The 56,132-nt window shown below is 63.6% G+C and carries 55 protein-coding genes and 2 tRNA genes; 34 read left to right on the forward strand and 23 right to left on the reverse strand.

Annotated elements, in window-relative coordinates; all coding sequences use genetic code 11:
* Positions 1 to 626: 626 nt before the first annotated feature.
* From OO12_RS14465 to OO12_RS14475, 3 genes are all read right to left on the reverse strand, one after another.
* A complete protein-coding gene (locus tag OO12_RS14465) occupies positions 627 to 884 on the reverse strand; it encodes a hypothetical protein (protein WP_152616443.1) in 258 nt (85 codons plus the stop codon).
* 38 nt (positions 885 to 922) lie between these two features.
* Complete coding sequence (locus OO12_RS14470; RefSeq protein ID WP_034159480.1) at positions 923 to 1,402, reverse strand: RNA pyrophosphohydrolase; 480 nt, start codon at positions 1,400 to 1,402, stop codon at positions 923 to 925.
* 163 nt (positions 1,403 to 1,565) lie between these two features.
* Entirely contained in the window at positions 1,566 to 2,540 is a 975-nt protein-coding gene (locus tag OO12_RS14475; protein ID WP_082006550.1) for an alpha/beta hydrolase, read from the reverse strand.
* A 64-nt stretch (positions 2,541 to 2,604) separates the two neighbouring features.
* On the opposite strand from OO12_RS14475, the gene OO12_RS14480 reads away from it, so the two are divergent.
* From OO12_RS14480 to OO12_RS14510, 7 genes are read left to right on the forward strand one after another with little or no spacing between them, the layout of a single operon-like run.
* A complete protein-coding gene (locus tag OO12_RS14480; protein WP_082006551.1) occupies positions 2,605 to 3,609 on the forward strand; it encodes a histone deacetylase family protein in 1,005 nt (334 codons plus the stop codon).
* Positions 3,610 to 3,628: 19 nt separating this feature from the next.
* The gene (locus OO12_RS14485) at positions 3,629 to 5,497 is read left to right on the forward strand and encodes a 2-oxoacid:acceptor oxidoreductase subunit alpha (RefSeq protein ID WP_034159430.1); all 1,869 of its coding nucleotides are present in this window, start codon (positions 3,629 to 3,631) and stop codon (positions 5,495 to 5,497) included.
* Complete coding sequence (locus OO12_RS14490) at positions 5,494 to 6,528, forward strand: 2-oxoacid:ferredoxin oxidoreductase subunit beta (RefSeq protein WP_034159431.1); 1,035 nt, start codon at positions 5,494 to 5,496, stop codon at positions 6,526 to 6,528. The genes OO12_RS14485 and OO12_RS14490 overlap by 4 nt, the downstream gene beginning before the upstream one ends.
* Positions 6,529 to 6,559: 31 nt before the next feature.
* Positions 6,560 to 6,901 carry a ferredoxin FdxA gene (gene fdxA / locus OO12_RS14495; protein ID WP_034159432.1) on the forward strand — a complete coding sequence of 114 codons (342 nt, stop codon included), beginning with the start codon at positions 6,560 to 6,562 and terminating at the stop codon, positions 6,899 to 6,901.
* A 13-nt stretch (positions 6,902 to 6,914) separates the two neighbouring features.
* Entirely contained in the window at positions 6,915 to 8,288 is a 1,374-nt protein-coding gene (locus tag OO12_RS14500; protein ID WP_034159433.1) for a cryptochrome/photolyase family protein, read from the forward strand.
* 57 nt (positions 8,289 to 8,345) lie between these two features.
* Positions 8,346 to 9,638, forward strand: coding sequence for an SAM-dependent methyltransferase (locus tag OO12_RS14505; RefSeq protein ID WP_034159434.1), 1,293 nt, complete (start codon positions 8,346 to 8,348; stop codon positions 9,636 to 9,638).
* A 14-nt stretch (positions 9,639 to 9,652) separates the two neighbouring features.
* Positions 9,653 to 10,837, forward strand: coding sequence for a serine hydrolase domain-containing protein (locus OO12_RS14510; RefSeq protein ID WP_235364803.1), 1,185 nt, complete (start codon positions 9,653 to 9,655; stop codon positions 10,835 to 10,837).
* A gap of 203 nt (positions 10,838 to 11,040) precedes the next feature.
* Here OO12_RS14510 and OO12_RS14515 read toward each other — a convergent pair whose 3' ends face one another.
* Positions 11,041 to 11,688 carry a glutathione S-transferase family protein gene (locus OO12_RS14515; protein WP_034159436.1) on the reverse strand — a complete coding sequence of 216 codons (648 nt, stop codon included), beginning with the start codon at positions 11,686 to 11,688 and terminating at the stop codon, positions 11,041 to 11,043.
* Positions 11,689 to 12,142: 454 nt separating this feature from the next.
* Here OO12_RS14515 and OO12_RS14520 point away from each other — a divergent pair, with 454 nt between their 5' ends.
* Both OO12_RS14520 and OO12_RS14525 read left to right on the forward strand, forming a co-directional pair.
* A complete protein-coding gene (locus OO12_RS14520) occupies positions 12,143 to 13,300 on the forward strand; it encodes a dipeptidase (RefSeq protein ID WP_052215894.1) in 1,158 nt (385 codons plus the stop codon).
* Between the two features lie 280 nt (positions 13,301 to 13,580).
* Entirely contained in the window at positions 13,581 to 13,805 is a 225-nt protein-coding gene (locus OO12_RS14525) for a hypothetical protein (RefSeq protein ID WP_034159437.1), read from the forward strand.
* 382 nt (positions 13,806 to 14,187) lie between these two features.
* Here the strand turns inward: OO12_RS14525 and OO12_RS14530 are convergent, their stop codons facing one another.
* Both OO12_RS14530 and purF read right to left on the reverse strand, forming a co-directional pair.
* Positions 14,188 to 14,898, reverse strand: coding sequence for an SDR family NAD(P)-dependent oxidoreductase (locus OO12_RS14530; RefSeq protein ID WP_034159438.1), 711 nt, complete (start codon positions 14,896 to 14,898; stop codon positions 14,188 to 14,190).
* Between the two features lie 66 nt (positions 14,899 to 14,964).
* Positions 14,965 to 16,437: an amidophosphoribosyltransferase gene (purF, locus tag OO12_RS14535; protein ID WP_034159439.1), complete on the reverse strand. Its 1,473-nt coding sequence runs from the start codon at positions 16,435 to 16,437 to the stop codon at positions 14,965 to 14,967.
* A gap of 129 nt (positions 16,438 to 16,566) precedes the next feature.
* On the opposite strand from purF, the gene OO12_RS14540 reads away from it, so the two are divergent.
* From OO12_RS14540 to OO12_RS14560, 5 genes are read left to right on the forward strand one after another with little or no spacing between them, the layout of a single operon-like run.
* Positions 16,567 to 16,815, forward strand: coding sequence for a Rho termination factor N-terminal domain-containing protein (locus OO12_RS14540; RefSeq protein ID WP_034159440.1), 249 nt, complete (start codon positions 16,567 to 16,569; stop codon positions 16,813 to 16,815).
* Positions 16,816 to 16,871: 56 nt separating this feature from the next.
* Positions 16,872 to 17,234 (forward strand): phosphoribosyl-AMP cyclohydrolase, encoded by a 363-nt coding sequence (hisI, locus tag OO12_RS14545; protein ID WP_034159483.1) that lies wholly within the window; start codon positions 16,872 to 16,874, stop codon positions 17,232 to 17,234.
* The gene (locus OO12_RS14550; RefSeq protein ID WP_034159441.1) at positions 17,231 to 17,734 is read left to right on the forward strand and encodes a hypothetical protein; all 504 of its coding nucleotides are present in this window, start codon (positions 17,231 to 17,233) and stop codon (positions 17,732 to 17,734) included. Before hisI ends, OO12_RS14550 begins: the two co-directional genes overlap by 4 nt.
* Before the next feature lie 37 nt (positions 17,735 to 17,771).
* A complete protein-coding gene (locus OO12_RS14555) occupies positions 17,772 to 18,185 on the forward strand; it encodes a MerR family transcriptional regulator (RefSeq protein WP_034159442.1) in 414 nt (137 codons plus the stop codon).
* A gap of 10 nt (positions 18,186 to 18,195) precedes the next feature.
* Positions 18,196 to 19,998 (forward strand): acyl-CoA dehydrogenase C-terminal domain-containing protein, encoded by a 1,803-nt coding sequence (locus tag OO12_RS14560; RefSeq protein ID WP_034159443.1) that lies wholly within the window; start codon positions 18,196 to 18,198, stop codon positions 19,996 to 19,998.
* 373 nt (positions 19,999 to 20,371) lie between these two features.
* On the opposite strand, the gene OO12_RS14570 is transcribed toward OO12_RS14560, so the two are convergent.
* Together OO12_RS14570 and OO12_RS14575 are read right to left on the reverse strand one after the other, a co-directional pair.
* Positions 20,372 to 21,769, reverse strand: a complete 1,398-nt coding sequence (locus OO12_RS14570; RefSeq protein WP_200887480.1) for a cell wall hydrolase — start codon at positions 21,767 to 21,769, stop codon at positions 20,372 to 20,374.
* A 129-nt stretch (positions 21,770 to 21,898) separates the two neighbouring features.
* Complete coding sequence (locus OO12_RS14575; RefSeq protein ID WP_034159485.1) at positions 21,899 to 22,528, reverse strand: TetR family transcriptional regulator; 630 nt, start codon at positions 22,526 to 22,528, stop codon at positions 21,899 to 21,901.
* 90 nt (positions 22,529 to 22,618) lie between these two features.
* Here OO12_RS14575 and OO12_RS14580 point away from each other — a divergent pair, with 90 nt between their 5' ends.
* Positions 22,619 to 23,284 carry an O-methyltransferase gene (locus OO12_RS14580; RefSeq protein ID WP_034159445.1) on the forward strand — a complete coding sequence of 222 codons (666 nt, stop codon included), beginning with the start codon at positions 22,619 to 22,621 and terminating at the stop codon, positions 23,282 to 23,284.
* 77 nt (positions 23,285 to 23,361) lie between these two features.
* Here the strand turns inward: OO12_RS14580 and cysK are convergent, their stop codons facing one another.
* Both cysK and OO12_RS14590 read right to left on the reverse strand, forming a co-directional pair.
* Positions 23,362 to 24,282 carry a cysteine synthase A gene (gene cysK, locus OO12_RS14585; protein WP_034159446.1) on the reverse strand — a complete coding sequence of 307 codons (921 nt, stop codon included), beginning with the start codon at positions 24,280 to 24,282 and terminating at the stop codon, positions 23,362 to 23,364.
* On the reverse strand, positions 24,279 to 25,562 hold the full coding sequence (locus OO12_RS14590) for an MFS transporter (protein ID WP_034159447.1): 1,284 nt from the start codon (positions 25,560 to 25,562) through the stop codon (positions 24,279 to 24,281). Before OO12_RS14590 ends, cysK begins: the two co-directional genes overlap by 4 nt.
* Positions 25,563 to 25,715: 153 nt before the next feature.
* Between OO12_RS14590 and pdhA the strand changes: the two genes are divergently transcribed.
* Together pdhA and OO12_RS14600 are read left to right on the forward strand one after the other, a co-directional pair.
* Complete coding sequence (gene pdhA / locus OO12_RS14595) at positions 25,716 to 26,774, forward strand: pyruvate dehydrogenase (acetyl-transferring) E1 component subunit alpha (RefSeq protein WP_034159448.1); 1,059 nt, start codon at positions 25,716 to 25,718, stop codon at positions 26,772 to 26,774.
* Positions 26,774 to 28,171: a pyruvate dehydrogenase complex E1 component subunit beta gene (locus OO12_RS14600; RefSeq protein WP_034159449.1), complete on the forward strand. Its 1,398-nt coding sequence runs from the start codon at positions 26,774 to 26,776 to the stop codon at positions 28,169 to 28,171. Before pdhA ends, OO12_RS14600 begins: the two co-directional genes overlap by 1 nt.
* A gap of 271 nt (positions 28,172 to 28,442) precedes the next feature.
* Here the strand turns inward: OO12_RS14600 and OO12_RS14605 are convergent, their stop codons facing one another.
* The 3 genes from OO12_RS14605 to OO12_RS14615 are packed head-to-tail and all read right to left on the reverse strand — an operon-like array spanning position 28,443 to position 31,779.
* Complete coding sequence (locus OO12_RS14605; protein WP_034159450.1) at positions 28,443 to 29,132, reverse strand: TadE/TadG family type IV pilus assembly protein; 690 nt, start codon at positions 29,130 to 29,132, stop codon at positions 28,443 to 28,445.
* Complete coding sequence (locus tag OO12_RS14610; RefSeq protein ID WP_034159486.1) at positions 29,129 to 29,761, reverse strand: TadE/TadG family type IV pilus assembly protein; 633 nt, start codon at positions 29,759 to 29,761, stop codon at positions 29,129 to 29,131. Before OO12_RS14610 ends, OO12_RS14605 begins: the two co-directional genes overlap by 4 nt.
* Positions 29,762 to 29,784: 23 nt before the next feature.
* Positions 29,785 to 31,779 carry a TadE/TadG family type IV pilus assembly protein gene (locus OO12_RS14615; RefSeq protein WP_034159451.1) on the reverse strand — a complete coding sequence of 665 codons (1,995 nt, stop codon included), beginning with the start codon at positions 31,777 to 31,779 and terminating at the stop codon, positions 29,785 to 29,787.
* Between the two features lie 120 nt (positions 31,780 to 31,899).
* Between OO12_RS14615 and OO12_RS14620 the strand changes: the two genes are divergently transcribed.
* Both OO12_RS14620 and OO12_RS14625 read left to right on the forward strand, forming a co-directional pair.
* The gene (locus tag OO12_RS14620) at positions 31,900 to 32,559 is read left to right on the forward strand and encodes a squalene/phytoene synthase family protein (RefSeq protein WP_034159487.1); all 660 of its coding nucleotides are present in this window, start codon (positions 31,900 to 31,902) and stop codon (positions 32,557 to 32,559) included.
* 60 nt (positions 32,560 to 32,619) lie between these two features.
* Positions 32,620 to 33,090 (forward strand): EF-hand domain-containing protein, encoded by a 471-nt coding sequence (locus OO12_RS14625; protein WP_034159452.1) that lies wholly within the window; start codon positions 32,620 to 32,622, stop codon positions 33,088 to 33,090.
* 74 nt (positions 33,091 to 33,164) lie between these two features.
* On the opposite strand, the gene trmFO is transcribed toward OO12_RS14625, so the two are convergent.
* The gene (gene trmFO, locus OO12_RS14630; RefSeq protein ID WP_034159488.1) at positions 33,165 to 34,499 is read right to left on the reverse strand and encodes a methylenetetrahydrofolate--tRNA-(uracil(54)-C(5))-methyltransferase (FADH(2)-oxidizing) TrmFO; all 1,335 of its coding nucleotides are present in this window, start codon (positions 34,497 to 34,499) and stop codon (positions 33,165 to 33,167) included.
* A gap of 156 nt (positions 34,500 to 34,655) precedes the next feature.
* Here trmFO and OO12_RS14635 point away from each other — a divergent pair, with 156 nt between their 5' ends.
* The gene (locus OO12_RS14635) at positions 34,656 to 35,744 is read left to right on the forward strand and encodes a hypothetical protein (protein WP_034159453.1); all 1,089 of its coding nucleotides are present in this window, start codon (positions 34,656 to 34,658) and stop codon (positions 35,742 to 35,744) included.
* 101 nt (positions 35,745 to 35,845) lie between these two features.
* Positions 35,846 to 36,187 carry a gamma-glutamylcyclotransferase family protein gene (locus tag OO12_RS14640; protein WP_034159454.1) on the forward strand — a complete coding sequence of 114 codons (342 nt, stop codon included), beginning with the start codon at positions 35,846 to 35,848 and terminating at the stop codon, positions 36,185 to 36,187.
* Positions 36,188 to 36,200: 13 nt separating this feature from the next.
* Here the strand turns inward: OO12_RS14640 and OO12_RS14645 are convergent, their stop codons facing one another.
* The 4 genes from OO12_RS14645 to OO12_RS14660 all read right to left on the reverse strand — a co-directional run bounded on the left by OO12_RS14645 (position 36,201) and on the right by OO12_RS14660 (position 38,218).
* Positions 36,201 to 36,644, reverse strand: a complete 444-nt coding sequence (locus tag OO12_RS14645; protein WP_152616444.1) for a hypothetical protein — start codon at positions 36,642 to 36,644, stop codon at positions 36,201 to 36,203.
* A gap of 40 nt (positions 36,645 to 36,684) precedes the next feature.
* Complete coding sequence (locus OO12_RS14650) at positions 36,685 to 37,080, reverse strand: hypothetical protein (protein ID WP_152616445.1); 396 nt, start codon at positions 37,078 to 37,080, stop codon at positions 36,685 to 36,687.
* Positions 37,081 to 37,206: 126 nt separating this feature from the next.
* Entirely contained in the window at positions 37,207 to 37,587 is a 381-nt protein-coding gene (locus OO12_RS14655; RefSeq protein ID WP_034159457.1) for a hypothetical protein, read from the reverse strand.
* Between the two features lie 88 nt (positions 37,588 to 37,675).
* Entirely contained in the window at positions 37,676 to 38,218 is a 543-nt protein-coding gene (locus OO12_RS14660) for a GbsR/MarR family transcriptional regulator (protein WP_034159458.1), read from the reverse strand.
* Between the two features lie 421 nt (positions 38,219 to 38,639).
* On the opposite strand from OO12_RS14660, the gene OO12_RS14670 reads away from it, so the two are divergent.
* The 6 genes from OO12_RS14670 (at position 38,640) to OO12_RS14695 (ending at position 43,481) form a co-directional block, all read left to right on the forward strand.
* The gene (locus OO12_RS14670) at positions 38,640 to 39,704 is read left to right on the forward strand and encodes an aspartate-semialdehyde dehydrogenase (protein ID WP_052215896.1); all 1,065 of its coding nucleotides are present in this window, start codon (positions 38,640 to 38,642) and stop codon (positions 39,702 to 39,704) included.
* A 113-nt stretch (positions 39,705 to 39,817) separates the two neighbouring features.
* Entirely contained in the window at positions 39,818 to 40,207 is a 390-nt protein-coding gene (locus OO12_RS14675) for a VOC family protein (protein WP_034159460.1), read from the forward strand.
* Between the two features lie 67 nt (positions 40,208 to 40,274).
* On the forward strand, positions 40,275 to 40,916 hold the full coding sequence (locus OO12_RS14680) for a lysoplasmalogenase (RefSeq protein ID WP_034159461.1): 642 nt from the start codon (positions 40,275 to 40,277) through the stop codon (positions 40,914 to 40,916).
* The gene (locus OO12_RS14685) at positions 40,913 to 41,344 is read left to right on the forward strand and encodes a DUF488 domain-containing protein (protein ID WP_034159462.1); all 432 of its coding nucleotides are present in this window, start codon (positions 40,913 to 40,915) and stop codon (positions 41,342 to 41,344) included. The genes OO12_RS14680 and OO12_RS14685 overlap by 4 nt, the downstream gene beginning before the upstream one ends.
* A complete protein-coding gene (locus OO12_RS14690; RefSeq protein ID WP_034159463.1) occupies positions 41,341 to 42,492 on the forward strand; it encodes an AAA family ATPase in 1,152 nt (383 codons plus the stop codon). Before OO12_RS14685 ends, OO12_RS14690 begins: the two co-directional genes overlap by 4 nt.
* A gap of 50 nt (positions 42,493 to 42,542) precedes the next feature.
* The gene (locus tag OO12_RS14695) at positions 42,543 to 43,481 is read left to right on the forward strand and encodes an alpha/beta hydrolase family protein (RefSeq protein WP_034159490.1); all 939 of its coding nucleotides are present in this window, start codon (positions 42,543 to 42,545) and stop codon (positions 43,479 to 43,481) included.
* A gap of 574 nt (positions 43,482 to 44,055) precedes the next feature.
* Here OO12_RS14695 and OO12_RS14700 read toward each other — a convergent pair.
* Together OO12_RS14700 and gyrA are read right to left on the reverse strand one after the other, a co-directional pair.
* Positions 44,056 to 44,409, reverse strand: a complete 354-nt coding sequence (locus OO12_RS14700; protein ID WP_034159464.1) for a DUF952 domain-containing protein — start codon at positions 44,407 to 44,409, stop codon at positions 44,056 to 44,058.
* Positions 44,406 to 47,177 (reverse strand): DNA gyrase subunit A, encoded by a 2,772-nt coding sequence (gene gyrA, locus OO12_RS14705; protein ID WP_034159465.1) that lies wholly within the window; start codon positions 47,175 to 47,177, stop codon positions 44,406 to 44,408. The genes OO12_RS14700 and gyrA overlap by 4 nt, the downstream gene beginning before the upstream one ends.
* 164 nt (positions 47,178 to 47,341) lie before the next feature.
* Here gyrA and OO12_RS28610 point away from each other — a divergent pair, with 164 nt between their 5' ends.
* The gene (locus OO12_RS28610) at positions 47,342 to 47,656 is read left to right on the forward strand and encodes a hypothetical protein (protein WP_160296817.1); all 315 of its coding nucleotides are present in this window, start codon (positions 47,342 to 47,344) and stop codon (positions 47,654 to 47,656) included.
* 56 nt (positions 47,657 to 47,712) lie between these two features.
* On the opposite strand, the gene OO12_RS14715 is transcribed toward OO12_RS28610, so the two are convergent.
* Both OO12_RS14715 and yaaA read right to left on the reverse strand, forming a co-directional pair.
* Positions 47,713 to 48,411 (reverse strand): SDR family NAD(P)-dependent oxidoreductase, encoded by a 699-nt coding sequence (locus OO12_RS14715; protein ID WP_034159491.1) that lies wholly within the window; start codon positions 48,409 to 48,411, stop codon positions 47,713 to 47,715.
* Complete coding sequence (yaaA, locus tag OO12_RS14720; protein WP_034159467.1) at positions 48,408 to 49,169, reverse strand: peroxide stress protein YaaA; 762 nt, start codon at positions 49,167 to 49,169, stop codon at positions 48,408 to 48,410. Before yaaA ends, OO12_RS14715 begins: the two co-directional genes overlap by 4 nt.
* A gap of 197 nt (positions 49,170 to 49,366) precedes the next feature.
* On the opposite strand from yaaA, the gene OO12_RS14725 reads away from it, so the two are divergent.
* Entirely contained in the window at positions 49,367 to 50,689 is a 1,323-nt protein-coding gene (locus OO12_RS14725; protein ID WP_034159468.1) for a hypothetical protein, read from the forward strand.
* Between the two features lie 69 nt (positions 50,690 to 50,758).
* Here the strand turns inward: OO12_RS14725 and OO12_RS14730 are convergent, their stop codons facing one another.
* Positions 50,759 to 51,226 (reverse strand): Lrp/AsnC family transcriptional regulator, encoded by a 468-nt coding sequence (locus tag OO12_RS14730; protein ID WP_034159469.1) that lies wholly within the window; start codon positions 51,224 to 51,226, stop codon positions 50,759 to 50,761.
* A gap of 226 nt (positions 51,227 to 51,452) precedes the next feature.
* Here OO12_RS14730 and OO12_RS14735 point away from each other — a divergent pair, with 226 nt between their 5' ends.
* The 5 genes from OO12_RS14735 to OO12_RS14755 all read left to right on the forward strand — a co-directional run bounded on the left by OO12_RS14735 (position 51,453) and on the right by OO12_RS14755 (position 56,096).
* On the forward strand, positions 51,453 to 53,300 hold the full coding sequence (locus OO12_RS14735) for a sensor histidine kinase (RefSeq protein ID WP_034159492.1): 1,848 nt from the start codon (positions 51,453 to 51,455) through the stop codon (positions 53,298 to 53,300).
* Between the two features lie 2 nt (positions 53,301 to 53,302).
* Positions 53,303 to 54,322 carry a polysaccharide deacetylase family protein gene (locus OO12_RS14740; RefSeq protein WP_235364804.1) on the forward strand — a complete coding sequence of 340 codons (1,020 nt, stop codon included), beginning with the start codon at positions 53,303 to 53,305 and terminating at the stop codon, positions 54,320 to 54,322.
* Positions 54,323 to 54,371: 49 nt separating this feature from the next.
* Positions 54,372 to 54,448, forward strand: a tRNA-Ile gene (locus tag OO12_RS14745).
* A gap of 80 nt (positions 54,449 to 54,528) precedes the next feature.
* Positions 54,529 to 54,605, forward strand: a tRNA-Pro gene (locus tag OO12_RS14750).
* Positions 54,606 to 54,818: 213 nt separating this feature from the next.
* A complete protein-coding gene (locus OO12_RS14755; RefSeq protein WP_034159470.1) occupies positions 54,819 to 56,096 on the forward strand; it encodes a tyrosine-type recombinase/integrase in 1,278 nt (425 codons plus the stop codon).
* Positions 56,097 to 56,132 lie beyond the last annotated feature (36 nt).

Genomic DNA, 56,132 nt, shown 5'->3' on the forward strand with positions numbered 1-56,132 from the left:
GTATTTGAATATATAGCATATTATTTCTGACAAGCGCGCCTTCACGCGGAGGCCGGGGCATTACGGGGCGCAATAACTATCTAATTAGTATTGTGTCCCCGAAATCGTATTGTGTCCCCGAAATCGGTGCCCCCGAAATCTTTGCGACTAAGCACCAAGCTGTCTCCACGCCCGATTAAACGCACGCACGGTGATCGCAGCCACGGTAAGCATGGACAGAATTGCCAGTACGATAAATATGCTTCCCAGACCCCCAAGCAAAAAATCGAACGCAATCGAGAGTATCTGGCATGTAATGGCAATTGCAATTAAGACATTCAGAGGGAATATGTCTCTTCGAATATCTTTGAATTTTTCAAAACGTTTATAGTAGGCATCTTACTTAATTTCGAACCTATTGTCTTCATTGCAAAATACTGATCAGGGAAAAACCAGAGCAAAATACTAAATATCGTAAAAAGACATGAAATTGCAAATGCTTGGAAAGCGCCATACTGCATGATCATGTTGTCACTTCCCACTCCCGCAGTTCATCTCCGGAGCGTCTCCAGCCACCGCAGCTACGCCGGATATTACGGGGTCAGAATATCGATTGATTGATATTGTGTCCCCGTATCCCGTTCCAGCTAGCTTCGTTTCGTCGTGGCTTCCTCCACAGCAAACAGGTGCTCGATCAAATTCAACGTCCATTGCTCGCGTCCTCGCTCGGGAACCGGAACGTCGAAGATTCGAGGATTCGTGTCGTTGGAGAGCTCCATCCAGCTGCTCGTATCGAAGATAATTCTTCGCTGATTCTTCGTGAACTCGGCATAGGGTACGACTTCCTGCCAACCGGCAGCTTCTAAAGCCACGCCAAACCAGGGGTCAGCGGAAGTGTACGACATGATGACTCCCTCGAGCGGGCGCACTTCAGATATCGCCCTTAATCCAAATAATCCGCAAACCCCGCCAGCACTTCCTCATACAGCGCCTTTTTGAACGGCACGATCACCGTGGGCAGCTCGGCCGGGTCGGTCCAGCGCCAGGCGCGGAATTCCTGGTGCTTCGTCGCGATGTCGACATCGCTGTCCGCGCCGTGGAAGCGGTACAGGAACCAGCGCTGGCGCTGGCCGCGCCATTTGCCCTTCCACACCTTGCCGATCATGTCCTCGGGCAAGTCGTAGAACAGTTCGCGGTCGATCGTCGCGATCAGGTCGACCTTGTCGGGGGTGATGCCGGTCTCCTCGCCGAGTTCGCGGATCGCGGCTTGTTCCGCCTCCTCGCCGTCATCGATTCCGCCTTGCGGCATTTGCCACGCCTCGAGCGTTGAATCGATCCGCTGGCCGACGAACACCTTGCCCTGCGCGTTGAGCAGCATCACGCCGGCGCAGGGGCGATAGGGGAGGGTTGAGAGGTCGGTCATGCGCATTCTCTATCCGTTTGCCCCGTGCCTGTCGAAGATTGTCCTGCGCCTGTCAGGCAGTTGAAACCGGCAGGGTCCATCAGTGGCGGCTCGCTTGTGGCACGGGGCTTCGACAGGCTCAGCCCGAACGGGTTTTGGTGATTTCCGGTCACCCGGTCCCGTTTCAGCCCGCCGCCTGCGCCATGACGCGGTTGGCTTCCGCTTCGGCGATGATGGTCTTGAACGCGGCCAGCGCCCCCGCGACATCGCCTTGCGCCGATGGGATCGCCTGGCGCAGCGTGACGAAGCCGTGGATATTGCCGACCGCCTCGCGATAGGTGGTCGGTACGCCGGCGGCGATCAGGGCGCCGGCATAAGCGCGGCCCTGGTCGCGCAACGGGTCGAGGCTGGCGGTCACCACCAGCGCGGGCGGCAGCCCGGCGAGCGGGCCGAGCAAGGGTGAGGCGCGGATATGAGTGCGTTCGGGCTGATAGGCGGCCTCGAACCAGTCCATGCTGTCGCGGGTCAGCAGATAGCCCTGGGCGAACTCGCCATAGGACGGGAGTTCCCGGCTCGAATCGGTCGCGGGATAGATCGGGAATTGCGCGATCACCGGGACTTTGGCCGGCGCGTCGCGGAGCGCGACAGCCGTGACGATCGAAAGATTGCCGCCCGCGCTGTCGCCGCACACGATCAGGCTGGTTGCCGAACGCCCCAGTCCGGTGGGGCTTTCCGCCACCCAGCGCGCCGCCGCCTCGCAATCGTCGGGCGCGGCGGGCCAGGGGTGTTCGGGCGCGAGGCGGTAATCGACCGAGACGACGGGCAGATCGAGCACGCGCGCGATCTCGGCGCAGAAGCTGGCATGGCTGACGATATCGCCGATGACGAAGCCGCCGCCATGATAGAATAGCACCACCGGCCCGGGCTCGCGCGACGCGCGGGCGTCGAACAGGCGGGCGGGGATCGCGCCGGCGGGGCCGGGGATCGACAGGTCGGTGACCGTCGCCAGTTCGCCCAGCGGCACGTCCGCCACGTCCTTCATCGCCACATAGAGCGCGCGTGCCGATGCGGCATCGAGCTCGTGCATCTTTGGGCCAGGCACGTTGTTGAGATAGGTCAGGAAGCCGCGGACATCGGGGCGGACGAACGGATCGGACATGAATGGCGTCTCCTGACTGGTCCGGTGCATGGCGCAGCCCGGTGTTCGCGCTTACCTAGGCATGATGATCGCCCTCGTCCATCACCCGGATTATGTCGCCCCGGCGCCGGCGCGCAGCACGTACCAATGGAACAAGAACGGGCTGATCCGCGATGTGCTGATGGCGAGCGGTGCAGCGCTGGAGTGGTTCGAGCCCGAGCCGATGCCGGTCGCCTGGCTGGAGGCGGCGCATGATGCCGATTATGTCGCCGAGGTGCTGGAGGCGCGCGTGCCCGCCAGCAAGGAGCGGCGGATCGGCTTTCCGGTCACGCCGCCGGTCGCGCGGCGAGCGGCGGTGGTGCCGGGCGGCACCTGGCTGGCGGCGCGACTGGCGCTCGAGCGTGGCTTTGCCGCCAACACTGCCGGCGGCAGCCATCATGCGCTGGCCGATACCGGCGCGGGCTTTTGCGTGTTCAACGACCTTGCCGTCACGGCGATCCGGCTGGTCGAGGAACGAACCGTCGAGCGCGTGCTGGTGGTCGATTGCGATGTGCATCAGGGCGACGGAACCGCCGCGCTGACCGCGGGACGGCCCGAGATCGCGACCTATTCGATCCATGCCGAGAAGAATTTCCCGGTGCGTAAGGCGCGTTCGACGCTGGATGTGCCGCTGGCCGATGGAGTCGGGGATGACGTCTATCTCGACACGGTGCGCGCGACGCTGGTGCCGCTGCTCGAGGAGTTTCGGCCGGATCTGGTGCTGTATCAGGCGGGGGTCGATCCGTTCGCGGGCGATCGACTCGGCCGGCTCAGCCTGACGCTGGACGGGCTGGCGCGGCGCGAGGCGCTGATCGCCGGGCTGATGATCGATCGCGGCATTCCGCTCGCCAGTACCGTGGGGGGCGGTTACGGGCTGGATGCGATGGACGTCGCGCGCCGTCATGTCAGCTCGATCCTCGCTCTTGGGGGTGCCTTTGATAAGGCGGGGGGTGAAAAGGCGGGGGGCGCTTTCGAAAAGAAGCGGTTGCACACGCCCGCGCATTTTCTACCTTGGGCTCGCAGCGTCGCGGGCCTAGACGACGCACACTGAAGTTTACAGGATGATGACAATGGCGACCGCCGTTCATGAGGTGACACCCGAAGAGGCGTCCGCCCACCCACTCGCAGAATCCGTCGTGGTTCGTTTCGCCGGCGACTCGGGCGACGGCATGCAGCTGACCGGCGGTCAGTTCACGCTGTCGACTGCGCTGTCGGGCAATGACCTGGCGACCTTCCCCGATTTTCCGGCCGAGATTCGCGCGCCGCAGGGCACGTTGTTCGGCGTCTCCGCTTTCCAGATCAATTTCGGCTCGACCGCGATCGACACCGCCGGCGATGCGCCCGACGTGCTCGTCGCGATGAACCCGGCGGCGCTGAAGACCAATGTCGAGGCGCTGAAGCCCGGCGGGCTGATCATTGCCGATGAAGGCGAATTTTCGAAGCGCAACCTCGACAAGGCGAAATATGAGGTCAGCCCGCTGACCGATGGCAGCCTGGCCAAATGGCAATTGCTTGCCTTCAACATCTCGCAGTTGACGCTCGATGCGGTGAAGCCGTTCGGGCTCGGCAACAAGGAAGCGCTGCGCTGCAAGAATATGTGGACGCTGGGGCTCGCGCTCTGGATGTTCGACCGGGATCGCCAGCCGATTATCGACTGGCTGAAGAGCAAGTTCGCCAAGGCGCCGGTACTGGCCGAAGCCAATATCGCCGCGCTCAATGCCGGCCATGCCTATGGCGAGACGGCCGAGTTGTCCGGGCCGATGAAGCAGCATCACATTGCCGCGGCGCCGGCGGAGGAGGGGCTGTATCGCACCGTCACCGGCGCCGAGGCGATCTCGCTTGGACTGGTCGCGGGCGTGCAACTCGCCGATGTGCCGATGTTCTTTGGCGGTTATCCGATTACGCCTGCCTCGGCGATCCTGCATCACCTGTCGCGGCTCAAGGAATATGGCATCACCACTTTCCAGGCGGAGGATGAGATCGCCGCGATCGCCAGTGCGATCGGCGCGTCCTATGCCGGGCAGCTTGGCGTCACCTCGTCGTCTGGCCCGGGCATTGCGCTGAAGGGCGAGGCGATGGGCCTGGCGATCATGACCGAGCTGCCATTGGTGATCGTCAATTCGCAGCGCGGCGGTCCCTCGACCGGCTTGCCGACCAAGACCGAGCAATCGGATCTTTATCAGGCGGTCTATGGCCGCAATGGCGACGCGCCGATGCCGGTGATCGCCGCGCGCTCGCCCGCCGACGCGTTTGATTGCGCGATCGAGGCGGTGCGGATCGCGGTGCAATATATGACCCCGGTGATGCTGTTGACCGACGGCTATATCGCCAATGCCGCCGAGCCGTGGAAAGTGCCCGACATGAGCACCTACGCGCCGTTCCCGGTGACCTATCTCGACCATGTGCCGGAGGGTGGCTTCTTGCCCTATGGCCGCGACGAGAAGCTGGCGCGGCCCTGGGTCAAGCCGGGTACGCCGGGCCTGCTTCACCGCATTGGCGGGATCGAGAAACAGATCGGCACCGGCAATATCGAATATGGCGCCGCCAACCATCAGAAGATGACGGAGATCCGTCGCGACAAGGTGGCGAATATCGCGATTCCCGATCAGGAGGTCGAGCTTGGCGAAGCGCGCGGCAAGCTGGCGATCGTCGGTTGGGGTTCGACCTTCGGGCCGATCCACCAGGCGGTGCGGCGCATGCGTCGCAAGGGCCATGACGTGTCGCACATCCATATCCGCCATATCTGGCCGATGCCCGCAAATCTCGGTGAGTTGTTAAAGGGTTATGACCAGATCATCGTACCCGAAATGAACACCGGGCAGCTCAAGACGGTGTTGCGCGATCAATTCCTGGTCGATGCGAAACCGCTCAACAAGATCTCCGGCCAACCCTTCATGATCTCCGAGATCGAAGCCGCCATCGAAGGTGCACTCGCATGAACGACATGACTCCCATCGCCAAGACCACGCCGAAGGATTGGGAAACCGACCAGGAAGTACGCTGGTGCCCGGGGTGCGGCGATTATGCGATCCTGAAGGCGGTGCAGCGGACCATGCCCGAACTGGGCGTGCGGCCGGAAAACACGGTGTTCGTCAGCGGCATCGGCTGCTCGTCGCGTTTCCCTTATTATATGGAGACGTACGGCTTCCACACCATCCATGGCCGTGCGCCGGCGGTGGCGACGGGGGTCAAGCTGGCCAATCCCGATCTCGATGTGTGGATCATCACCGGGGACGGCGATGCGCTGTCGATCGGCGGCAACCACACGATGCATTTGCTGCGCCGCAATCTCGATTGCCAGGTGCTGCTGTTCAACAACGAGATTTACGGCCTGACCAAGGGGCAGTATTCGCCGACCAGTCGGGTCGGCACGCGTTCGCCCTCGACCCCGTTCGGCTCGGTCGACCGGCCGGCCAGCCCATGCGCCTTCGCGCTGGGTTCGGGTGCGCGCTTCGTCGCGCGGGCGATCGATGTGAACAAGAATCTGCCCTCGGTGCTCAAGGCCGCGCACGCGCACAAGGGCGCGAGCTTCATCGAAATCTACCAGAACTGCATCGTCTATAATGACGATGTGTTCGCCAGCTTCACCGACAAGGACAAGGCGCAAGCCGGGCAGCTGTGGGTCGAGCATGGCCAGCCCTTGCTGTTCGCTGGCGGGACCAAGGGCATTGCGCTCGACCAGGAGCGGCTGGTGCTCAAGATCGTCGATGTCGTCGACGGCGACTGGGCCGCGGCGAAGGTCATCGTGCATGACCAGACCAACCGCGCCGTCGCGCATATGCTGGTCGAATTGCCGCTTGGGACCTTCCCGGTCGCGCTGGGCGTGATCTACAACGACCCGGCGCCGACGTTCGAAAGCGCGGTCGTCGCGCAGAACAAGCAGGCGTCCGAAGGCAAGAAGCCCGACCTGCAGAAATTGCTGTCGCAGGGCCAGACCTGGCAGGTCGAGAAGCAGCCACACGCGATGTGAGAGCGTGTGGTGATGGTATGAGGGACCGATCATGACGTTCGTCGTCACCGACGCCTGCATCCGGTGCAAATATATGGATTGCGTGGAAATTTGCCCGGTGGAGTGTTTCCACGAGGGCGAAAACATGCTGGTCATCAATCCGAACGAGTGCATCGATTGCGCGGCATGCCTGCCCGAATGCCCGGCCGAGGCGATTGCCCCGGATATCGAAAGCGGGCTTGAGCAATGGCTTGAGCTCAATCGGACCTTCTCGGCGCAATGGCCGGTCGTGAGCAACAAGGCCGACCAGACCCCGGCCGATGCCGATGACCACAAGGGCGAGGCCGGTAAATACGAGAAATATTTTTCCACTTTGCCGGGTGAGGGTGATTGATCCAGCGCCTGACATGAGGCGCCCGACGCTTCTCTGGCTCCGTCGCGATCTGCGTCTGCACGATCAGGCCGCGCTGATCGCAGCCACGTGCGAGGGGCCGGTCATCCCGGTTTATGTTCTCGATGACGATACGCCGAAGCATCGCAAGATGGGCGGCGCGTCGCGCTGGTGGTTGCATCACAGCCTTGAGTCGCTCGACGCCGACCTGCGCGGCAAGGGCTCGCGGCTGATCCTGCGGCGCGGCAAGTCCGCTGAGGTGTTGACCGCTCTGGCCCGTGAAACCGGTGCGACGCGGGTGCATTGCCTGCGCCATTACGAGCCCTGGTGGCGCAATGCCGAAAAGGCGGTCGCGAAATCGCTCGATCTGGTTTGCCATGACGGCAATTATTTGTTGCCGCCCGGGTCGGTGACCACGGGCGCGGGCCAGCCCTACAAGATCTATACCCCGTTCTGGCGTGCGCTGAGCGAACATATGCCGCCGCCACAGCCTGCACCGCCGCCGCATATCATCCCGGCGTCGGATCATTGGCCGGAGAGCGATCGCCTGAACGATTGGGGTTTGCGGCCGGACAAGCCCGACTGGGCAGGGGGTTTTCGCGGGGAATGGACGCCGGGAGAAGCGGGAGCCGTCGAGCGGCTCGACGATTTCATCCCGAAAGCGACGCATTACGATATCGGCCGCAACCTGCCTTCGGAAGAGTCGAGTTCACGCCTCTCACCGCATCTGCATTTCGGCGAAATCTCACCCGCGACGGTGTGGCACCATGCGCTCAAGGCGCGGGGCGACGCGACAACCTTCCTGAAGGAGATCGCCTGGCGCGATTATGCCCAGAATGTGATCCTGCAATTTCCCGATTACGGCAAAACCAATGGCCGGCCGACGCTGGACGATCTGGCCTGGCGCACCGGGGCGGAGGCCGATGCCGACCTGACGGCGTGGAAGACGGGACGGACCGGCTATCCGATCGTCGATGCCGGCATGCGTCAGCTGTGGGCGACGGGCTGGATGCATAATCGCGTGCGGATGATCGCGGCGTCGTTCCTGATCAAGCATTTGCTGATCGACTGGCGGCGCGGCGAAGACTGGTTCTGGGATACGCTGGTCGATGCCGATTACGCCAGCAACAGCGTCAACTGGCAATGGACCGCGGGCACGGGAATTGATTCGAACATGTTCGTGCGGATCATGGCGCCGTTGTCCCAATCCGAGAAGTTCGATGCCGCCGATTATATCCGCGAATGGGTGCCTGAACTGGCGGCGCTGAGCGATGCGGTGGTGCATGATCCCGACGCGTCCGGACGCCGTCCGAACGCGTATCCGGCCAAGGTCATCGGCCATCGCGAAGCACGGGAACGCGCGCTTGCGGCAGCCCGGCAGGTCAAGTGACGGTGCCGGCAAGAATCGCTTTTCGCCGCCCCGTGCCGGGTGCATGAGGCTGCGCATATGAACGCGACCGTGCCAAACAGGGGACGCCGGTTCGGGGCGCGGATGCAGCGTGAAGGACAGGGTGGAGAGGGGAAGGGCGCCTGGTTGCTCAACCGCTTCGCCTGGGCGTTTCACCGCATCCTCGACCGGATCGATCAGGGTCTGGATCAGGGCGCGATCGAGCTGTCGCTGCCCAATGGCTCGCGGCGCCTGCTTGGTGGCCGGGCGCCAGGGCCGGTGCCGGTGGTCGAACTGCGCAGCTGGCGCGCGCTGCTTCGCCTGGTCCGCAACGGCTCGGCGGGCTGGTACACCGCCTGGGTCGCGGGGGAATGGACCAGCCCCGACCCGGTGCCGTTGTTCGACCTGTTCATGCGCAACGGACGCTCGCTCGGCGATACCGCGCGGGCCGGGGGACTGACTCGCCTCGCCCGGCGAATCGGCCATCGGCTGCGTCGCAACGACAAGGCGGGCGCGCGGCGCAACATCGAATTCCACTACGATCTCGGCAATGATTTCTACAGCCTGTGGCTCGACCCGGGCATGACCTATTCGAGCGCGCTGTTCGCCGAACCGATCGACCCGGCGCAATCGCTCGAGGCGGCACAGGCGACCAAGCTGCAGGCGATGCTCGACCGCACGGCGACCCGGCCGGGCGATGCGATCCTCGAGATCGGCAGCGGCTGGGGCTCATTCGCCGAACTCGCCGCGCGGGCCGGGCGCAGGGTTCATGGCATCACGCTTTCGGCGGAACAGAAGGCGATGGTAGACCAGCGTATCGCTGATGCCGGGGCCGATGCCGAGCTGGGCGGCGTCACCGTGTCGCTGACTGATTACCGCGATGTCGCGGGCAGCTATGATGCCGTGGTCAGCATCGAAATGGTCGAAGCGGTCGGGCAGGAATATTGGCCGGCCTATCTCCGCGCCGTCGCGCGCGCGCTGAAGCCCGGCGGGCGCGCAGCGATCCAGTATATCATCATCGATGACGCGCTGTTCGAGGGCTATGCACGCAATGTCGATTTCATCCAGCGCTTCGTTTTCCCCGGCGGCATGCTGCTTTCCGAAAGCCGTTTTCGTGCGCTGGCCGAACGCAACGGGCTGGTCTGGCAGGACCGGGTCGGCTTTGGCCAGCATTATGCCGAGACGCTGCGGCGCTGGCGGGAGAATTTCGATGCGGCGGTCGCGGCGGGGAAGCTGCCGCCGGAATTCGACACGGATTTCGTGGACTTGTGGCGCTATTATCTGATGTACTGCGAAGGCGGCTTTCGCGGCGGCGGTATCGACGTCGCGCAAGTGACGCTGATAAAACGATAAAAGGGGAGATGAGGATGCGGCGGCTGGCGATATTGGGCGCGATGGCGCTGGCGGGATATGCGACTCACATCGAAACCAGCACTGCCCAGGCGGTCGAATCGCCCGATGTCCGCCTGTCGACCGGCGATGCGGACAAATTGCGCAGCGCGGGTGCGACCATCCTGTTCTGGTCGCAGGCGCAGCGCGATCAGAATTTCCCGGCGATGGAGAAGCTGTTTCCCGGCCATGTCGTCAGCGCGGGCGGCAAGGTCCATCCCTTGCCGCAGGGCAAGCCGCTGCCGCTCGATGCGGCGGCGGTCGACGCCTATATGGCGGCGCAGAATGTCGCCGGGCTGATCGTGCTCCAGGACGGCAAGGTCCGGCTCGAACGCTATGCCCGCGGCTATTCGGCCGAGGGGCGCTACACCTCCTTCTCGGTCGCCAAGTCGTTCAGCTCGACCCTGGTGGGAGCGGCGATCCGCGACGGCTATATCAAGTCGGTGTCGGAGCCGGTGACCAGATACATCCCGGAGCTGGCCGGCAGCGGCTATGACGGCGTGACCATCAAGCAGCTGCTGACGATGACGTCGGGCGTCAAATGGAACGAGAACTACACCGATCCGAAATCCGACGTTGCGACCATGTATGCGAAGCCGGTGCCGGCCGGTGTCGATCCGACCGTTGCCTATATGCGCACCTTGCCGCGCGAAACGCCGCCGGGCGAGAAATGGGTCTACAAGACCGGCGAGACCAATTTGATCGGCGTGCTGGTGAAAAAGGCCACCGGCAAGCCGCTGGCGACCTATCTCAGCGAGAAGCTGTGGAAGCCGTACGGGATGGAGCGCGACGCGTTCTGGATGGTCGACCAGTCGGGCCAGGAAATCGGCGGCTGCTGCCTGTCGGTCTCACTGCGCGACTATGCGCGGATGGGCCAGCTGGTGCTGGACGGCGGCAAGGGCATCGTACCCAATGGCTGGTTCGCGGATGCAACCCGCGCGCAGGTCACAACCTCACCGGGTTATGGCTATGGCTATCAATGGTGGACCTATCCCAATGGCCATTTCGGTGCGCAGGGGATTTTCGGCCAGAGCATCTTCATCGATCCGGCAAAGAAGATCGTCATCGCGGTATCGGGCGCCTGGCCCAGGGCGACCGGTGACGATCTGAAGACCGAGCGGGCGGTGTTTCAGCTTCGGGTGATCGAGGCGGCGGGGAAATAGGGTACGCGCCATGCTGAAACTGTTTCAGGGTTCAGTCGCGGGTTTGTAAATTCGAGCAAGATGACATTTGATTGAACCGCCGCCGTCATCCCCGCGAAAGCGGGGATCCCGCTTCTTCTTCCAAGTACGAGCAAGGTAGCGGGATCCCCGCTTTCGCGGGGATGACGGTTGGAAGCCCCGTAAAGTCGTCAGACTCTTATGCCTCAACCGTCCGACGGGGCGTTGATCGCAAGTTGCGCGGCGAAGGAGCGGATATAGGCAGGCCGGGCTTCGCCGCGCGCCACATAGGCCGCCAGGTTCGGATATTCGTCCAGAATGCCCGACATTCTGAGGCGGAGCAGCACGGAGACCATCAGCAGATCACCCGCACTGAACGCACCATCGAGCCAGTCCGCGGCACCAAGATGCGCCGAGAGTTTGTCGAGCCGGGCGCGGACACGGTCCATTACCAGCGGCAGGCGCGCGTCGCTCCAGGGCTTGTCGCCTTCGAATATCTTTGCTGTGGTCAGGTCGAGGATCGGCGGCTCGACGGTGTTCAGTGCGGCAAATATCCAGGTGATCGCGCGGGCGCGGGCATCACGATCGCCGGGCAGAAGGCCCGCATGCTGCTCGGCAAGATGAAAGACGATCGCGCCGGTTTCGAACAGCGCAAGCGAGCCTTCCTCATAGGTGGGGATCTGGCCGAAGGGATGGATGGCGAGATGGTCGGGCGCCTTCATCCCGGCAAAGGAAACGAGCCGAACCTCATAGGGCTGGCCCACTTCCTCGAGCGCCCAGCGCACGCGCGTATCGCGCGCCAGTCCCTTGCCGCCATCGGGCGATCGTTCGAATGCCGTGATCGTGATTGTCATCGCATCGGTTTCCTTGCCTGGGCGAGTTCCTTCGCCTTTCTATCGTGACGACGAACGAGCTTTCCGGAAATCGACAGCGGTTTTTGAATTATTTTCAGTGCCGGGCGCGGATCGCGAATGCCCGTCCTTGCGCGCGAGCGCCCTGAACGCGAATCGGGCATCATGGTGGCGATGTCTGGTGGGAAGCGGTCTGTCCGCTTTGGATCGCCGAACCGACGTTTCCTGCCATTCGTTCAGCCAAGCCGTTGCGGCAGCTATGCGCCTTCATTGTCGCCGTTGTGCGGTGGTCGGCCGCTTCTCAAAAGCGGCCGTTTGACCCTCCCTTCTTAGAATGTCCCCAAAAAGGGTCGAAGGCAGACCTGCCATTGGAGGCGTGCCTTATCTCGCGCGGTGATCACGTTAACTCGCTCTGCGCCTACACGGGTAAGTCGTTCTTGCCCGCATTGCTGGATTAATGCAGCGTGTGGATGAAAAATGGGGGCTGCGGATGATCTTCAATAGAAGGCAAATGCTGGCGAGCGCGGGGGCAGCGGCGTTCACCGGGCCAGGGATCGCGAAATCGCAGATGGGCGCGGCGACCTGGTATGACCGGGCCATTGTGATCGACGCCCTTGGCGGGCTCAACGATCCCTACGCTGCCGAGGGCATTTCTCGCCTGACGGACCGCGCCTACGCTGAAATGATGCAGACCGGCGTCACCGTCCTGCGCGACACAGTGTTTCCAGTTGGCAATACCCCCGACCCGTGGAGTGACTATCAGAAAGCGATCGGTAATTTCCGCGAAAATTTCTCGGCCAATCCCGATCGGCTGTTACAGGTCCGCACCGCAGCCGACATCCTGAAGGCGAAGCGTGAAAGCAAGTTCGGCGTCATCGTCGGTACACAGGACAGTTGCATGGTCAGCGCCGATCTCGACCGCTTGGCGCAGCTCAAAAAGGACGGGGTGATGACCGTCCAGCTGACCTACAACAATGGAAACCTCGCTGGTGATGGTTCGCTCGAGCCCCGGGACGCCGGTCTTACCAAGCTGGGCCGCCGGACAATCGAGCGGATCGAGGCGGAGAAGCTACTGCTCGATCTTAGTCACGGCGGCGCACGGACGATGGCTGAAGCCGCTTCCGTAGCGCAGCGGCCTCTGGTGATCAGCCACACCGGCGCACGAGCATTGACCGATCATCCGCGCAATACCTCGGATGCAACGATCCGTGCGGTGGCCAACAAAGGCGGGGTGGTCGGCGTCTATTTCATGCCGTTTCTGTCGGCCAGTATGAGGCCGACCGGCGCCGAACTGGTCGCGCACGTCGAGCATGTCGCCAACGTGGCGGGCGAGGATCATGTCGGTATCGGCACCGACAACGGAGTGATGCCGACCATGCTCGACGAGAAAACCAAAAAAAGCATGGACGACTGGACTCGAGAGCGGATCAAACAAGGCATCGCTGCGCCGGGTGAAGCACCGGGAGTGTATACTCTGGTTGCTGACTACAACAGCATCGACCGCTACCGCCGCCTGGCCCTCGATCTCGAACGGCGGGGGTGGAGCCAAGGGCGACTTGAGAAATTGATGGGCGGCAATTTCCTGCGCGTGTATCGCGAGGCTTGGGGCGGCTAGATCTCAAAAGGTAGCGTACCGCGACGCCGGTGAAGCAAGTCTTTCAGCTAAGGGTCGCTAGCGCCGGCCGCTGACAGAAATGCGCCCTAATTTCTGTCATTCGGCTGACCGAATTTAATTACCGAAAGCTGCCGCTGTCGCCACCGGATGGCGGCCGTGCGAGACGCGGCGCGCGCGAGGCAATCAGCGGGTCGCGGAACAGTTTAGCCTAGATGCGCGTGCTTCCGATCACCTAGGCCGCAGGATCGTCGGTCGAAGGGCTGCAACCGAGGCGGGCTGCATGCTGGGCATCGTGTCAGTTGTCTGGCAACCGCTAGTCGCACAGGGGACAAGCGTGAAGCACAAGTCGATCGATCTGGCCTCCGAGGTCAAGCGCGCCACGCTGCCGGAGGGGCTGCACGGGTTTCTCTTCCCCTTGTTCGAGGCGGTGTCCAACTCACTTTTTTGTGTGCGACGAACCCGTCGTCAAGACTGGCTCGATCGCATGTGCAGTCAGTTCGATTAGAATTAATTCAAGCAGGTGTTTCCGACGCGAGGATTAGGATTGCAGGTCGATGCGGGAGACGCCTTCGCCACCCTCCAGTAAGCGAAGCCGCTAAAGACGCGGTTGTCGTTATCGTCAGCCCGAACGGCAGCTAACCACGAGGTCGAGCCGTTCCGAGCGGTTCGAAGAGCGTCGTAGCGCTGCATGAACGGACGGCGGCTTTCGGGACCTGCCCCGATTGGGTTGAATGTCGTGAAGTGGGCGACTGCCGGAGGGCTGCTTTACGCGGGACTGATCCCGCCGTCTTGCCCCGGACTCAGCAGAAGAAGCGGGATTCCCGCTTTCGCGGGAATGACGGTGGTGGGGGCGTCAGAGGTCGTTCTGTTCCAGGTTGACGTCCTGGTCAGTCGATCCGCTCGAAATGGCCGGTGTCGAAATCCTCGGCGATCAGCGCGACGATCCGGTCGGCCACGACCTGCGGTTCCTTGACCGATGCCGGATCCTCGCCCGGATAGGCGCGCGCGCGCATTGCGGTGCGGGTCGCGCCGGGGTCGATGATCGCGGTGCGGATCGAGCTGATGCGCTGCATCTCGTCACCATAAGCCGCGATCAGCGTTTCGAACGCCGCCTTGGACGCGCCGTACAGGCCCCAGAAGGCGCGCGGCTTGCGTCCGACGCTGGAGGTGATGCCGAGCAGGCGGGCGCGCGGCGATTTGCGCAGCATCGGGTCGAACGCGGCGATCAGCGCGGCCTGAGCGCTGACGTTCAGCGTCAGGACCTTGGCCAGTTCCTTGGCGTCGATCGCCGGGACCGGCGCGAGGCTGCCGAGCATGCCGGCATTGAGCACCATGATGTCGAGCTGTTCCCAGCGTTCGCCGATCGCCGCGCCAAGCCGCGCGATGCTGTCGGTCTCGGTCAGGTCGAGTGGCGCGATCGTCGCACTGCCGCCGGCATCGAAGATCGCGGTCTCGACTTCTTCCAGGTCCTTTGCGGTCCGCGCGGTCAGCACGACATGCGCCCCCGCCGCGGCCAGCGCCCGGGCGGTCGCCGCGCCGATCCCGCGGCTGGCGCCAGTGACGAGTGCGATCTGATTGGCAAAGGGCTTGTCGGTCATCAGTCTTCCTCCGCCACCCCGCGCCGCTCACGGGCCGGGGATCAGCGTGACGTTTGAGAATTTGGCTTAGCTGACCCGCTCGGCCAGCAGCGCGAACTGGTCGACCGAAGCGACATCGTCGTGATCGGTCAGCATGGTCGGATAATCGCCGGTAAAGCAGGCGTCGCAATGGCTTGGCCGCGTGTCCGAGCGCTTCGCTTCGCCCAGCGCCTTGTACAGGCCGTCGATCGACACGAACGCCAGACTGTCGGCCTGGATATAGGTGTTCATCTCATCGATGTTCATGTTGGCGGCGAGCAATTTGGCGCGTTCGGGTGTGTCGACGCCGTAGAAGCAGCTGTGCCGGGTCGGGGGGCTGGCGATGCGCATATGCACCTCGGCCGCGCCGGCGTCGCGCATCATCTGCACGATCTTCAGGGAGGTCGTGCCGCGCACGATCGAATCGTCGATCAGCACGATGCGCTTGCCCTTGATCAGCGCGCGATTGGCATTGTGCTTCAGCTTGACGCCGAGATGGCGGACTTCGTTGTTCGGCTGGATGAAGGTGCGGCCGACATAGTGCGAGCGGATGATGCCGAGCTCGAACGGAATGCCCGATTGCTGGGCATAGCCGAGCGCGGCGGGCGTGCCGGAATCGGGCACCGGAATGACCAGATCGGCATCGACCGGGCTTTCGATCGCCAGCTGAGCGCCGATTTCCTTGCGCACGGTATAGACGCTGCGGTCCTCCGAGATCGAATCGGGGCGCGAGAAATAGACATATTCGAAGATGCACGGCCGCGGCTCGGTCGGCGCGAAAGGGCGATGCGACGACACGTCGCTGCCCTTGACGATGACCAGCTCGCCCGGATCGATCGAGCGGACAAAGGTTGCGCCGACCACATCGAGCGCAACGGTTTCGGAGGCGAAGATGATCGTCTCGCCAAGCTTGCCCATCACCAGCGGGCGGATGCCGAGCGGATCGCGGCACGCGATCATGCCCTCCGGCGTCATCACGATCAGCGAATAGGCGCCCTCGACCCGCTTCAGCGCGTCGATGAACTTGTCGACAAAGGTGCGGTAGTTGGAAGTGGCGACGAGGTGGATGATCGTCTCGGTGTCCGAGGTCGACTGGAAGATCGACCCGCGCCGCACCAGGTCGCGCCGCAGCCGCATCGCGTTCGAGATGTTGCCGTTATGCGCGATGGCGAAGCCGCCCGAGGCCAGGTCGGCATAAAGCGGCTGCACGTTGCGCAGCGCGGTTTCACCGGTGGTCGAATAGCGCACATGGCCGCAGGCGACATTGCCACGCAGGGCGTTCATGATCGCCGGGCTGTCGAAATTGCCCGCGACATGGCCCATCGCACGGTGGGTATGGAATTCGGCGCCGTCGAAACTGGTGATTCCCGCCGCCTCCTGGCCACGGTGCTGCAGCGCGTGCAGGCCGAGCGCGACAAGCGCGGCGGCGCCATCGCTGCCCGAGGCGCCAAAGATGCCGCACTCTTCGCGCAGCTTGTCCCCATTTGCATCGGGGAGATCGAACGGATTGGTTGTCAGCATGGCGCCCTTCGGGGGAGTAAGCGGCGCCCGCCATATAGGCATGCGATCCGCGTTTGTCGCGTTTTTGTCACATCGATGCGGAGCATTTTGCCGCATCGGCGGTTTTCCGTGGATCAGGAGGCACTTAACATGGCCGAAGATCACGGCCCGACGGTCCGGGACGACAAACTCTATGAGGATTTGCGCCGCGACGGCGCGTCGAAGGAGAAGGCGGCGCGCATTGCCAATGCCAAGGCGGCCGGCACGCTGGCCCATCGCGGCACGCAGTTGGAGGACCGCAGCAAGGCGGATCTGCTGAAGGAAGCGCGCGAAATCGGCATCGACGGCCGTTCGAAGATGGACAAGGGCGACCTGGTCAGGGCGATTCGCGCGGGATGATCCTTGGGGAGTGAGCCCGGCTTTCGTCCACGCCGCGCCCGGCGTATGGCTTGATCATGCCCGATTCCCGCGACACCGGCCTTGAGCTGAACCCCAAATATGATGCGAACGGCCTGATCACCGCCGTCGCCACCGACCGTGCGACCGGCGAGCTGCTCATGCTCGCGCATATGAATGCCGAGGCGCTGGCCGCGACGATCGCCACAAGAGAGGCGCATTTCTGGTCGCGCAGCCGGGGCACGCTGTGGAAAAAGGGCGAGACGTCGGGGCATGTCCTGCACGTCACCGACATCCGCATCGATTGCGACCAGGACGCGGTGTGGCTGATCGTCGATGCCGTGGGGCCTGCCTGCCATACCGGGGAGCGCAGTTGCTTCTATCGCCGGATCGATGGTGACGCGTTGAGCCCGGTGGCGTGAAGCGCGCCCTGATCATGCTGCTCGCGCTGGCCGCATGCTCGCGCCAGCCCGAGACGCCGGCCAAGGCGAAGACGCCGGCAAGCGGGCTGGAAGCGGCAGCGATCGAAGCGGGCGTGATTTCCGATCCCGACAGCACCGATATCACCGGGCTCTACGCGCGCGATACCGACCGCGTGTGCATCGTTCCGACGGCGACCGCGTACCGGATTGGCGTGTTCGTCGATTATGGCGATCAGAATTGCGGCGGCACCGGCGTCGCCACGCGTGTCGGTGAGACGTTGACGCTCGATTTCCCGACCGCGCCGGGATGCAGTTTCGATGCGCGATTCGAAGGGGATCATATCGCGTTCCCCGGCAAGGTGCCCGACGCCTGTGCCAGATTATGCGAGCGCCGCGCGTCGCTCGCCGCGCTCGATGTCGACCGGCTCAGCGAGTCGGTCTCCGAAGCGTCGACCTTGCGTGACGGCAAAGGCAAACTGCTCTGCAGCGGCGGCAATTGACATTGACGTTCACGTAAGCGGCATTTAGTACAGCGGCATGTCGACCGTCGCCGCCTATGCCGTCGTTCCGCAACGTTCAGATCGCGATCATTTTTCGATCTCCGATCTGTCCGCCGAATTCGACGTGACCGCCCGCGCTTTGCGTTTCTATGAGGATGAAGGGCTGATCGCCCCGGAGCGGCGCGGCACGACGCGAATCTATTCGCACCGCGATCGCGCCCGGCTCGCCTGGATTCTGCGCGGCAAGCGTGTCGGCTTCTCGCTGACCGAAATCCGCGAGATGATTGACCTTTACGACATTGGCGACGGCCGCAGGGCGCAGCGCCAGGTCACGATCGAACGCTGCCGCGAGCGCGTCTCGCTGCTCGAATCGCAGAAGCGCGACATCGACGCGGCGATTGCCGAATTGAACGAGTTCGTCACCGTTCTCGAAAATAACCAGCAAGGCTGAAGGACTTACAATGCCGCAATATACGCCCCCCGTCCGCGACGTGCGCTTCATCCTTGAACATGTCGTCGGGCTTGATCGTTATGCCAATCTGCCGGGTTTCCAGAACGCGACCCCGGACGTGGTCGATGCGGTGCTCGATGAGGGCGGGAAATTCGTCGCCGAAGTGTTGTTCCCGCTCAACCATTCGGGTGACCAGGAAGGCTGTACGCGTCACGAAGACGGTAGCGTCACCACGCCGGCCGGCTTCAAGCAAGCCTATCAGGCGTTCGTCGAGTCCGGCTGGGGCACCTTGTCGGCACCGGAGGCTTTTGGCGGCCAGGCCATGCCGCACGTCGTGTCGACCGCGTTCCAGGAATTCATGATCTCCTCGAACATGGCCTTTGCCATGTATCCCGGCCTGACGCATGGCGCGATCGCCGCGCTACTGGTCAAGGGCACACCCGAGCAGCAGGCGAAGTACGTCCCCAACATGGTGTCGGGCAAATGGGGCGGCACCATGAACCTGACCGAGCCGCAATGCGGCACCGATCTCGGCCTGATCCGCACCCGCGCCGAGCCGCAGGCCGATGGCAGCTATGCGATCACCGGCACCAAGATTTTCATCTCGTCGGGCGAGCATGACCTGACCGAGAACATCATCCATCTCGTGCTGGCCAAGACGCCGGGCGCGCCGGACAGTTCGAAGGGCATTTCGCTGTTCGTGGTGCCGAAGTTCATGGTCAATGACGACGGATCGCTCGGCGCGCGCAATGCGGTGTCGTGCGGCTCGATCGAGCATAAGATGGGCATCCACGCCAATTCGACCTGTGTGATGAATTATGACGGCGCGACCGGCTGGCTGGTCGGCGACGAGATGAAGGGCCTGGCCGCGATGTTCATCATGATGAACGCCGCGCGCCTCGGCGTTGGCCTGCAGGGGCTGGCGGTCGGCGAGACCGCTTATCAGAACGCGGTGCAATATGCGCATGACCGCCGCCAGGGCCGCGCGCTGACCGGGCCGAAGGAACCGAACGAAAAGGCCGACACGCTGTTCGTCCATCCCGACATCCGCCGCATGCTGATGGACGGCAAGGCGCTGACCGAAGGATTGCGCGCCCTGTGCCTGTGGGGGGCGCTGCAGGTCGATCTCGAACATGCCGCCGCGACCGATGAGGAAAAGCAGCTTGCCGCCGACCTGATCGGCCTGCTCACCCCGGTGATCAAGGGGTATGGCACCGACAAGGGCTATGACATCGCGACCAACGCGCAGCAGGTCTATGGCGGCCATGGCTACATCGCCGAATGGGGCATGGAGCAATATGTCCGCGATGCGCGCATCGCGATGATCTATGAAGGCACCAATGGCGTGCAGGCGATGGATCTGGTCGGCCGCAAGCTCGCCCAGAATGGCGGCCGCGCGGTGCAGGCGTTCTTCAAGGTCATCGCCGACGATGTGGCGGCGGGCAAGGCCGATCCGGCCACTGAAGCCTTTGCCACCGCGCTCGAAAAGGCCGCCGGCGAGCTGCAGGCCGCGACGATGTGGTTCATGCAGAACGGGATGCAGAATCCCGACAATGTCGGCGCCGGCGCACATAGCTATATGCACATCATGGGCATCGTCGCGACCGGCCTGATGTGGCTGCGCATGGCCCGGGCGGCAGTGGCGCTGAAGGCGGCGGGCGAGGGCGATGCCGCCTTCCTCGACGCCAAGCTGGTGACGGCGCGCTATTTCGCCGAGCGCATCATGCCCGATGCCGGCGCGCTGCGCCGCAAGATCGAAGGTGGTGCCGAAGCATTGATGGCCTTGCCGCCCGAGATGTTCGCGGCAGCCTGAACGGGCGGACGGCTAAATCAGCATGACCATCGCTTAACCCGCCACCGTCATTCCCGCGAAAGCGGGAATCCCGCTTCTTCTTCTCAGTGCGGGGCAAGGCAGCGGGATCAGTGCCGGGTTGAACATGCCCCGCATGTTCAAGGATCGTCCGGGGGACGATCCGACCCGGCGCTCTTTCGCGGGTATGACGAAGAAGAGTTACCGGAAGTCATCTGGCTCTAAAGGCTTTTTGGTGCAGCACCTCCGGGTGCTGCACCGGGCCTTATTCGTGTGTGCCTCGATGGTGCCGGCAAATGCGGCCAATGTCAGCCACAACAGGCGCGTCGTGGGGACGGTGACGATCACGAGCAGACCCTTTGCCGGAACGGGGTGATCAACGTGGCTGCGGCAATCCCGGCGATATGCTTCCGGTTTTGGGTGCAGGTGCTGTGGTTGGCTGCGCGCCGGGTTTTACCATGGGCGCACTGGCGTCGGCGCGGCGTCGCACGCCGGTCAGGCCGTCCGTTGCGGGTTTCAGCGTGGTCGACAGCGGCGGCGGCAGGACCCGCGCGCCGGGCAGGCTTTCGAGTTTGAAAGTCTCGGTCGGGCGAGCCACCGGCACGAACACCTGCAGCTTCATGCACTGGCTCAGATCGTTGCGGCGATACTCGGCGCAATTCCACAAGGCCTTGTCATAGCCCCTGGCGCGGTCGCGCAGATAGCTGAACGACATCGCAGCAACCTGGCTCGATTGCAGCGGCAATGCGGCCGGCGTCTTCGCCTTGCTGTTCCACGCCATGACCTTGCAATAAGGGCGTTCGCCACAGGTCGCCGATGCCAATGCGGCAAAGCTTTCCGGCGGCATTTTCGCGTCGAGCGTGACCAGGAAGCTATTCGTGTCGGTCGCGATCGGCGGGGGCAGGGCGCCGGCCAGGGTGGCGCCCTCGACCGTCGCGGTGGCGGCCTCGACCAGCGCCGCGCCCATGCGATGCGCGTCGGACAGCGCGGCGAGCTTCGCGATCACCGGTTCGCTCGACAGGACATGCCGGCCGAATGCGGGGGGCGTGCCCCACCAGCCGGTCCAGCGGAAGAACAAATGGGTGCGGATCTTGGTGACCTTGTCGAGGCTCGAACTCCAGTACGGCACCACCCAATCGGTATGGTAATGCGTTGCATAGCCGACCGGCTTGAACACCGATCCGGTCAGCGCCAGCGTCGCGGTTTCCCGTGCCCGCTTCCATGCGTCGTCCGACCAGCGGTGCCGGACCAGCGCGCCGTCGCAGGTAAAGGTGAACTGACAGCCGGTGCTGCGTTCGGCCCCCTGGAACACCACGCCGCAAATCGTCTTGGGAAAGGCCGGGTGACGGGTGCGATTGATGACGACCTGTGCCACCGACCGCTGACCGAGCGTGTCGTCGCCCGCTTCGTACAGAACTGCGGCGGCCATGCAGTCGACCGCGCGTGCCCTGTCTTCATCGGTGCCGCCCAGCGCGAACGGCCGTGCCGCCGGATTGGGCGCGGTCGAATAAGGGACGGTCGCATTGAAGCTGCGCGCGTCGTCGGGCGGGAGGTCCTGATAGCTGAGCGGCTCGACCGCCGGCAGCTCGGTCTGCGGCACGATGCGCTGTGGCGGCATCGCGATATGGCGATGCGGGCGGACCGGCGGCGCAACGGTGACGATCAACGCCGGCACGGCAAGCGCGGCGATGGCGAGCACGGCGAGCAACAACCGGAGCCCGATGCTTGCTGGCGCGGCGATTCGCGCACGGGTGGCGGTGAGGGTGTCAGTCATGGGGAATGGCTCAGCAGCGGTCGGTCTGGAGCGGGAAGGGGGTCACGGTCGGCTCCTGGCGGATCGGGCAGCGCGCCTTAGCGCAGAATGCCGGGAATGAGAAATCGGCATGGCGCCGCGATCCCGATCTCAACATTCGAGGTCCCTGAGATAGGCGCAGAACATATCGGCCATCGCATCGGCATAGGTGGCGATTTCCGCGGCGGTTCGCGGACTCTCCGAAAATTGCTTTCCGACCTTGGCGAGCGTCGTTCCGATCAGGTCGCCGGCCAATGCGCGATTCGCGTCTGAAGCCCCGGGCAGCGCTTCACGCATAAAGGCCTGGATAATGCGGTCGCCCGTCGCCCTGACCGCTTGTGCCTCGGGCGCATCGCGATAAAGCGGGGCGGCGTCGTTGAGCGCCACGCGCATTTCGGCCTCGTCGCATTCCGAGCGGATGAAGGCGTGTACCAGGATGCGCAGCCGATCCAGCGGCGGCTTCGGAAAATCTTCGAGGATGCTGCGCAGCATTCCGGTCGTCTGGCCCCATTCGTCACTTTGGAGCCGGAAGAGGATCGCCGCCTTGTTGGGGAAATACTGGTACAGCGACCCGACACTGACTCCCGCTTTCTCGGCCACGCGCACCGTGGTGAATCGCTGCGCGCCTTCCTTCGCCAAAACCTGAACCGCGGCCTCCAGAATCGCCGCGACAAGGTCGTTCGAGCGGGCCTGTTTGGGCTGTTTTCGCGAGGATATCCGGGCATTTCGGTGATCGGTCATGGCGGTGTGCGGCAATGCGAATAGGAAACGCGAAGGATTATTCGTATTTTTGGCGCAGCGCAACAACGCGCTCACAGACCGGAGTTACGCATGTCCATCCTGACCACCAAACCGCTCGCGCCGCTGCTCGATCGCCTGTTCGAAGAGGCGAAGGCGGCGTCCCCGGCGGACAGCCCCGCACTGGCCGATCTCTCCTCCGAGGAGCGATCGCGTCTCATGCGGAGCAAGACCGACTATATCGATCTTTACGGACGCCTGAAGGATCTGCCGCTGCCGATTTCGCGCGAGACCGGTGCATTGCTGTACATGCTGGCGCGCGGCTGCGGCGCGCGGACGATCGTCGAATTCGGGACGTCGTTCGGCATTTCGACCCTGCACCTTGCCGCCGCGCTGCGCGACAATGGCGGCGGTGTGCTGATCACCAGCGAGTTCGAGCCATCCAAAGTGGCGCGGGCGCGGGATAATCTGACCGCCGGCGGCCTGATCGACCTGGTGGAGATCCGGGTGGGGGACGCGTTGCAGACGTTGAGCATCGACCTGCCCGATACGATCGACCTGGTCCTGCTCGATGGCGCCAAGGCGCTCTATTCCGACATTCTGAACCTGGTCGAGAGCCGCCTGAAGCCGGGTGCATTCATCGTCGCCGATAATGCCGATTACAGCCCCGATTATCTGGCACGCGTGCGCGCGCCCGGAAACGGCTATCTGTCCACGCCATTCGGCGATGATGTCGAGCTGTCGATGCGGATCGGCTGAAGTCGATCCCAGTTACATGCTCGCGGCGGCGAGGTGGGACGATCGTCCCACCTCGCCGCCGCGAGCAAATTTGCGGCTCAGCTTTCCGGCAGGAAGTCCGGCACCGACAAATAGCGCTCACCGGTGTCGTAGTTGAAGCCGAGCACGCGGACATTCGCCGGCAGCTCGGCGAGCTTCTGCTGAATTGCCGCGAGCGTCGCGCCCGAACTGATCCCGACGAGCATGCCTTCCTCGGTCGCGGCGCGGCGTGCGAAATCCTTGGCGGCGCCGGCCTCGACCTTGATCGCGCCGTCGATCGCCTGAGTGTGGAGATTGGCCGGCACAAAGCCTGCGCCAATGCCCTGGATCGGGTGCGGGCCGGGCTGACCGCCGGAAATCACTGGTGAGGCTTCGGGCTCGACCGCATAGACTTTGAGGTCCGGCCATTCCTTCTTAAGCGTCTCGGCGACGCCAGTGATATGGCCGCCGGTGCCGACGCCGGTGATGATCACGTCGATCGGCGAATCGCGGAAGTCGTTGAGGATTTCCTGCGCCGTGGTGCGAGTATGAACCGCGATATTGGCCGGGTTCTCGAACTGTTGCGGCATCCAGGCGCCCGGCGTCTGGTCGACCAGCTCGAGTGCGCGCTCGATCGCGCCCTTCATGCCCTTTTCGCGCGGCGTCAGGTCGAAGGTGGCACCATAAGCCAGCATCAGGCGGCGGCGCTCCAGCGACATGCTTTCCGGCATCACGAGGACCAGCTTGTAACCCTTGACCGCGGCGACCATCGCCAGGCCGACGCCGGTATTGCCGCTGGTCGGTTCGATGATCGTGCCGCCGGGCTTCAGGTCGCCCGATGCTTCCGCCGCCTCGACCATGGCGAGCGCGATGCGATCCTTGATCGATCCGCCCGGGTTCGAGCGCTCCGACTTGATCCACACTTCGCGGTCGGGGAACAGCTTGCCCACGCGGATATGCGGGGTGTTACCGATCGTCTCGAGGATCGTGCTGGCTTTCATCGTGCTGCCTCCATCTCAATGTCTGCGGCGTCGCGCGCCGTCTCGGGTGGATCGAAAGTCTTTGCGTTGCGGATGCTGGGGAAGAGATAGGTCCACAGGATCGTGACCACAATCGCCCCGCCGCCGCCAACCAGCACTGCGCCGACCGGACCCAGTCCTGCGGCGAGGAACCCGGATTCGGCTTCGCCCAGTTCATTGGAGGCCGAAACGGTCAATTGCGAGACGGCGCCGACCCGGCCGCGCTTGTCGTCCGGCGTGTAGAGCTGGATCAGCGACTGGCGGATATAGACCGAGAACATGTCGGCCGCGCCGGCCACCGCGAGCGCGATCAGGCTGAGCGCCATGATCTGCGACAGGCCGAAGACGATCGTCGCGGTGCCATAAACCAGCACCGCCACCAGCATCTTGGGGCCGACATTGGTCTTGAGCGGGCGGAACGAGAAGAACAAGGCGACGATCGAGGCGCCGACGGCGGGTGCCGCGGCGAGCGCGCTCAACCCCTGCGGGCCGACCTTCAATATGTCATGCGCATAGATTGGCAGCAGCGCGCTCGTGCCAGCCATGAACACCGCGAACAAGTCGAGCGTGATGGTGCCGAACACCATCTTGTTCTGCCACACATAGGTCAGGCCATCGACGATCTGCTTCAGCGGATGGGCGTTGCCGACGGCGATGCTGCGCGGCACCTTGCCGATCAGGAACACGCAGACCAGGGCAATGGCGAACAGCGCGCTGGCGAGCCAATACGCGCCCGACGGCGTGACCGCATAAGCGAAGCCGCCGACCGCCGGGCCGATGATCGTCCCAACCTGCCACGAGATCGAACCGAGCGCGATCGCGGTCGGCAGCACTTCGCGCGGGACGAGATTAGGGGCGAGCGCACCGAAGGCCGGGCCGGCAAAGGCACGGGCGAGTCCCAGGAACACTGCGACCGCGAACAGCACCGGCAAGGTCATTGCGCCATCGAGCGTGACCGAGGCGAGGATCAGCGCACAGGAAAGCTGCAGCATTACGGTCACGCGGGTGATCCAGCGGCGGTCGAAGCGGTCGGCGACCCAGCCGCTGATCGGGGTGGTCACGAACAGCGGTATGAATTGCAGCAGGCCGATCAGCCCGAGCTGCACCGCGGCGACGCTGGGCGACATGGTCTGGCGCGCAATGGTGTAGGTCTGCCAGCCGATCACGATGATCATCGCGTTCTGCGCGATCGTCATGGCGAAACGCGCCGCCCAATAGGCGCGGAAATTGGCGATGCGGAACGGGTGCGGGGCTGAGGCCATTGCCGAGACCTTTAGGCATGAGGATCGCGGCGGGGCAATCGCCGATTGCTTGGGAGCCGCAAACTTCGCCTGTTTCCCCAGACGATTGATGTCCAGCCCGAAAGCGGCTTATAGGCACCGCTTCCTCCCCTACGGAAACGAGGTTTTCCCATCGTGGCAAAAGCCCCCGCCGCCCACAAACCAGCCGCTCGCAAAGCTGAACCGCCGACGCCCAACCGCGAACGCCCCGAAGAGCCCTCGCTCTACAAGGCGTCGAAGGACGAGCTGCTCGAATTCTACAAGCAGATGCTGCTGATCCGCCGTTTCGAAGAGAAAGCCGGGCAGCTTTATGGACTCGGCCTGATCGGTGGCTTCTGCCACCTCTATATCGGCCAGGAAGCCGTTGCGGTCGGGTTGCAGTCGGCGCTGTCCGACAAGGACAGCGTGATCACCGGCTATCGCGACCATGGCCATATGCTGTTGTGCGGCATTCCGCCCAAGGACGTGATGGCGGAGCTGACCGGGCGTCAGGCCGGCATTTCCAAGGGCAAGGGCGGCTCGATGCACATGTTCAGCGTCGAGCATAAATTCTATGGCGGCCACGGCATTGTCGGCGCGCAGGTGTCGCTCGGCACCGGCCTTGGCTTCAGCCACAAATACAAGGGCGATGGTGGCGTGTGCCTCGCCTATTTCGGCGATGGCGCGTCGAATCAGGGCCAGGTTTACGAGAGCTTCAATATGGCCGAGCTGTGGAAGCTGCCGGTCATTTATGTGATCGAGAACAACCAATATGCGATGGGCACCAGCGTCAACCGCTCCTCGGCGGAAGACCAGCTTTATCGCCGTGGTGAAAGCTTCCGCATTCCCGGCATTCAGGTTGACGGCATGGACGTGCTCGCGGCGCGTGGCGCGGCGGAAGAGGCTTTGGCCTGGGTCCGTGCCGGCAAGGGGCCGATCATCCTCGAGATGAAGACTTATCGCTATCGCGGCCATTCCATGTCCGACCCGGCCAAGTATCGCAGCCGCGACGAGGTCCAGGCGGTGCGCGACAAGTCCGACCCGATCGACCATTGCAAGAAGCTGCTCGAAGTGGAGGGCGTCAAGGAGGACGAGTTCAAGAAGATCGAGCAGGAGATTCGCAAGGTCGTCAACGAAGCCGCCGACTTCGCCGAAAGCGCGCCCGAACCGGAGCCCGCCGAACTCTATACCGACGTGCTGGTGGAAACCTACTGATGCCGATTGAAATCAAGATGCCCGCGCTTTCCCCGACGATGGAGGAAGGCACGCTCGCCAAATGGCTCGTCAAGGAAGGCGATACCGTCAAGTCCGGCGACATCATGGCCGAGATCGAGACCGACAAGGCGACGATGGAATTCGAAGCGGTCGACGAAGGCACGATCGGCAAGATCCTGATCGCCGAGGGCACCGACAATGTGAAGGTCGGCACGGTCATCGCGACGCTGAACGCCGAAGGCGAGGAAGCGTCCACGCCGGCCAAGGCCGAAGCACCGGCCGAGCCCAAGGTGGAGAAGGCTGAGGAAGCCAAGCCGACGCCCGCGGCCGACAAGGAAAAGGCGCCGACCGCGTCAGAGCGGATGGAAACCAAGGCGCCGTCGCCTGAGCCCGAGGTTCCCGCGGGCACTGAGCTGGTCAAGCTCACGCTGCGCGAAGCGCTGCGCGATGCGATGGCCGAGGAAATGCGCCGCGACGACCGCGTGTTCCTGATGGGCGAGGAAGTCGCGCAATATCAGGGCGCGTACAAGGTCAGCCAGGGCTTGCTCGAAGAGTTCGGTGACAAGCGCGTGATCGACACGCCGATCACCGAATATGGCTTTGCCGGTGTCGGCACCGGCGCCGCGATGGGCGGCCTGCGCCCGATCGTTGAGTTCATGACCTTCAACTTCGCGATGCAGGCGATCGATCATATCGTGAATTCGGCCGCCAAGACCAATTACATGTCGGGCGGCCAGATGCGCTGCCCGATCGTGTTTCGCGGTCCCAATGGGGCGGCGAGCCGGGTCGGCGCGCAGCACAGCCAGAATTATGGACCATGGTACGCCAGCGTCCCCGGCCTGATTGTCATCGCGCCTTATGACGCGGCAGACGCCAAGGGCCTGATGAAGGCCGCGATCCGTAGCGAGGACCCCGTCGTCTTCCTTGAAAACGAACTGCTTTACGGTCGTACCTTCGAAGTTCCGAAGCTCGATGATTACGTCCTGCCGATCGGCAAGGCGCGGATCATGCGCGAAGGCAAGGACGTGACGATCGTCAGCTATTCGATCGGTGTCGGCCTGGCGCTCGATGCCGCCGAGGAACTGGCCAGTCAGGGGATCGACGCGGAAGTCATCGATTTGCGCACCTTGCGTCCGCTCGACAAGCAGACGGTGCTCAAGAGCCTGAAGAAGACCAACCGTCTGGTCGTGGCCGAAGAGGGCTGGGCGACATGCTCGATCGCGTCGGAGATCGTCGCGATCTGCATGGAGGAAGGGTTCGACGATCTCGACGCCCCGGTGTTGCGCGTCGCCAATGAGGATGTGCCGCTGCCCTATGCAGCAAATCTGGAAAAGCTTGCGCTGCTCAGCGCGGCGAAGATTGTCGAGACGGTGAAGAAGGTGACGTACCGCAGCTAAAGGCTGATGTCAGGTGATGCTCGGTACCCTGAAGGGGCCGGGCATCGATCCTGGATCAACCCGGCTCGATTTGCGTTAGAGCAGCGTCGGGTTGTGCGGAATTACCCTTCCCCGTTCGGGCTGAGCTTGTCGAAGCCCCGTTCTTTCTTGCAGCACAGGCAGTCGGAGAAGAACGGCCCCATTCGACTGCCTGCCAAGGCAGGCGCTCAGGACAGGCTTCGACAAGCTCAGGGCGAACGGAAGCGGTGGATCCACCCAGCTCGAAACCGTTCTAGCAGGTCGACGCCGTCACGCCGTCCACCTTGTACACGCCGTTCGGGTGCACGTTGGTGGTCGAGCTATCGTCGGTCATGTCACGCCGGTCGCGGACCGACATCGAGGCGACTTCGATGAGGTTGCTGGTCGGTGCAAGCGAGCCTCGCCCGACCAGCGGCACATATTCGTAATAGACTTCGACGAACATCGTGGCGTTGTTGGGTTGAGTCGTCACGAGACGCCCGGTTGGCCCCATGCCGTCCATGTTCGATCCGTTCGCCTGGCCGGCGGTGCCGTAAGATGAGCCGTGACTGGTCATCGCGCCGCGGCAGCGCTGCCAGCGTATCTTGAACTTGCCGGTGTTGACGGGGTCGACTTCGAGACTCGAAACGATGACCCGGCCCTGAGTATACAGGTTCAGCTCACCGGCCTGGAGGCCGGCGCCGGTCAGCAGATCGTTGATATCGAGCTCCGAAATCTTCTTGGCCGAAAGCTGGCTGCCGGCACCCATGCGCGCGGCGTTGTCGGCCAGATGCAGCGCGAGCTGGCTGATCCGCATCTTTGTCGTGATATAGTTGGTCAGCTCCGCGCCGGTCAGGCCCATCATCAGGAAGATCGGCAGCACAAAGGCGAATTCGAGCAGGGCAAGGCCACTCCTGTCCTGGCGCAGCCGGGTGAAGCGCGGGAGAAAGCGGTATCTTTTCACGGGCAGTTCCTGGTGACAGGCGCGCCATAGCTTCCCTGTTCGCTATAGGGCTGGTTCTCCAGCACGGTCGATGCCGTGATCTTGGTGACCTTCATCGCGTCGCGCGACGCGGCATCGGTCGCAAGGAAATTGTAAAGCGGGAAGAAGCGCGGATAGCTCACGACCACGGTGTAGAGCACGCGATCCTTGGCGCCGCCCTGACCGTCATTGCCGCCGTCGCTGTCCCATTTGTTGTTATTGTTGGCATCGATATAAGGCTCGCCAGGCGTCCCGCCGGAGGGCGGATCACATGTCCCATTGCCGTTGGTATCGGTCCAGGTTTCCGCCTTCGCCGCCGCTGCGTCGCTGAAGGTGCGGTAGTAGCGACGCGTGAAGGTCATGGTCGCGTTGTTGGCGACCGCGTTGACCGAAGTACGCACCTTGTTGTCGAGTGCGGTTTGTTGCGCGGATGCCGTCCCGGACTCCAGCGCGGAATCGCGCGCGACCTTCTGGATGATGCCCTGCAGCACCGAGCGCATGTAGAGCGAGTGCGCGGTATCGAATATGCCGAGCAGCAACAGGCAGAGCACCGGCGCGACGATGGCGAATTCGACGACCGCCGAGCCGCGCCGATCCGAAAGGAGCGGCACGGATTCGGGAAGCGATTTGCGGATCACCGGGTCAGCCTCAGCTGCGAAATCTGACTGGCGATGTCGGCGAAGGTGTTTTGCAAGGTCGCGGAGTTGCGCGCGGTGAAATAGCGGCCAGGGGTCGCACAGTTCGACAGCCGGGTTTCGGTGTCGGTGTTCGAGCCGCTCCCGAACGAAATCACCCAAAGCGTGATGTTCTTGTTCTTGACCGCGGCGCACAATCCCTCGAGCCGGGAGTTCACCTGGCTGTTGAGGCTGGGCATGCCGCCATTGATGCCGTTACAATCGGAAGCCGAACCGACGCTGTCGGTCGTCCGGCGATCCCAGAAGGCCACGCCATAGGCCGTGTAATCGCAGGTTTGCGAAACGGCATCACCGTCGGTCATGAAGATCATGTGCCGTTCGATGTCGGCGCCACCGGTGGTGCCGTTATAGGGCAGCGTGAATTCATTCTCCGACCGGAAGATGCCGGTCGGCGACATCAGCCGCGCACCCCAGAGCATGCCGATATCGTGATAGGTGTTGCCGGCGGCGACCAGGCTGTCGACATAATCGTCGAAATCATTGGCGTTGGTCCAGCGCTGCAGCTTCTTGGCCGGCGCCGGGCAGTAAGCGGAAACGCCGTTGTAGTAATCGGTCGTCGTGCCGAGGACGTTGGCGCGATCCGCCTGGCTGTAGGCCGAGGTTATCGCGCGCATATAGACCACATCGGGCAAGGCCGGACCCCATTGCGTCGTCGCATCGGTCACCGACGGCGGGGAGTCGATGTCGAGATCCTTCGCGCCGCTCGGGATTGGATTGTAGTTGGTCGCCTGAACCGTCTGGCGCTCCTCGATGCAACCGTTCCAGCTGATCGTCCGATTGGTGCCGTTCGCGCCGATCGGCACGGAGAGGCTGGTGTTCCAATTGCTGTCGCCAGCCTTCAATCCGCGGATATCGATTGGCGCCGCCTTGTAATCCCAGCTTGCGAACTGCGGCACATAAGTGGTCGTCGTATCGGTCCGCTGCCGGCGACAGCTCCGCGCCGAGCCGCTGGTATCGGGCGCGCCGCTCCAACTCCATTCGCCAGTGCTGCCGCCGCTCGTCGCGTCGCCGTCGTTCGGGAAGCTCGAAACGACGGTGGCCGTGGGCGCTGGGCCGCCAGAATTGGTCGGGGTTGGCGTGAAACCCGAAAAAGCGATGTTCTTCATATAGCTCAGGCAGTCGGTCTGCGAGATGCTGCTGCCATAGACCTGCCAATAGGGGCCATTGCTGGTGGTGCCCGGTGGCGTCCAGTTGGCGACGCGGGTCTGATAGGTCCAGCTATCGGGCATATAGGTGTTGGGCAGAAGCCTCCCGACATTGACGTTGGTCGTATAGGGCACGAAGCCGAAACGGATCTGAGTCTGATCCCCGGTGCCGCCGCTCGGCGTGCCGGTGGAGCAGGTGGCGTCGGTGTTGAGACGCGCGACGATTTCGAAGAAGCATTTCACCGCAACACGCAGGCCCTGAATCTTGGTCTGGGAATCGGTGCTGACCGCTTTCTGATCCATCGACCCGGTCGTATCGAGCACGAACATGATATCGGTGTTGGGCAAGCGCATGTCCGCGTCGCAATTGACCGACAGGGTTTCGGTGGATTTCTGGAAGATCTTCATGACCGTCATCGGCAGTGTCGCCGATGCGGAGCCTGTGACCTTGCCTGCACTTTCGGTGAAATTCGACGAGACCGAGCCGGAGCCATAGGCGCCGGTCTGATAATTGGCGGTGAAGAATTGCTGCGCGACGGCGATATCGTCGCTGCCCCACACGCCGCCGCCCATCGCCTTGCGGCCGGCGAGTGCTCCGGCGTCACAGGCATGTTGCAGTCGCGTTTTGGTGATGTACATGCGGCTGATGTCGATACCGCCGCCGACCAGCCCCGCGAGCGGGATCAATGCAGCAGCCATGATCGCCAGGGTGTTGCCCCGTACGTCGCGGGCAAGTCGGCCCAGAAAGCCACGCGCCACCACTCGCTCGATCGCTTTGATCCCCGACATCCAGCCGCCCCGCTTCGTACGTATTGGTCCCAACTACGGGCCTATGCGGTGGGAAGGGATAATCGCGTCTCAAGCGATGTGGTTAACGTTACGCTCACGATGCGGAAGGGCGGTGAGACGATGACCGATCCGGAGCGCATTCTGGCTTTATCCTACGTTCCCGCTCCACACCGGGCGGGCGTGGCGGCGCTGTTTGCGCTGGACGATACGCTCGCGGCCATCCTGCGCACCACTAGCGAGCCGATGATCGGGCAGATGCGGTTGACCTGGTGGCATGAAGCCTTGAACCGGCTGGATGGCGGCATTGCGCCGGCGCAGCCGGTGCTGGCCGCGCTGGCGACCGATGTCATTCCGCACGGGGTTTCCGGCGCCCGGCTGGCGGACATGATCGATGCCTGGGAAGTGCTGCTCGACCCCGACTTACCCGACGATGCCACGTTGGAACATTATGCGGCGCGTGGCGTCATCCTGTTCGGTGCGGCGGGAAGCCTGCTCGGCACGCCGCCGTCCGATCCGGTCGCGCCGGCTGGCAGAGGCTGGGCGCTGGCCGACCTCGCACGGCATATTCAGGATCGTGACGTCGCCCGGCGTGCGCTTGACCTGGCTCAGGGGCCGCTGGCGGCCGCGACCGCGGCGCGGTGGAGCAGGGCAGGGCGTGCGCTCGGCGCACTGGCCCATCTCGCGCGGCTCGATCTCGCGGCGCCTTTGGGTGAGTCGATCGCGCGGGGCTCGCCGCGGCGGGTGTGGCGCATCTTGATTCATCGCATCTGGGGGCGTTAGCTTCCGTTCATCCCCGCTGCGCGATAGCATTGCCGGGTTCAGGGACGGGAGAGCGGGACGATGTGGCGCTATTTGGCAGGCGGGGGGGCGGCATTGCTGCTGATCGCGGCGGGAATCGTGTTGTTCAACGGCCCCGCACGCTCGGTTTCCCCTTTGGCCGCAGTGCCGCCGCGCGTCGGGCACAGCGTCGATGACGAGGAAGCGATGCCCGATACGATCCCCGAGGCCGGGGCGAAGACGCGGGAAGAGAAGCGCTTCAATCGTTACGACAAGGATCGCAACGGGATCATCGCGCGCGACGAGTTCCTGGCGCAGCGGCGCAAGGCCTATGCCAAGCTCGATACCAATCATGACGGCCAATTGTCGTTCGACGAATGGGCGGTGAAAGCGACCGAGAAATTCGCGGCCGCGGACAAGGACAAGTCCGGGTCGATGACCGCCGCCGAATTCGCGACGACCGCGCCGAAGCGCAGGGCCAAGCCGAAGCCCGATTGTCCGACCGTTGCCGCGTCGCGTGACGAGGAAAGCTGAGGCCAGGCGCTCCCCGATGTTGGACAACAGGGAGCGCGCCATCGGGGCCGCATGTTGCGGCGAATCGATCGCCGTTATGCGGCGCGGCTGCCCGTCGCCTTGACCCATTCGCCGAGCGCGATCCGGGCGCGATCGGTGTACATCTTCTTGCGGTCAGCCTTTTTGGTGCGGCCCTCGATGGGCGGGAACAGGCCGAAATTGACGTTCATCGGCTGATAGGAATCGGCTTCGGCGCCGCCGGTAATATGGCCGAGCAAGGCGCCGAGCGCCGTCTCGACCGGCGGCGGGGCGAGCGTGTCGCCAGCCAGTTCCGCCGCCGCGAAGCGCCCGGCGAGCAGGCCGATCGCGGCGCTTTCGATATAGCCTTCGCACCCGGTAATCTGCCCGGCGAAGCGCACATTGGGACGTGCCTTCAGCCGCAGCGTCTCATCGAGCAGGATCGGCGAGCGGATGAAAGTATTGCGGTGCAGCCCGCCCAGCCGGGCAAACTCGGCATTCTCCAGACCGGGGATGGTGCGGAACAGGCGCACTTGCTCGGCATGTTTCAGCTTGGTCTGGAAGCCGACGATGTTCCACAAGGTGCCCGATGCATTGTCCTGGCGCAGCTGGACCACGGCATGCGGCCAGCGCCCGGTGCGCGGATCGTCGAGCCCGACCGGCTTCATCGGCCCGAAGCGCAATGTATCGAAGCCGCGTTCGGCCATTACCTCGATCGGCATGCAGCCCTCGAAATACGGCGTATCCATTTCCCAGTCGCGGAATGGCGTCTTCTCGCCATCGATCAGGCCCTGATGAAAGGCGGCATATTGCTCACGATCCATCGCGCAATTGATGTAATCCTTGCCTTCACCCTTGTTCCAGCGCGACTGGAACCAGGCGGTATCCATATCGATACTGTCGAAATGAACGATCGGCGCAATCGCATCGAAGAAAGCCAATGCTTCCGATCCGGTCGCCGCACCGATGCTTTCGGCAAGCCCCGCGGCAGTGAGTGGGCCGGTCGAGATGATCACCGGACCATCGGCGGGGATCGCGTCGATGCGTTCGCGCACGATGGTGATATTGGGATGCGCTTCGAGCGCAGCGGTCACCCCGGCCGAGAAGCCGTCGCGGTCGACCGCCAGCGCGGAGCCGGCCGGCACCTTGTGCGTGTCGCCCTCACGCATGATGATCGAGCCGAGCGCGCGCATCTCGGCATGGAGCAGGCCGACCGCGTTGCTGGTGGCGTCATCGGAGCGGAAGCTGTTCGAGCAGACCAGTTCGGCCAGGCCGTCGGTATGGTGCGCCGGGGTCATCTCGCCCGAGCCGCGCATTTCGGAGAGCTTTACCCGATAGCCCGCTTCGGCGAGCTGCCAGGCGGCTTCGGAACCGGCAAGACCGCCGCCGATGATCTGAATGTCATGAGTCATGCGCGTCAGATAGCGAGGCGTTCGATCAACACAAAGTTTCTTGTCCGATGGGGTCGCGAACATCGCGCTTGACGGACGGCTTGGTCCGACGAACGATTGCGGGCGATGCCGTCGACTTACCCTGAAATATTGAAGCCCCCAATTGCCGGGGACAGGGTGGTCATCCGTGAATCGCTGGCACTTCTGATCCTGTGGAGAATTCCCGGGACGCTGCTGATCATCGCATTTCTCGGCGCGTGGTTTGCCATGGCCGGTCAATCGGGCGGGCAGGCCAGTGTCTGGCATTTCGGCCGGCGCTACGCAGTGGCGCCTGAGCCCGCGCGCATCGCATTCCTGGCGATTGGCGCATGTATCGCCCTCATCTTCCTCATCGGCTTCATCCGGGGCCTGTACTTTGCCGCCGGCAAGTCGATCGTCATTGCTCCGGATGGGGTTGGCGTCACCTTTGGCGCGCAGCATCGCCGCCTGTTCTCCTGGGCCTTGAGCGGGATCCGGGTGAACCGCCTGATGATCGGCGCCAGGATCCGGGTGAGTGACGACACACCGCCATTCGTCGTTTCAGTGGCCGAAGCGCAACGAGCGATTCGTGCGCTGGATCGCCTCGGTGTGACGGTGCGCACCGACGCATCCTTTCCCGTGCATCGTGATCAGACTGGCCTGTTGCCGGCCGAGGCGATCATCTGGGAGGGTCGGCCCGGCCTTTTGACGTTCATGCGGTCCGACGGATGGGTCGCCGTTCTGGCCGTGCCGCTGCCGCTGATCTTTGTCCGATGGTTGTGGTGGATCTGGACCGAGCCGGGCTGGGCGGTGAGCAGCCGGTTTTTCTGGAGCTTTTTCGCACTCATGCTCGTCGGCAATGTCGCGATTGGACTCGTCGCGATGATCGTGGGACATTTTGACGAATGGTTTCGCGAACTCGCCGGAACGATCGCCGTCACCGACAGGCGGATAATCTGGCGCGCGCCGCGTGGCGGAGACGTGTACCGCGAGATCCAGGGCAACGACATTCTGGCCGGCGCACTTGTCGAGAATAATGGCCGCCGAGGCTGGATCGGGCTGTCCATTAGCGACGAGGAAGGTGAGGTGAGGGAGATCGACCTCCGAGGGTTGCCCCATCCCGACAACGCGATCGCGGCGATCGAGGCGCTGATGCGCTCCGGGGATGGCGTCGGCGATGATCCCGGACAGCATGATGCGTTCGACCTTGATCGGGATACGAAAAATAGCGGTAAATCTCCGGATTGATTCCGCGCTGCCGGGACCCGTCGCCGCGGGTCGCGCCTCTCCCTCGCGCCTCTGAGACAGCGTTTGTTGATGGAGCGCGACGGCGGCGCTAGGCAGTCCCCATGAGTGTCGATCACCGCCTCGCAGTTTATGGAACGCTCGCACCCGGCAAGCCCAATCATCACCAGCTTGCCCATCTGAACGGGGAGTGGCGGGCTGGGAAGGTCAGAGGCACTCTGGTGGAGAAGGGGTGGGGCGCAGCGCTTGGATATCCGGTGCTGATGCTGGCGGAGGATGGCGACGACATCTCGGTCCAGCTCTTCGTGTCGCCGGACTTGCCGGCTCATTGGGCGCGGCTCGATGCATTCGAGGGAAGCGAGTATCGGCGCGTCCAGGTCGGGGTCGAGACGGCCGAGGGCTTGCTGGAGGCATGGATCTATATCGACGCGGATCAGCGCGGTTAGCGTCCGCTTGTCGTTACCGATCGGCGGCCAGCGGACATTCCTCCCAGTGAACGCCGCAGCGGCAGAGTAGCGCGCACATTGTGCCGGCAAAAGCGAAACTGAAGCCGGCGACCGCGCTATCCTGGCCGACGTCGATCAGCGCGAAGGGCATTCCAGCGGCAAGGCCTCCGGCCAATGCCCAGGCGACGGGCAAGCGCATCGCGATGTTATGTCGCCCAAGCCTTTGCATGATGCAGGTGCCAAGCACATTGGGAATGCCCGAAATCAAGGCCCCGGCCAAGATCGTCATGACCATGCCGGCGACGATGCTGGGGCTCGCATCCGACAGGCCGGGCGGCAGGATTACGGCATCCATGTCGGCAGACCAGGTGCCGAGCAGAAGCCCGATCACAAAGATCGGACCGGCTGACACCGTCGCTGTGATAAGTCCGGCACCCGGTGATGTCCTGCTGTACATCGTCATTCTCCCACTGAACGGACCGGAAGCGGTATGGTCGTTACCGACCAAGAGCTGGCGGACATTCTTCCCAGCTGACGCCGCGGCGGCAAAGCAGCGCACACACGGTGCCGGTGATCGCAAGCGCGATTCCGGGGATGGAGACGATACCATCGGGTTCAGCGAGCCCGATGACGACCGCCATCGATAATGCGCCGGCCAATCCCCAACTGACCGGCAATTGCATGCCCGGGTTATGGCTGCCCAGCCACATCATCGCCCTGAGCCCGATAAGGTTCGGCAGGATGGAGAAGAGCGCGCCGCCGGCGATACAGAACATCGCCAGCGGCAGGAGTGCGGCGATCCAGTTCCAGTCGTCCGGCAACTGCACAGGCGCATTCATGTCCGTCGACCAGGTGACGATGCCCAGGCTGATCACGTAGATCGGACCGGCCAAAAGAGTCGCCTGCGCAAAACCGTGATAGCTTGTCGCCGAACGATGACGAATGGGCATCATCACTCTCCAGATCTGAGGGGGCGGGGCGGCAAGATCGCCCCGCCCGAACTGCTCATCCCGAATTGCTCATGCGGGCTGTTGCGCGCCATTCCCCGGTTCGTTCAGCCAGCCATTCACCTTGCGGCCGAACTGCGCGATCGCGCCCATGTTGAAGAAGTGCATCGCGCCCAGCACCACGACCGCGAGGCCGACCTTGCCGCTGAGGAAGCGGATCGCGCCGGTCAGCGTGGTCGGTTCGTTGCCGAGGCTGAGCGTCAGGGTGATGAAGCCGATATTGATGAGGTAGAAGCCGACCACCAGCAAATGGTTGGTGGATCGCGCCAGCACTTCATTCTGGCCGAAGCACTGGATCAGGAACACGACGCCATTTTTCGATAAGGTGCGCGCGACCCAGATGGTGATGGCGATCGTGATGACGAGGTACAGAGCATAGATTGTCTCGACCATGGTTCGTTCCTTTCTCGTATCTGAAGTTTCTGTAATTTAAGAAATATCCGGGCGCGCTTATGGGGGGAGAGGAGGCATGATTGTCTCCTCAGTCCTTGGATTTGCCGGGAATGAACCGAGCGACCTTGCCGCCGAGCTTCATCAGCGTGACCAAAGTCGGTTTGGGCAGGACGCGGACCTGTTCGTACCAGGTCCCGAGCGTCGAGAGGAATTCATGCATCCGGGTGATGCGCTCGCGGACATGGTCTGGCGCCTTGCCGTCGGCCTTCAGTCGTTCGGATAATTGGCCCATCAGCGCGATCGTCGGGTCGATCTCGCGCCGCTTGCGTTCAGCGGCGATGCGCATGAGCATTTCCCATAAATCGGTCTCGGCGGTGAAATGGTCGCGCCTGTCGCCCTCGACATGGACGCGGCGGACGATGCCATAGCCCTGCAATTCCTTGAGCGCGGTCGAGACGTTTGAGCGGGCCAGCACCAATGTCTCGACGATCTCCTCGGCGTGCATCGGGCGGTCGGACAGATAGAGCAATGCGTGGATCTGCGCGACCGAGCGATTGACGCCCCAATGCGTGCCCATCTCTCCCCAATGCAGGATGAAGGCCTTGACGTCGGGATGCTCGCTTATCTGCATGTGTCTTTCATTTCTGTTATTTCAGAAATACAGGATGTGAGCGGGTGGGTCAAGGGGCGGCTGGATTGGAAGAACCGACCTTCTTTAAACCGTCATCCCCGCGAAAGCGGGGATCCCGCTACCTTGCCCCACACCCAGAAGAAGAAGCGGGATCCCCGCTTTCGCGGGGATGACGGTTGCGAAAGGATATCGATCTCCCACTCTGGCCACGCCGTTGTTGCCTTATTCACGTTCGCCTGATAGCCGGCGCCTATGTCGATGATGATCAACACCATGAGCATTACCAAAACGACCGCGAAAGCGGGCGTTCTCTGGTGCGCGTGGTGATCCCCACGACATAGCAACAGAGACCCCGCCGGGAACGGACGGGGTCGCAAACCAGCAGCCAACGCCGTCCTCCCGCATCAAGGAAGGAAGCGTTATGCCGAACGAACTACCCAATTCCACCCTGGTCCAACCGGTCGCCGACTCCGTCGGTGTGCCGGTGATCGCGATCGTCGGCGCGACCGGCGCGGTCGGCATCGAGCTGATGCACTGTCTCGAAAAGCGCGATTTTCCCGTTGGCTCGCTGCGCTTGCTGGCGTCGGCGCGATCGGCCGGGCGCAGCCTGGCGTACGGTATTCATGCGGTACAGGTCGAGGAACTGCGCGACGACAGTTTCGCGGGTGTCGATGTCGCGCTGTTCTCGGCCGGCGCCTCGATCTCGCGCCGTTATGCGCCGATTGCGGTCGCCGCGGGGGCGATGGTGGTCGATAACAGCTCGGCGTTCCGCATGGACGCCGATGTCCCGCTGGTCGTGCCCGAGGTCAATGGCGCCACGCTTGCCGGGCATCGCGGCATCGTCGCCAATCCAAATTGCGTCGCGGCGATCATGACCATGGCGCTGGCGCCGCTGCATCGCGCCGTGCCGATCCGGCGCGTGCATGCGGCGACCTATCAATCCGCATCGGGCGCGGGTGCGGCAGCGATGGAGGAATTGCGGCAGGCGACCGCCGCACATCTCGACGGGCTTCCGTTTGAACATAAGGTGCTGCCGCATCCCTATGCCTTCAACCTGTTCAGCCATAATGCCGATGTCGATGGCGAGAGCGGCTATAATGGCGAGGAGTTGAAGGCCGTCGCGGAGACCCGGCGGATTCTCGATACCCCGGATCTGCCGATCGGCATTACCTGCGTTCGGGTGCCGGTGCTGCGCGCGCACTCGATCGCGCTTAGCGTCGAGTTCGAGCGTCAGGTTTCACCGGACGAAGCGCGCGCATGGCTGGCCGCCGCGCCGGGCGTTCGCGTGGTGGATGACCGTGCCGCCAATCATTTCCCGATGCCGTCGGAAGCAAGTGGTGTCGACGACGTGCTGGTCGGGCGGATTCGCACTGACCTGGGCGATCCGTCCGGGCGGTCGATCGCGTTGTTCGTGTCGGGCGACCAGTTGCTGAAGGGCGCGGCGCTGAACGCGGTGCAGATATTGGAGCGCTTGCTGGGGCGCTGATCCTCTTTGCCCATGTCGCATGGCGCGGCCCGTCAAGGGTTCGCCATGCGACATAAACCGATGGGCGATCATGTGCGCTATGCTTCACCTTGGATCCAGCAAGGGAGAGCAGCATGATCGACCATATCGGCCTCGCCGTAACCGACATTGCCCGGTCGCGGGCCTTTTACGAGGCGGCGCTAGCCCCGCTCGGCATCCGCACCATCGAGGTGATCGACCCGAGCCAGACCGAAAGCGGCGGCACGGCGGTGATGATGGGCGATGACGAGATATTTTTCGTCATCGCCGACAATGAAGCGGTCGGGGAGGGGACGCATGTCGCGTTTCGCGCAGCTTCCCGCGACGAGGTCGATGCCTTTCATGCCGCCGCCATGGCTGCCGGCGGGCGCGACAACGGCGCGCCGGGGATCCGGCAGCGATATCATCCCGATTATTATGCCGCGTTCGTCCATGACCCCGATGGCATCAATGTCGAGGTGGTGTGCCATCTGCCCGAGGGTTGACGCGGCGGCGGGACCGGCAGACGACGGAGTGGGCTGACAGCGGCGCGTGATGCGATACAAGGTGATCATGTCGAACCGCCTTCTTTTCACCGCCGCGCTCATCGCCGGGACAAGCTATTATTTCGTCGATCATGTCCTGGCGCCCGGGACTGCGGCGATCGTCTGGAAAGGCGCGGGCGTCGGCCTGCTCGCCTTATGGGCGGCGACACAGGCGCGCGATCGTGCCGGCTGGCTGATCACTGTGGTGCTGGCGCTCGGCGCGCTGGGCGATGTGCTGCTTGAAACCTCGGGACTGACGGTCGGCGCGCTGGCATTCCTGGCCGGTCATCTCGTTGCGGTCGCTCTGTATCTCACGCATCGCCGCGCGACCGGTGCCACGGATTGGGCGGTCGCAGCGGTCGTGCTGGTTGCGACACCGGTCGCGGCGTGGCTGCTGCCGACCGATCGCAGCGCGGCGCCGGGTATTGCGCTTTATGCGACCGGTCTTGGCGCGATGGCGGCGAGTGCGTGGCTCAGCCGCTTTCCCCGCACTTATGTCGGCCTTGGGGCATTGCTGTTCGTGCTTTCCGACTTGCTGATTTTCTCCCGGATCGGTCCGTTGTCGGCATCGCCCATTCCCAACTTCCTCATCTGGCCGACCTATTTCGGCGGCCAGGCGCTGATCGCCTGGGGCGTGGTCGCGGCGCTGGATCGCACGAGGCCGACATGAAGATCTTCACCATCGGCTATGAAGCCACGACGATGGGCGATTTCCTTGCCGCGCTGACCGGTGCCGGAGTCGAGCGGATAATCGATGTGCGCGCCGTGCCGCTGTCGCGGCGTCCGGGCTTTTCGAAGAATGTCCTTGCCGCGTCGCTCGCCGAAGCGGGCATCGGCTATGTCCATCTGAGGGCGCTGGGTACGCCCAAGCCAGGCCGCGATGCGGCAAAGAAGGGCGATGTCGCGACCCTGAAGGCGATCTATGCCGCACAGCTCGATCTGCCCGAAGCACAGGTCCAGGCGGCGCAGATGCTTGAACTTGCCGCCGAGAAACCCTCGGCCCTGCTGTGTTTCGAGCGCGATCCCTGCCATTGTCACCGCACCTTGCTGCTCGATGCGGTGGGCGAGGGCGCTGAGGTGGTCGACCTTTATCCGTGATCCACACGCTGGCGGTCTCCGGCTATCGCTCGCTGCGCGATGTGACCCTCGCCTTGGGCGAGGTGACCATCGTCACCGGAGCCAATGGCAGCGGCAAATCGAGCCTGTATCGGGCACTGCGCCTGTTGTCGGATGTCGCGCAAGGGCGGGTGATCGCGTCGCTTGCGGCGGAAGGCGGGCTGGCCTCGACGCTCTGGGCCGGGCCGGAGCGCTTCAGCCGGGAGATGAAAGCCGGAACGCAGCCAGTCCAGGGCGTCGTGCGTGACGGACCGGTCAGCCTGAAGCTCGGCTTTGCCGGGGACGACCTTGGTTATGCGATCGATCTCGGCCTGCCGATTCCGTCGCTGTCGCGCTTTGCCGCCGATCCCGAGATCAAGGTCGAGGCCGTGTGGAACGGGGCGGTCTTGCGGCCGGCGATGCTGGTGGCGGAACGGCGCGGACCAACCGCGCGCATTCGCGGCGAGCGTAGCGGCCAATGGCAGAACAGCCGCACGGGATTGTCGTCGTTCGACTCGATGGTCACCCAGTGCGCCGACCCAGGCGATGGCCTTGAACTGCTGATGCTCCGCGAACGGATGCGGCGCTGGCGCTTCTATGACGATTTGCGCACTGACCGCGCCGCGCCTGCGCGTCGTCCACAGGTCGGCACCTTCACGCCGGTGCTGGCCGGCGACGGCAGCGACATCGCCGCCGCGATCCAGACGATCATCGAGATCGGCGACGGTGATGCGCTGCAGGACACGGTGGGCGATGCCTTTGCCGGGGCGCGGATCAGCATCGGCGCCGATTTCGGGGTCGAGATGCATCAGCACGGGCTGTTGCGACCGATGCGCGGGGCCGAATTGTCCGACGGTACGCTGCGCTATCTGTTGCTGATGGCGGCTCTGCTGTCGCCGCGCCCGCCCGAACTGATGATCCTCAACGAGCCCGAGGCCAGCCTTCACCCCGACCTGCTGGCGCCGCTCGCGCGGTTGATCGCGCGCGCGACGCGTGATTGCCAGATCATCGTGGTGTCGCATGCCGCCGCACTGGTTGATGCGCTGGTCGAGCATGAGCTGACGCGGCAGATCGTGTTGCGCAAGGAGCTTGGCGAAACCCATGCGCAGCAACGGGATGATGCGCCGCGCTGGGCATGGCCGACGCGGTGAACCTTGGCGTGGCTAACGGGTTGTTCGCAGGGAAGAGCGAAAGGGACGACGTGCGCAAGCGGGCAATATTGGCATTGGCGGCTTTGTGCATGCCGGTCGCACTGACGGGCTGCGACGCTATTCAGGGCGCCGCGCAAGCCGCTCAGGGATTGGCGGCGGCGCGTGCCGGGTACAAGACACACCTTACCCAGCAGACCCGCGATGGCTCTCCGGCACCGCAACCACCGAAAGGCGTGCTCGACCTGATCCATTACACGTCCCCGGCTGGAAAGCTTGCCGCCTATCTCACGCCGCGTCCGACAGGCGGTGGCCGGCACCCGGCGATCATCTGGATCACCGGCGGCGACAGCAATTCGATCGGCAATGTCTGGGACAAGGCGGATCCGGAAAACGACCAGACCGCGGCAGCGTTTCGCAATGCCGGGATCGTGACGATGTACCCCTCGCTGCGTGGCGGCAACGACAATCCGGGTTATCGCGAAGGCTTTTACGGTGAAATCGATGATATAATGGCGGCTGCCGATTATCTGGCGGCGCAGGATTATGTCGATCCGCAACGCATCTATCTCGGCGGACACAGTACCGGCGGCACGACGGTCCTGCTGGCGGCTGAGGTGACCAAGCGGTTTCGTGGCGTCTTTTCCTTCGGGCCGGTCGGGGAGGCCAGCGATTATGGCGGCCAGTTCTTCTATGCCGACCTGAACGATCCGACCGAGGTCAGGCTGCGCTCGCCGATCCATTGGCTTGGCTCAGTGGCAAGCCCGGTGTTCGTCTTCGAGGGCGCGGCGCAAGGAAATGTCGACTCGCTCGATGCGCTGAGCGCTGAATCCAGCAATCCGCTGCTGCATTTCTACAAGGTGCCGGGGCGCACGCATTTCAGCATCCTGGCGCCGGTCACGGCGGTCATCGCGCGCAAGATCGTCGGCGAGGCCGCCGGCAAGGGTGCGGTGTCGTTCAGCCAGGCCGAGCTGAACACGGCGCCACGCTGATCCGAGACATGGTCGGGTTGGCCGGAATCAGCCAGGGCGGTTTTGGGGCGAATTCATCCACCACTCCCGTTCGTTTCGAGGGAAGTCGAGAAACTGTGCGCGGCCTTTGTGGCTTGTTTCTCGACTTCGCTCGAAACGAACGGTGAGGGTGTTTTCGCAAAAAGGGGCCAACACGCCCGGGAATCTCGGTAACTGTTTGATATTATAAAGAAACATGGAGGCGCGTTGCGGAAGAAGGGGCGGGAGATACGTTACATTCCGGTGTAACATATCTCCCGCCACTCCTCGTTGCGGTCCGATCACCAACGGCGATTCAATCATGACACAGGATCTGGCACCTCGTCCCATGCCGGACTTGTACCGGCTCGCTCTTTCTCGGTGTCGGAAAACAGAAATTGCCGTCGCGCCATACGCGCAGGGGCTCTGGAACGGTTTCGGGCTGAGTGATCCCCCTTCCGTTCGCCCTGAGCCTGTCGAAGGGCCGTTCTTCTTGTTCCGGCGCAAGAGCAGAAGGACGGGGCTTCGACAAGCTCAGCTCGAACGGGTGAGGTTATTCTGCCCAGCCGATCGGGTTCTAGCTGGCCACCGGAAGCTTGACGGAACCGTCGGCGAGTCTTTCCAGCGGCCCATAGGCAAAGACCGTCTCGAGCAGCAGCGGCCCGTAAATATGCGGGAACAGCTGCCCGCCGCGCGACTCTTCCCATTTCAGCGAGGTGCCGAACGATCCGAGATCGACCGCCGCGACATGCAGGCCGGTCTGGCCGGCGAAATGCTTGTCGACCGTCTCGGTCAGCTGCTCGCAGGTCGATAGGTGGATATAGCCGTCGGCCAGGTCGATCGGCGCGCCAGCGAAGGTCCCGTCACGTTCCAGCACCGCCATCTGATCGGCGGTAAGGACCTTGTAGGCCGTGACGGGAAACTCGCTCATTCGCCTTCTTCCGATGTGCCTGCGGTGTCCCCGGCCGCAGCGGCGTCAGGAGCGGGCAATGCCGCAACGTCGACGGGATCGGCTTCCGGCTCATCCTCGCTCTCTTCGATCCGCGCGGCAGAGACAACATGCTCGTCCTTGGCGACATCGAACAGTCTCACCCCGGCCGAGCCGCGGCTGATGATGCGGAAGCCCTGATCGTCGCCGCGTTCGTGGCGAAGTTCGATTGGCATGCGGATCAGCTTGGCCTGGTCGGTAACCAGCATGAGCTGCTCGCCATGCTTCGACGGGAAGCTCGCCACGACATCGCCGTTGCGGGCAAGGTTGTCGATATTGGTGATGCCCTGGCCGCCGCGACCGATGCGGCGATATTCATAGGCCGAGGACAGCTTGCCATAGCCATTGGCGCAGACCGTCAGGATGAACTCTTCGCGCGTGCGGAGTTCGGCGAAGCGTTCCGCGCTCATCGTCGGCTCGCCGTCCTTTTCCGGCTTCCACGGTGCGAAGCGAACATATTCCTCGCGCTCTTCCTGGCTGGTGCCGACGCGGTGGAGGATCGACAGCGAGATGACCTCGTCATCGCCCTTGAGCGAAATGCCGCGCACGCCGGTCGCGGTACGGCTCTGGAACTCGCGCACGTCATCGCCGGCGAAGCGGATCGCCTTGCCCTTGCGGGTGGCGAGCAGGACGTCGTCGGTCTCGTTGAGCAGGGCGACGCCGATCAGGCGATCGTCGCTCTCTTCATCGAAGCGCATCGCGATCTTGCCGTTGGTGGGCACGTTAGTGAACGCGTCCATCGAGTTGCGGCGGACATTGCCCCGGGCGGTGGCGAACATGACGTGCAGCGCACCCCATTCCGCCTCGTCCTCGGGCAAGGGAAGCACGGTCGAGATCGTCTCGCCCTCGGCCAGCGGCAACAGATTGACCATCGGCCGGCCGCGCGTCGCGGCGCCGCCTTCGGGCAGGCGCCAGACCTTCTTGCGATAGACTTTGCCATGGGTGGAGAAGAACAGCACCGGCGTGTGCGTCGAGGTGACGAACATCTCGGTGACGACGTCTTCGTCCTTGGTCGCCATACCCGCACGGCCCTTGCCGCCCTTGGCTTGCGCCCGGAACGTGTCGAGCGTGGTGCGCTTGATATAGCCCTGCATGGTCACGGTCACGACCATGTCCTCGCGCTCGATCAGGTCTTCGTCGTCGATGCCATCGGCGGCGGCGGCGATTTCGGTACGGCGCGGCGTGGCGAACTGATCGCGCACCGCGGCCAGTTCTTCCTTCATCACTTCATAGAGCTTGTAACGGTCGGCGAGGATCGCGAGCAGTTCGGTGATCGATTCGGCGAGCTTGCGCAGTTCGTCGCCGATCTCGTCGCGGCCAAGCGCGGTCAGGCGATGCAGGCGCAGGTCGAGGATCGCGCGGACCTGGATTTCCGACAGGCGATAGGTGTCGCCGGTGACTTCGGCTTCGACCGCTTCGACCAGGCGGATATAGGGTGCGATCTCGGCGATCGGCCAGTCGCGCGTGAGCAAGGCTTCGCGCGCTGCTGCCGGGCTCGACGAGCCGCGGATGATGCGGACCATTTCGTCGAGATTGGTCGTCGCGATGACCAGGCCGAGCAAGATGTGCGCGCGTTCGCGGGCCCGGGCGAGCTCGAACTTGGAGCGCCGGGTGATGACCTCTTCGCGGAACTTGACGAACGCCTCGATGATGTCGCGCAGGTTTAGCGTTTCGGGCCGGCCGCCGCGGATCGCGAGCATATTGGCCGGGAAGCTCGATTGCGCCGGCGTGTGGCGCCAGAGCTGGTTGAGCACGACCTCCGGGGTGGCGTCGCGCTTCAGGTCGATGACGATGCGCACGCCGTGACGGTTGGATTCGTCGCGAATGTCGCTGACGCCTTCGATCCGCTTGTCCTTGGCGGCCTCGGCGATCTTTTCGACCAGGCCGTTCTTGCCGGTCTGATAGGGGATTTCGGTCAGCACGATCGAGCGGCGGTCGCCGCGGCCTTCCTCGACCTCATGGCGCGACCGCACCAGGATCGAGCCGCGCCCTTCCATATAGGCCGATTTGCAGCCAGCACGGCCGAGAATGATGCCACCGGTCGGGAAATCCGGGCCGGGGACGATCTCCATCAGCTCCTCGATGCTGATCCCGCCATTGGCGATATAGGCCAGGCAGGCGTCAATCACTTCGCCGAGATTGTGCGGCGGGATGTTGGTCGCCATGCCGACGGCGATGCCGCCCGCGCCATTGACCAGGATGTTGGGGAAGCGCGCCGGCAGCACGGTCGGCTCTTCGCGCGATCCGTCATAATTGGGCGCGAAGTCGACCGTGTCCTTCTCAATGTCCTGCAGCAGCGTCATCGCCGCCTTGGTCAGGCGCGCCTCGGTATAGCGCATCGCGGCGGGCATATCGGGATCCATCGATCCGAAATTGCCCTGGCCGTCGACCAGCATCACGCGCATCGCCCAATCCTGGGCGAGACGGGCGAGCGCCATATAGATCGAGCTGTCGCCATGCGGATGGTAATTGCCCATCACGTCGCCGACGATCTTGGAGCATTTGCGATACGGCCGGCCGGGGACGAATCCGCCCTCCTGGCTGGCATAGAGGATGCGGCGGTGCACGGGTTTCAGACCGTCGCGCACATCGGGCAGCGCGCGGCTGACGATGACGCTCATCGCATAGTCGAGATAGCTCGAGCGCATCTCGTCGACGATCGAGATGGGGGAAACGTCCGAAGGGTCGGCGAGGAGTGTCTCGTCGGTCAAATTTCAAAGCTTTCGGGTTGTGTTACGTTGCGGTTACGTCACTAGCCGATCAGCTTCGCCGTGACCACCCCCACACGCGCACACGAGCGCGCGCGCGGGGTGGTTCGAGAGGTGTTTATTTGCAGGCCTTCTTGGTCGCGTTGCCCGCCTTCGAGCAGTTATAGGTGACCCGTTTTCCGGTCGTCGTCCTGGCCGTGACCATGCGGCCAGCCGGGGCCGCCACGACGGCTTTCGTGGTCCGCTGCGTCGAGACGGCGGCGCGAGTCCTGACCGCCGGCGCACGCGTGGCGGTCGTGGCCGTGGTTCTGGTCACCGCGGTGGTTTTCACCGCGGTGGTCGCAGCGGTTTTCGCGACTGGCTGGGCGGTCGCCACACTGGCGGCACCGGCGAAGAGCGCGGATGCGGCGAGGATCGAGGTGATGAGTGTTTTCGACATGAGTTCAACTCCTGACCTGTGCGGCGCTTCATCGCGCCACTGATCAGGGTAATGCGCCGGTGCGGGTGTCGGCGACGTGACCCGCGGGTGAAATGATTGTCATGCGGGGATTTCGGCGCCGTCCCAGGCGAAGAACTTGCCGCTGTCGGGCGCGCGCAACCCATCGATGACGTCGAGCAACTGGACCGCCGCGCGGTCGGGCGTGAGCAGATTGCCGGCGGTCACATTGCCCTGAAAGGGGCGCGACAGGGCGGTGTCGACCGTGCCGGGGTGCAGGCCGACCACGATCGAGCTGCTGTTGCGGCGGCGCTCCTCGATCGAAAGGGTCCGAATCAGCATGTTGAGTGCCGCCTTCGACGCGCGATAGCCGTGCCAGCCGCCGAGCCGATTGTCGGCGATGCTGCCGACTCGCGCGGTCAGGGCGGCGAAGACGGTGCGGCCAGTCTTCGGCATCAGCGGCAGGAAATGCTTGGCGAGCAGGGCGGGGCCGATCATGTTGATCGCGAAGTTTCGGGCGAGCCAATCGGGGTCGAGATCGGCCAACGCCTTTTCCGGGCCATGATCGCCTTCGTGGAGCAGGCCCGTCGCAATGAAGATCAATGTCGGAGCGGGACCCGTCGCGGCTATGGCGGCGGCTGCGGCAATCGTCGCTTCATCGGTCAGGTCGATATGGCGCTTGCCGCTGTCGCGGCGGGCGAAGCCATGCACCACATCGAAGGCGCCTTCCTCGATCAGCGCGGCTTCGAACGCCGCGCCGATCCCGCCCGATGCGCCGATGACGATCGCCGCCCCGGTCAAGCGGCGTCCCGCATGAAGCGCCACTGGGTGTCATTGCTCTCGGCGGCATCGAAGCGATAGCCATCGGTGTCGAAGCTCTTCATCGCGTCGATGTCGCTCACACGGTGTTCGCAGAGCCAGCGTGCCATCATGCCGCGCGCGCGTTTGGCGTTGAAGCTGATGAAGCGCGGGCCGTCGGGGCCGGGCTCGCGGAAATCGACCTGGACAACGCGAATCGCCTGGGGAAGCTTGCCGGCCACCGCCGCCCAATATTCCTGGCTGGCGAGGTTGAGCACCACGCCCGATCCTTCCTCGGCAACGTCGTGCGCAAGCAGATCGGCAATCCGGTTGCCCCACCAGTCGTACAGGCTCTTGCGTCGCGGCGCCCAGCGCGTGCCCATTTCCAAGCGATAGGGCCGCATCGCATCGAGCGGGCGGAGCAGGCCATACAGGCCCGACAGCAGCCGGAGATGGTCCTGGGCGAAGGCGATCCCGGCTTCGTCGACCGTCCGGGCCTCGAACCCGGTATAGACGTCGCCGGCAAATGCGAAGATCGCCGGGCGATGCGGGGCGTCGCCGAATCCGGCGAACCGGTCGGCGTTGAGTTTCGCCAGAGGGCGGGAGATCGCCATCAGTTCGGCCAGCCGTTTCTGGCTGAGATTGGCGGCGGATGCGGCCAGCCCGGCGGCTTCGGTCGCAAAGCGTGGTTCGGTTGGCGCCACGGCCGGGATCGGCTTGGCATAATCCAGGGTTTTAGCGGGGGAGAGAACGGCGATCATGCCGCCCGGTTAGCGGCGCGATCGGCGCTGGTCAAAGCGATGCTGGGGCATGCGGAACCGACGAACGGGTTCAATCGTCGTGCAGCGCGTGCGGGACATGCGTTTCCTCATGCCGCTTGCTTGAACCGGACGCCGGGGGTGGCTACAGCGGCCGGGCGAGGGAGGGCGCCGTGCGCCGCCAATAGGAGAGTTTCATCGTGAAGACATTGTCCCGGGTCGCACTGGCGGCCATCTTGATCGCCAGCACGTCGAGCGTCGCGATCGTGGCGCCAGCCTATGCGAAGAAGAAAGAAGAAGCCAAGGCGCCAGGCCTGCAACTGAGCAAGGAAGCCCGCGAGTTCGCGATCAAGATCGACGAAGCCGCACGTGCACGCGAAGCTGCACCGGCAGCCGGCAAGCCAGCGGCCGATGCCGCTTACCTCGCTGCGCTGGATGCCAATCTGCCGGGCCTCGAAGGCGTCGCGAAGAGCGATGACGAGCTTTACATCGCCCAGGCCTATCGCTTCCAGTATGAAGCGCTCAAGATGGGCGACAAGGGCAATGAGAATGTCCTTGCCGGCCCGCTCGACAAGCTGCTCGCCAATCCAAAGACGCCAAAGGATTCGATCGGCCGCTACGCGTTCATGCGCGGCAACATCGCCTATAACGCGAAACAATATCCGGTCGCGCTGAGCAACTATGCCAAGGCGAAAGAGGCGGGTTACGCCAGTGGCGACCTGCCGCTGCTGATGGCCAAGGCAAAGATCCTCGGTGGCGATGCCCCCGGCGGGATCGCCGATATCGAAGCGGTGGTGACGGCGGACAAGGCAGCGGGCAAGCCGGTATCGGAAGACCTGTACACCTACGCGATTACCGCGTTGCAAAAGACCAACGACAATGCCGCCGTGCAGCGCTGGACGCGCAACTGGCTGCATAGCTATGGCACGCCGAAGAACTGGCGCACGGCGATTTACGTGTTCGGCTTCCAGGGCGCGGGCGCCAAGCGCATCGACAAGAAGCAGCGCGTCGATCTGTTCCGCCTGATGCGCGCCACCAATGGCCTTGCCGGTCAGGACGATTATCTCGAATATGCCGAACTGACCTTCTCGATCGGCCTCGGCAGCGAGACAATCACCGTGCTCGACGAGGGCAAGAAGAACGGGAAGATCCCGGCATCGAGCACGACGGCCACTCAGTTCCGCGCCGATGCCGTCAAGCAGATCGGAACCGAAGGTTCGCTTGCCGCGCAGGAAACGAAAGCGAACGCAGCAAAGACCGGCGCGGTGGCTGCCGACACCGGCGATTTCTGCCTGGGCAGCGGCAATTATGCCAAGGCGATCGAGATGTATCGCCTCGCGCTGACCAAGGGATCGGTCGATGCCGACGAAGTGAATACCCATCTTGGTATCGCGCTGACCGCGACTGGCGACAAGGCCGGCGCCAAGGCTGCGTTCGCGCTGGTCAAGAATGCGCCGCGCAACGAAATCGCGACGTTGTGGACGACCTGGATCGATGCGCCAGCCGGCGCGCCTGCCGCCTGAGCGATCCGAATCCGGAAAAAGACGGGAAGGGCGGCAGCGATGCCGCCCTTTTTCGTTGATCGCGGGTGGTCAGTAGGACCGGACGGGGATGCCCGGTACCGATTTCGCGGTCCGGATCGTCAGCGACGTCTTGACGCTCGCAACGTTCGGCGCCGGGGTGAGATGCGTCGTCAGGATGTCCTGGAAGCTTTTCAGGTCGCCCGCGACGATCTTCAGGATGAAGTCGATTTCACCGTTGAGCATATGGCATTCGCGGATTTCCGGAATCGCCGCGACATGGTCTTCGAACGCGGCCAGATCATGCTCGGCCTGGCTGCGCAGGCTGACCATCGCGAAAACGGTAATCGGATAGCCCAATGCCGCTGCATCGAGTTCGGCATGATAGCCCTTGATCGCACCCGCATCTTCCAGCGCGCGGACCCGGCGCAGGCAGGGTGGGGCGGTCAACCCGACCCTTTCGGCCAATTCGACATTCGTCATCCGCCCGTCATCCTGCAACAATCCCAGAATCTGCCGGTCGATCTGATCAAACGCCATTGCGTACAACTCCCGCGCGACGCGAATTTTCGCGCGCATCTCTATTGTTCAGCATAAGATAATTGCGGCGGAACGCAATTGTCCCACATTGCTACGTCCCAAAATCAACAGTTCCTCAAGCGGCGTATGCCGGTTAAGAAATCCTTACGACGCGCCTTTCGCGCGTCGGCCCGGGGGCCCCGATTTGCGCTTCGACGACAGCCTTGAAACGGTGCTTTCGGCAGACATGTCGACGCCGTTTGGCGCGCAGTCGGCATGGCGTCAGCTGGTCGACCTGATCGGTCGACGGCGCGTGCCGGTGGATCCGGTGGCGATCGAGCGGCTAAGAATGATCCGCGGGCGCGTGCCGCCACCGGTACGCGCGGCGAGTGCGCGCTCGCTCGCCTATGCCGATCCACCTGCGGCTCTGGTGCAGGTGTTCGCCGAGGATGAGATTGCCATCGCCGCGCCAGTGCTGCGTATGGCGACGATGCGCGCCGACCAATGGATCGAGATTCTGCCGGGTTTATCGCCGGCGGGTCGTTCGGTCTTGCGTCATCGCCGCGACCTGGCGCCTGAGGTGCGCCGCGCCCTGGAAAGCTTCGGTTCGGTCGATTTCCGTCTGCCGGCTGCCGAAATCGAAGAGGAGCTCCGGCCGATCGAGCGAACCGCGTCACCGATCGACGCGTTGAATCAGGGGCACACGCAAGCCAATCCTATCGATGCGGTCGAGCCTGTCTTGGCCGAACCGGTCGCACGAGCCGATCATGTCGCAGTGCCAATTCAGCTGGTCCCCCCGGAAACGGCATTCGTTTCGCTAGGATCCGTTGCACTCGGCCTGCCGGTCGTCGCCGAAGCGCTTCGCAAGGCAGAGAATAACAATGCCGCCGCGATCGCCATCGATTCGCACGACGCCCAATCCGAGGGCCCGTTCCAGATCAACGAGTTGCTCGAACGAATCGACGCCTATCAGCGCCAGCGCGAGGACAAGCCCGGCGTTCCGCTGCTGCACAGCGATTACGACGCACAACCGGCCCTGTTCGAACTCGAACCCGTTCAGTCGCCCAGCTTCCGCTTTGAGACCGACGCGGCGGGAATCGTGCGCTGGATCGAGGGCGCCGCGCGCGCGCCACTGATCGGCTTGTCGCTCGACTTCGCGGCGTTGCCCAGCGGATCGCGTGTTGATGGCGTCGCGGCCGGCGCGTTTCGCCGCCGTGCCGGGTTCGCCAATGCCCGATTGATCGTGGAGGGCAATTCGGATGCCGCCGGCCAGTGGCGCATCACCGGTATCCCGGTTTTCGATCGCGAGACCGGGCGCTTCACCGGCTATCGCGGCACGGCCCGCCGTCCGCGTGCCGATGAGAGCGCGGAGCCCGTACGTATCTCTCGCAATCCGCAATCGGATGCACTGCGCCAGCTTGTCCATGAGTTGCGGACGCCGACCAACGCCATTGCCGGCTTTGCCGAGATGATCGAGACGCAGCTGCTCGGCCCGGTGCCGCAAGTGTATCGCGACCATGCCAGTCAGATTCGCAGCCAGGCGGCCGATCTGCTCACCGCGATCGACGATATCGATCTTGCCGCACGGATCGAATCCCATGCGCTCGATCTCAGGCCCGGCACCGTTCCGGTCGCGACCTTGCTCGCCCAGATTGCGGATGACCTGGCGCCGCTCGCACGGTTGCGCGGTACCGTGTTGAAGATCGGGCCGGGGTCGCCGGAAATGGCGATCGCGGGGGACGATCGCGCCGTCGAACGGCTGATCGCCCGGCTGATGGCGACATTGGTCGCGTCCGGCAGCAATGGCGAGACGATCGGTATCTCAGCCGAACTGGGGGTCGATGCTCAGGTCATCCTCATCTTCGATCGCCCACGCACGCTCGCGGCCTATGGCGTCGAGAACATCCTGATGATCGATGCCGAAGCGGAGGCCGAGGCCGAAGGCGCACCGCTGCTCGGTACGGGTTTCGCGCTGCGGCTGGCGCGTAATCTTGCCAGCGAACTCGGTGGTGCGCTGGTGATTGGCGAGCAAGCCTTGACTTTGCACCTGCCCGCCGCCGTTATCGCTGCTGTGGAGCAGGTTTCTTCCAGCTGAGCGTGGCAGGGACTGCCTCGCCTTCGATCGGGTCGATTTATCGTCCCGCGCCGCCGGCTGCCGCCGACCGGGTCATATGGCCTGACAATTTTGGCACGCGCTTCACGATCATGGTCGATACCGAGGAAGAATTCGACTGGGGCGCGCCCTTGTCGCGTGATGCCCGCACTGTATCGGCGATCCGCGCATTGCCGGAGGGACATCGCCGTTTCGCTGAGCGCGGCGTGCCGCTGACCTATCTGATCGACCATCCCATTGCGACCAATCCCGTGTCGATCGATGTGCTGCGGGAGGTTCTCGCGGATGGGCGTTCGGCGATCGGCACGCAACTCCACCCCTGGGTCAGCCCGCCTTTCGATGAAGAATTGACGCCGGCAAACAGTTTTGCGGGAAATTTGCCTGCGTCGCTCGAAGCGGCGAAGCTCGACATCCTGACCGATGCCATCACGCAAGGCTTTGGCGCGGCGCCCCGAGTCTATCGTGCGGGGCGTTACGGCATCGGGCCAGCGACAGCCGCGTTGCTCGCATCGCGCGGCTATCGGATCGATAGCTCGATGCGGGCCGCGTACGATTATAGCGCGGAGCATGGCCCGGATTTTCGCGCGATCGGCAATCACGCATTTCATCTCGGTGAGGTGATGGAATTGCCGCTGACCACCGTTTTTATCGGCGCGGCGCGGCGCGGCGCGGCGAGCCTGTACGATGCTCTTGGCCGTATTCCGAAAGGGCGGGGGCTGTTCGCTCGCGCCGGCCTGTTGTCGCGCGTTGCCCTGACGCCGGAGGACATGCCGCTGGCCGATGCGCTGGAGGCGATTGCCGTTGCAGTGGGGCAAGGCGTGCAAGTGCTCAATTTCTCGTTCCATTCGCCATCGCTCGCGCCTGGGCATACGCCTTATGTCCGCGATACGAAGGATCTCGCGGCGTTTCACCATTGGTGGGACAAGGTGTTGGCGAATCTTGACCGGCGTGGCGTTCGTGCTGCGTCGCTCGATGAGCTCATCTCCGCCGGCATACGGGCGTAAAGCTCGACTTGCCAGCGGCGGCGCGCCTCCGCTAACGGAGCAGATGGTGGGGCCTGTAGCTCAATTGGTTAGAGCTGCCCGCTCATAACGGGTAGGTTGCGGGTTCAAGTCCTGCCGGGCCCACCAACCCTCTGCATTAAAATGCCTGTTGGCGTACTACGCCGCTTGCATCCGCCCCCTCAACCCGCGTAGAGGCCCCCATTCGTCGGGGAGTGGCGCAGTCTGGTAGCGCGCCTGCTTTGGGAGCAGGATGTCGCAGGTTCGAATCCTGTCTCCCCGACCATTACCGTTTTCCGAGGGCGTTCCAGCGGCTCTCAAAGCGTCCCAAGCGCCTCGCCGATATCTAATAAAATCAGAAACTTAGCGTCTCGCTGGGTCCCAGGGGCTGGACTTGCAGCCCATGCAACTTTTAGCCAGTTTCTTGGTATCGATCACGCTGGACCAAGAGAAGTACCAAGAACGGTACCAAGGTGCAGGATGCGCTGGAGTACCGGAGATGCTGACAGATATCGCGCTCAAAGCCCTCAAGCCTGCCCCGAAGCCCTATAAGCGCTCCGATGGTGGCGGGTTGTTCATCTTCGTCAAACCCAACGGAGGCAAATTCTGGGGCCTCGGTTGCAACGTCAACGGCAAGCAGAAATTCTTCTCGGGCGGGTCCTACCCGACGGTTAGCTTGCGCGAGGCCCGCGATTGGCGTGCCGCGATCAAGGCTCAGCTCCTGCTGGGCCTAGAGCCGAATGCGCGCCCCAAACCCCGGAAGCAACGTCGTGCGCTGTCCCCCGGCGAACCGCCGCCCGACAGCTTTGAGGCTGTGACGCTGGAATGGTACGAGACGCGGCTCCTCAGTTGGTCTCCGCGCTATGCGGGCGTGCTCATGCGCCGCATGAAGGCCGACATATTCCCTGTCGTTGGTCGGCAGCCCATCGACACCATCACGCCGCGCCAGATGCTGGAGGCGCTGAGAGCGATCGAGAAGCGCGGCTCAATCGAGATGGCGCATCGCGTGAAGAACCATTGCAGTGAAGTCTTCCGCTACGCCATCCCTGACGGACGCTGCCAAAGCGATCCATGTCGCGATCTCGCGCCTGCGATGGCCAAGCCGAAGCCCACGCAGCATCGCGCCAAGGTGGCGAGCAGAGACCTGCCGGAGTTCTTCGTCAAGCTGAATGCGGACGGCGGCGACCGCATGAGTCATCTGGCGCTTCGCTGGACGATCCTCACGATGGTCCGGTCGCAGGAAACACGATTCGCTGAATGGTCCGAATTCGAGGGGCTCGACACCGAGGAGCCAGTGTGGCGCATCCCGCCCGAGCGGATGAAGAAGCGTTCGGAGCATCTGGTGCCCTTGCCCCCGCAGGCGATGAAGATGCTCGACGAGATTCGCCGAGCCAATGTCTACCTCGCTGCAGGCAACATGAAGTTCGGGCGCTACCTTTTTCCCGTGCCGACATCGAGGACGGGCACGATCAGCGAAAACCGGATGCTCGACATCATGTACCGGATCGGCCTGCGCGGCAAAGCCACTGTGCATGGGTTCCGCGGCCTTGCCAGCACCGTCTTAAATGAGAGCGGCCTGTTCGAGCCCGACTGGATTGAGAACCAGCTGGCGCATACGCCGAGGGGTGTCAGAGCGGCCTACAATTCAGCTCGCTACCTAAACCATCGGCGAAAGATGATGGAATGGTGGGCCGACTATCTCGACCAAGCTGAGGCACGGAGCGCGCCGCAGGAAAAGGCTCGGCAAAGCGCGATAATCGGCCACGCGGCAGATTAGAGGATTCAAACGAAAAAGGCAGGCGCCTTTGTCGCG

The organism is Sphingomonas sp. ERG5, assembly GCF_000803065.1.
In the GTDB taxonomy this organism is placed as follows: Bacteria; Pseudomonadota; Alphaproteobacteria; order Sphingomonadales; family Sphingomonadaceae; genus Sphingomonas.

Coding starts and splice junctions, on each gene's coding strand:
- OO12_RS14675 (WP_034159460.1), top strand. CDS start 39,818: ATGATCGACCATATCGGCCTCGCCGTAACCGACATTGCCCGGTCGCGG.
- OO12_RS14470 (WP_034159480.1), bottom strand. CDS start 1,402: ATGACCGACCTCTCAACCCTCCCCTATCGCCCCTGCGCCGGCGTGATG.
- OO12_RS14700 (WP_034159464.1), bottom strand. CDS start 44,409: ATGAGCGAGTTTCCCGTCACGGCCTACAAGGTCCTTACCGCCGATCAG.
- OO12_RS14475 (WP_082006550.1), bottom strand. CDS start 2,540: ATGTCCGATCCGTTCGTCCGCCCCGATGTCCGCGGCTTCCTGACCTAT.
- purF (WP_034159439.1), bottom strand. CDS start 16,437: ATGCTGACAACCAATCCGTTCGATCTCCCCGATGCAAATGGGGACAAG.
- yaaA (WP_034159467.1), bottom strand. CDS start 49,169: ATGATCGCCGTTCTCTCCCCCGCTAAAACCCTGGATTATGCCAAGCCG.
- OO12_RS14680 (WP_034159461.1), top strand. CDS start 40,275: ATGTCGAACCGCCTTCTTTTCACCGCCGCGCTCATCGCCGGGACAAGC.
- OO12_RS14560 (WP_034159443.1), top strand. CDS start 18,196: ATGCCGCAATATACGCCCCCCGTCCGCGACGTGCGCTTCATCCTTGAA.
- OO12_RS14490 (WP_034159431.1), top strand. CDS start 5,494: ATGAACGACATGACTCCCATCGCCAAGACCACGCCGAAGGATTGGGAA.
- OO12_RS14735 (WP_034159492.1), top strand. CDS start 51,453: ATGTCGACGCCGTTTGGCGCGCAGTCGGCATGGCGTCAGCTGGTCGAC.
- OO12_RS14480 (WP_082006551.1), top strand. CDS start 2,605: ATGATCGCCCTCGTCCATCACCCGGATTATGTCGCCCCGGCGCCGGCG.
- OO12_RS14655 (WP_034159457.1), bottom strand. CDS start 37,587: ATGGTCGAGACAATCTATGCTCTGTACCTCGTCATCACGATCGCCATC.
- OO12_RS14500 (WP_034159433.1), top strand. CDS start 6,915: ATGAGGCGCCCGACGCTTCTCTGGCTCCGTCGCGATCTGCGTCTGCAC.
- OO12_RS14600 (WP_034159449.1), top strand. CDS start 26,774: ATGCCGATTGAAATCAAGATGCCCGCGCTTTCCCCGACGATGGAGGAA.
- OO12_RS14525 (WP_034159437.1), top strand. CDS start 13,581: ATGCTGGGCATCGTGTCAGTTGTCTGGCAACCGCTAGTCGCACAGGGG.
- cysK (WP_034159446.1), bottom strand. CDS start 24,282: ATGAAAGCCAGCACGATCCTCGAGACGATCGGTAACACCCCGCATATC.
- fdxA (WP_034159432.1), top strand. CDS start 6,560: ATGACGTTCGTCGTCACCGACGCCTGCATCCGGTGCAAATATATGGAT.
- trmFO (WP_034159488.1), bottom strand. CDS start 34,499: ATGACTCATGACATTCAGATCATCGGCGGCGGTCTTGCCGGTTCCGAA.
- OO12_RS14575 (WP_034159485.1), bottom strand. CDS start 22,528: ATGACCGATCACCGAAATGCCCGGATATCCTCGCGAAAACAGCCCAAA.
- OO12_RS14515 (WP_034159436.1), bottom strand. CDS start 11,688: ATGACAATCACGATCACGGCATTCGAACGATCGCCCGATGGCGGCAAG.
- OO12_RS14620 (WP_034159487.1), top strand. CDS start 31,900: ATGACCGATCCGGAGCGCATTCTGGCTTTATCCTACGTTCCCGCTCCA.
- OO12_RS14685 (WP_034159462.1), top strand. CDS start 40,913: ATGAAGATCTTCACCATCGGCTATGAAGCCACGACGATGGGCGATTTC.
- OO12_RS14540 (WP_034159440.1), top strand. CDS start 16,567: ATGGCCGAAGATCACGGCCCGACGGTCCGGGACGACAAACTCTATGAG.
- OO12_RS14520 (WP_052215894.1), top strand. CDS start 12,143: ATGCAGCGTGTGGATGAAAAATGGGGGCTGCGGATGATCTTCAATAGA.
- OO12_RS14590 (WP_034159447.1), bottom strand. CDS start 25,562: ATGGCCTCAGCCCCGCACCCGTTCCGCATCGCCAATTTCCGCGCCTAT.
- OO12_RS14570 (WP_200887480.1), bottom strand. CDS start 21,769: ATGACTGACACCCTCACCGCCACCCGTGCGCGAATCGCCGCGCCAGCA.
- OO12_RS14730 (WP_034159469.1), bottom strand. CDS start 51,226: ATGGCGTTTGATCAGATCGACCGGCAGATTCTGGGATTGTTGCAGGAT.
- OO12_RS14645 (WP_152616444.1), bottom strand. CDS start 36,644: ATGTACAGCAGGACATCACCGGGTGCCGGACTTATCACAGCGACGGTG.
- OO12_RS14530 (WP_034159438.1), bottom strand. CDS start 14,898: ATGACCGACAAGCCCTTTGCCAATCAGATCGCACTCGTCACTGGCGCC.
- OO12_RS14555 (WP_034159442.1), top strand. CDS start 17,772: ATGTCGACCGTCGCCGCCTATGCCGTCGTTCCGCAACGTTCAGATCGC.
- OO12_RS14660 (WP_034159458.1), bottom strand. CDS start 38,218: ATGCAGATAAGCGAGCATCCCGACGTCAAGGCCTTCATCCTGCATTGG.
- OO12_RS14670 (WP_052215896.1), top strand. CDS start 38,640: ATGCCGAACGAACTACCCAATTCCACCCTGGTCCAACCGGTCGCCGAC.
- hisI (WP_034159483.1), top strand. CDS start 16,872: ATGCCCGATTCCCGCGACACCGGCCTTGAGCTGAACCCCAAATATGAT.
- OO12_RS14505 (WP_034159434.1), top strand. CDS start 8,346: ATGAACGCGACCGTGCCAAACAGGGGACGCCGGTTCGGGGCGCGGATG.
- OO12_RS14755 (WP_034159470.1), top strand. CDS start 54,819: ATGCTGACAGATATCGCGCTCAAAGCCCTCAAGCCTGCCCCGAAGCCC.
- OO12_RS14510 (WP_235364803.1), top strand. CDS start 9,653: ATGCGGCGGCTGGCGATATTGGGCGCGATGGCGCTGGCGGGATATGCG.
- OO12_RS14640 (WP_034159454.1), top strand. CDS start 35,846: ATGAGTGTCGATCACCGCCTCGCAGTTTATGGAACGCTCGCACCCGGC.
- OO12_RS14625 (WP_034159452.1), top strand. CDS start 32,620: ATGTGGCGCTATTTGGCAGGCGGGGGGGCGGCATTGCTGCTGATCGCG.
- OO12_RS14615 (WP_034159451.1), bottom strand. CDS start 31,779: ATGTCGGGGATCAAAGCGATCGAGCGAGTGGTGGCGCGTGGCTTTCTG.
- OO12_RS14485 (WP_034159430.1), top strand. CDS start 3,629: ATGGCGACCGCCGTTCATGAGGTGACACCCGAAGAGGCGTCCGCCCAC.
- OO12_RS14580 (WP_034159445.1), top strand. CDS start 22,619: ATGTCCATCCTGACCACCAAACCGCTCGCGCCGCTGCTCGATCGCCTG.
- OO12_RS14465 (WP_152616443.1), bottom strand. CDS start 884: ATGTCGTACACTTCCGCTGACCCCTGGTTTGGCGTGGCTTTAGAAGCT.